Genomic DNA, 57,671 nt, shown 5'->3' with positions numbered 1-57,671 from the left:
CGGCCGCCCTCGTCGGTGTCGCTGGCGCGCCGGATGTGCGGGGAGGTGCTGCTGCCGTCGGAGACCTCGCAGATCAGGGAGGTGCTGTGGAGGAGCCGCACCTGGATCGGCTCGATGCCGTAGCGGACGGCGTTGGTGATCAGTTCGCTGAGGATGAGCTCGGTGCCGAAGGAGATGTCCTCAAGCCCCCACTCGGCCAGCTTGCGGGCGCACGCGTTGCGGACCGGGCTCACGGCCGCCGGGTCGCGCGGCACGTCCCAGACGGCGACGCGGTCGGGGGCGAGGCGACGGACGCGCGCCACGAGCAGGGCGACGTCGTCGCCCGAGCCCGCGGGCAGCATCGTGTCGATGACGGAGGCGCAGGTCTCCTCCGGAGTGCGGTCGGGCCCGGTGAGGGCTTCGCGCAGGGCGTCCAGGCTCGCGTCGAGGTCCCGGCTGCGGTCCTCGAGGAGGCCGTCGGTGTAGAGCACGAGCCGGGAGCCCTCGGGCAGGGTCGTACGGATCGTCTCGACGGGCATGCCGGCGCCGAGGCCGAGCGGTGGGGAGACGGGGGCCGCGAGGTACTCGACGCTGCCGTCGGGGCGGACGACCGCCGGGGGCAGGTGGCCGGCCGTGGCGGCGGTGACCTCGCCGGAGACGGAGTCGTAGACGACGCACAGGCAGGTGGCTCCGGTGATCATCTCCGCGTCGTTCGCGGTCGACTCGCCCTGGACGTCGATCAGGGCCACGAGTTCGTCGAGGTGTCCGATCAGGTCGTCCGGGGAGAGGTCGAGGCCCGAGAAGTTGTGTACGGCGATGCGCAGCCGGCCCATGGTGGCGGCGGCGTGCAGACCGTGGCCGACGACGTCGCCGACGACGAGTGCCACCCGGGCACCGGGCAGCGGGATCACGTCGAACCAGTCACCGCCCACCCCGGACTCCGCGGGCATGTAGCGCGAGGCCACGTCGAGGGCCTCGCCCTCGGGGAGGTTGCGTGGCATCAGGCTGCGCTGGAGGGTGACGGCCATCGCGTGCTCGCGGGTGTAGCGGCGGGCGTTGTCGATGGAGACCGCGGCCCTGCTCGCCAGCTCCTCGGCGAAGGACAGGTCCTCGTCGGAGAACGGTGTGGAGGCTCCCGACCGCCAGAAGTTCGCGACGCCGAGGACCACCCCTCGCGCACGCAGCGGTACGACCGCCAGGGAGTGGATGCCGTAGTGGAGGATCCGGGTGGCCCGCTCCTCGTCCTGGGCGCGCCAGCCGGGATCGGAGGCGAGGTCGGTCACCACGACGGAGCGGCCCTCGCTGACGCTGGTCTCCACCGGGGTTCCGGGGACGAAGCGGATCAGCTCTCCCGAGGGGTAGAGGGGGTGGTCCTCGGTGAGGCCGGCGATGGCCGTCCGGCGCAGTTCGGTGCTCGCCCCGGCCGGTTCCTCGCCGCTCAGGACGGGGTCCAGGAGCTCGACCGTGACCACGTCCGCGAACCTGGGGACCACCACCTCCGCCAGTTCCTCGGCGGTGCGCACCACGTCCAGGGTCGTCCCGACGCGGACACCGGCGTCGTAGAGCAGTGTCAGCCGCTCCCGCGCCACCTCGGCCCGGCCGGACAGGGAGCGCAGCTCGGTGGTGTCCCGCAGGGTGATCACACTGCCCCGCTGACCGCCGCCGACGGGAAGGGTGACGCGTTTGTTGAGGGCGAGCAGCCGGTCCGCGGCCAGGTGCACCTCGTCGGTGGCGATCCGGTCCGATGCCAGGAGGGTGCTGAGGGAGCTGTCGAGTCCGAGGTCGGTGACGCGGCGGCCCTCCGCGTCCTCCGGCAGGTCGAGGAGGCGACGGGCCTCGTCGTTGGCGAGGAGCAGCCGGTCGTCACGTCCGGTGATGAGCACGCCCTCGCGGACGGCGTGCAGGACAGCGTCGTGGTGTTCGTACATACGGGTCATCTCGACCGGGCCCAGGCCGTGGGTCTGGCGGCGCAGACGGCGGCTGACCAGGCCCGTGCCGAGGGCGACGAGACCGAGGGCGCCGGCCGCGCTGCCCAGGAAGACGGGCAGCTGCTGGTCCACCGAGTCCTGGACCTTCTCGACCGTCACGGCCGCGGACACGATGGCGACCACGTCTCCGGCGGAATCCCTGACGGGGGCGGCCGAGACGACGGAGAGGCCCAGGGCGCCCTGGAAGGTACGGGTGAAGGGCCGGCCGGCCGCCGCTTCGGCGTACGGGCCGATGACGTGCTTGCCGAGCTGGGTGGGGTCGCTGTGGGTGAGGGTGATCCCGTCGAGTTCGTACACGATCAGGGCGTCGATGCCGGCGGCCTTGCGGGCCCCTTCGGCGAGGGGCTGGAGGACGACCGTGGGGAAGTCCTCCTCGAGGGCCTCGACGAGGCCCGGGGCGTGCGCGAACGACTGGGCGGCGGCGACGGTCCGGTGGCGGGCGTCGGTCATGGTGTCGCGTCGGGCCTGGACGACGATGGCCACGACGGCGGCGGCGACGAGCAGGATGACGAGGATCAGCTGGAGGAGGAAGACCTCGCGGGCGACGCTGCGCGTGGTCAGCCAGGCCTTGATGCGCCACGGCCCCCTGGTTGGGGGCTCACGCGGATCGCCTCGCTTATGACCCGTTTCTCCGCTCATGCTCCACATTTATCCATTTTTGAATGGTTCCTGGCAAGCACGGGGCCCGTGCGGGTCGACGGCCGCACGGAGGGCCATCGAAGTCATCACGTTCGAACAGGTGAGGCCGGCCCGGAAGCCGGGTGGCTTCCGGGCCGACCGGGGCGGCTAGGAGGTGCTGAGCTGCTGGTTGGTGCCCGTGCCGCAGGTGTACTGGACGACCTCGGCGCCGTTCGCCGTGGAGGCGCCGCTCACGTCCAGGCACTTGCCGCTGTGGCGGGCCAGCAGGGTGATGAACCCGTCGGCCGACTTGTGCACCGCCCACTGCTGGTTGGTGCCGCCGTTGCAGGCGTACTGGAAGGCGATCGCGCCGTCGGCGGTCGACTCGTTGGTGACGTCGAGACAGCGGCCGCTGTGACGGGCGACGACGTTGACGTAGCCACCGCCCGCGGGACGGAGGGACCACTGCTGGTTGGTCGCGCCGCCGCAGGTGTACTGGACGACCTGCGCGCCGTCGGCGAGGGAGGCTCCGGTCACGTCCAGGCACTTCCCGCTGTGGCGCAGACGCAGCGGGGCCCAGGTGTCCGCGGCGACCGAGCGGAAGGTCCAGGACTGGTTGGACCCGGTCGTCGGACGGTAGACGCCGACGGGCGCGCCGTCGCTCGTCGACTCGTTGCCGACGTCGAGCAGCTTGCCGCTCGCGCTGTTCACGAGGGTGTGGTGCCCGTCGCCGGTGGTGGACAGCATCCACTTCTGTTCGGCGGAGGTGCCCGAGTTCACCAGGGTGAGGGCGTCGCCCTGCGCGGTGAGCGCCTTGCCGTTGGCGACGCTCGTGATGCGGTAGGTCGCGGTGTTGCTCCAGTCGGCCGAGGCGAGCTTGGTGAACTTCCACTGCTGCGTCGTGGTGCCGGGGCTGGAGGTGCGCTGGACCAGGGTGCTCTGGCCGCCGCTGGTGGCCACGGCCAGGGCCTTGCCGCTGTTGTCGTTGAGCAGTTGCCGGGCGGCGCCGGTGGGAGCCGTGGTGTCGGAGATGTTCACGCCGGTCGCGGCCGGGAGGACGAACGTGGTGACGGAGCCCGCGCCCACGGTGGCGGTGAGCGTCTTGCCCGCGGGGGTCAGGTCAGTCTCGCGCTGGAGGTTCTTGGTGCCGTCGGTGGTGTAGCGCTGGACGGTCCCTGTGCCCACGTTCTGGAAACCGGAGAGGTTCAGGGTGAGCCGCTGGGGCTCGTTCGTCGGGTTGGTGTGGACGACGACCGCGCCCTGACCGGCCGGCCGCAGCGCGGCGAAGGTGTCGGCGTTGTCGGTGTTGATGACCCGGGCGCCCGGACGGACGAACTTGGTGTAGTTCGCCATCGCCCAGTACTTCTTGTTCTTGCGGATCGGCTCGGTGGCCGCGTCGGCCGGGGTGAAGTCGGTCTGGATGAGGCCCCAGTTGGAGTTCTCGTGGTCCGGCGTCATGTTCTCGTAGTCCTCGACGGCCTGCCACAGGACCCAGGCCCGGGGCTCCAGCTCGCGGAAGTCCTCGTTGACGCGCTGGGTGAGGTCGAGGGCGGGGCTCATGTCGGTGAAGCTCTGCCCGACGCTGCCGCCGAGGTCCACCTCGGACATCCACAGCGGGGTGGCCGTCCCCTTGGCGATGTCACGGGCACCGATACGGCCGCCGGTGCTGTACGTGTGGGTGTTGAGCTGGCCGAGCGCGGCCTTGGTCGCCGTGTCGTAGGTGTCCCAGTTGGTGCGGAAGGTGTTCGGGTTGGTCTCGTCCATGGCGGCGATGCGCGTGGAGAGGCCGTCGGCGTTCAGCCGGGCCCGCATGGTGGTGAACATGCGCGCCTGGGAGGCCGGGTCCCAGTGCGAGCCTTCCTGCCGGCCGCCCGCGCCCCAGTAGTTGGTGTTGGGCTCGTTGATGGGGGAAAGGGTGCCGAAGGTGACACCGGTGGCGTTCTGCGCGCGCTTCATGGCGCCGGAGAGGTACGTGGCGAACCGCTCGTACTGGTCGGAGCGGAGGTTGTCGTGCCAGGCGTTCCAGTTGCCCGAGACGAGACCGCTGTTCGTCATGAAGTAGGGCGCGGAGTTGGAGAAGGCCTCGAACTTGTCGGCGCCACGCGCCTTGGCGGCGGTGAGCCACCAGCGCTGGTTGGCGTCGGCGTTCGGGTTCCAGTGGGTGGGGTTGTTCGGGTCCCACCAGTCGGGGGACTCGGCCCCGGGGCGGTTCCACCAGCCGGGGACGGCGGCACCGGCCCGCATGTAGGGGGTGGTCTCGGGGCTGTCGCCGCCGCCGATGTTGTAGCGGGCGATGGTGAAGCCGAGGCCGTCCGCGCCGTAGAGGGCGTCGGCGAGCGCGTTGCGCTGGGCGTCCGGCCAGCCTCCGGTCACGTTGGCGAACCAGGCGAGCGCGGTGCCCCAGCCCTCGAACGGCTGCTGCTGGTAGCTCGGGTCGGGGCGGACGGTCACCGCCTGCTCCGCGCCCTCGGCCGCCACGGAGGTCACGGGCGTGAGGCCGGTCGCGAGGAGCGCGGCCACGGCGGCGCCGGCCAGGACCGCGCCGCTCCTGCGCACGCGGTTCGAGGGTCGTTCACGGGTGGAGCGCATGGTCGATCTCCCTGAGTTGATCGTTGCTCGCCGAGGGGACCGCGCGGCCGGGCCGGCGCGGCCGGCTGGTGCGGGCGGTCGGTCATGGATGGGGCAGGCCCCGCCGGGGGGTCGGGGCCTGCCCGGTGCGGTCCGGACGGCTGTCAGGCAGCCGTGCGGAGCCACTTCTGGTTGGCGGCGCCGCTGTTGCAGCTCCACTGGATGAGCGGGGTGCCGTCATTCGTGGACGTGTTCATGACGTCCAGGCACTTGCTGCTCACTACGGCGGACAGCTGGACGGTGTTGCCGGAGCCGATCACCCTCCACTGCTGGGCGGCCGTGCCGTTGCAGGTGTACTGGACGACGGCCGTGCCGTCGGCGGTCGAGCCGCCCTGCGGGGCGAGGCACTTGCCGCTGTAGCGGGCGACGATCTGCACCCGGTTGTTGCCGGCCGACTTGAGCCAGAACTGCTGGTTGACGCTGTTGCCGCAGCCCCACTGGATGAGGGCGGCGCCGTCGGCGGTGGAGCGGTCGGCGACGTCGGCGCACTTGCCGCTGTGGGAGGCCTTCAGCGTCTCCCAGGTGCCGAGGCCCTGCACCGAGCCGGTGGCGGTGTCGATGGTGACCTGCGGGAAGTAGTCCATGGTCATGGTGGTGCCGGTGGGGAACTTCAGCGGGAGCCAGACGTACCGGGAGTCGTTGACCATGCCGCCGATGGAGTTGCCCCAGCGGTCGCCCATGTAGAGGAACGAGGTGCCGGAGGTGCCCTGGACGGGCAGGACGTACGCGGTCTGGGAGCCGTACGCGGTCCCGTCGCCGACGTCCTTCAGGTCGCTCCAGGTGCCGGTGATGCTGGTGGCGGTGGCGTACTTCTGCTGGTTGGGGGACCAGCCGGTGGCGCCGGAGGTGAGCAGGAAGTAGACGCCGTTGCGCTTGAACATCGCGGGGGCCTCGCGCCAGTGGCCCGCCCAGAGCTTCTGCACCTGGGCGTCGATGGCGGTGTAGTCGGCGGTGAGGCGGTAGATGTGCAGGTCCGCGTTCTCGTTGGCCGCCGAGATCATGTAGCCGGTGCCGTCGGTGTCGACGAACGTGGTGATGTCACGGGACATGTGCCCCTCGGGGCGGAAGCTGCCCTGCCAGGTGTAGTCGCCGTCGACGGTGGAGGAGACCGCGACCGCGGCACGGGCCTCGCTGTAGTCGGTGGCGCTGCCCTCCTTGTGCATCCACATCACGAACTTGCCGGTCGAGGCGTTGTAGATGACCTTGGGCCGCTCGATGTTGGCGCCCTGGAGCTCGGGGTCCGTCTCCTGCTTGAGGACGTGGTTGCGGAACTCCCACGTCTTCAGGTCGGTGGAGCGGTAGGCGGAGACGTACCGGAAGCTGTTGTCGCCGTTGCGGTTCTCGCCGAACCAGTAGTAGTACGCGCCGACCTTGAGGACCCCGCCGCCGTGGGCGTGGACGGGGTTGCCCGCCGGGTCGGTGAACTGGGTGGCGTTGGTGACGGTCACCGATGCGGCGTGAGCGGTGCCGACGGTGCCCAGCAGGGACAGGAGTACGGCACAGAGTGCGGTGAGCACGGTGGCCGTCCCCGAGGATGTGCGTCGCATGATCGCGTACCTCGTGTTTGGGGGGAATGGAGTGGCTGGTGTGGCTGGCGGGGCAGGCGGGAGCGCACCTCCGGCGCGAGGATGCCTGCGTGGATGAGGGCGCACGATGGGGCCGCGGGGGGTGCGGCACGGTGGCCGCCGGGTGGGTCCGGCGCCACCGACGGAAGGTGACCACCGCGTTACGCGAAGGTGTCGCCTTCTCATGTTCGCGTTAACACGAGCGCTTGGGACGAGAGTTTGGAAGCGGCGACAGGGACTGTCAAGGATTCGGACAAGATCCGCCGAAGTTTGACCGGCCGGTATGTTTACGCCAACATGTGGAAGGCCCTACCGCGCGGTAGGACCAGGACGCGTGAGGAAGGCTTCGTGCATGGCGACGGACAACAGGACTCGGTCGCCGCGCTCACGGCCCGCCCGCCAGTGGCCTTCCATGGCGGACGTCGCCACGATGGCGGGCGTCTCGTCGCAGACGGTCTCCCGGGTGGCGAACAACCGGGAGAACGTCGACGCCGCCACCCGTGAGAAGGTGCTCTCCGCCATGCAGGCGCTCGGCTACCGCCCCAACACGGCGGCCCGCGCGCTGGTCACCGGCCGGTTCGGCGCCCTCGGCGTGGTCAGCTTCGACGTGGGCGCGCACGGCAACGCCCGGACGCTCGGCGCGATCGCCGACGCCGCGCGCGAGGCCGACTTCTCCGTGAACTTCATGGGTGTGCGCGCCCAGACCGAGGCCGCCGTCCGTCACGCGTTCCAGCACCTGATGCTGCAGTCGGTCGACGGCATCGTGCTGGTCGAGTCGCAGATGCTCGACACCCCGTCGCTGCGACTGCCCCCGTCCATGCCGGTGGTCGTCGCCGACGGCGACACCGGGCACGAGTACCCCAACGTCGACTTCGACCAGGCCCACGGCTCCCACAGCGTGGTGTCCCATCTGCTGAGCCTCGGCCACCGCACGGTCTGGCACCTCGCGGGCCCGCCCGACTCGTTCGCCGCCCGCCGGCGCGCCGAGGCCTGGCAACGGACCCTGACCGACGCCGGCGCGCCCGTACCGCCTCTGGTGTACGGGGACTGGTCGGCGAGGTCGGGTTACCGGGCGGGGCTCGACATCGCCCGGCAGCCGGACGTCACGGCCGTCTTCGCCGCCAACGACCAGATGGCGATGGGCCTGATGCGGGCCCTGCACGAATCGGGCAGGAGCGTGCCCGAGGACGTCAGCGTGGCCGGGTTCGACGACATCGCCGAGGCGGCGTACCTCCATCCACCCCTGACGACCGTGCACCAGGACTTCGAGGTCGTCGGCAAGCACTGCGTCGCGCTGCTCCTCGACCAGATCGAAGGCCGTACCGACGGGCCGCGCCGCAGGGCGGTGGAGCCCGTCCTCGTGGTGCGTTCGAGCACGGCTCCGCCCCGGCCGGGCGGCCTGGCCTGAACCCCCGCCGGCTCACCGCCGTCGACACCCTCGCCCCGCCCCGTGGGCATGCTTCGCCCGCCGTCACCCTTCCGTCCGGGCGTACGGTCCGCTCAGCGTTCCCGACCTCCCGTGCCCGGGGACGCGGTGCTGTTCCGTACCACCAGGGTGGTCGGCACGAGTTGCACGCCCGTCACCGTCTCCCCCGCCAGCGCCCGCAGCACGGCCTTCACGCACAGCGCTCCGACCTGCGCGAAGTCCTGGTGGACCGTGGTCAGGGGCGGGATGAAGGAGGCCGCCTCGGGGATGTCGTCGAAGCCGACGACGCTGATCTCCTCGGGGACGCGTACGCCCCGGTCGTGGAGGGCCCGCAGCACACCGAGGGCCATCTGGTCGTTGGCCACGAACACCGCCGTGCAGTCGGCCTCGTCGGCGAGTCTCAGGCCCGCCTCGTAACCTGACTCGGGCGTCCAGTCGCCGCGGAGCACCGGAGGCACCGTGCGGCCCTCCTCGCGGAGCGCCGCCTCCCATGCCTCGGCGCGACGGCCGGCGGCGAAGGACTCCTCGGGGCCCGCGACGTGCCACACCGTGCCGTGGCCGAGGTCGAGCAGGTGCCGCACCGCCGCGCGGGCGCCCTGCCGCTGGTCCGTGTCCACCACCGGGAACTCCGTGGCGTCCGAGTCGACCACGATCACCTTGAGGTGCGGCGGCAGCGTGAGGGCGGCGGAGTCGAGCAGGTGCACCTCCATGATCAGCACGACCGCGTCGACCGCCAGCTCGTCGAGGCGGGTGAACGCCCCCTTGACGTTGTCCTGCGTGGGCGCGTCGAGCGGAATGAGCGTGACCGCGTAGCCCGCGCCGGACGCCGCGTTGGCGATGGCGTCCAGAGTCCGGACATTTCCGGTGCTGGTGAGCCCCATGGTGATGACGCCTATGGCTCGAAACTCACCCCTCTTGAGGGCGCGAGCCGCGCTGTTGGGACGGTATCCCAGCTCCTTCATCGCGTCGAGGACCCTTTTCCGGGTGGCCTCGACGACGGCCGCGTCACCGTTGGAGACCCGGGACACCGTCTGCGACGAGACGCCCGCCAGCTGGGCCACGTCCGCCATGGAAACACGGCGCGGCCCGGTCCGCGCCCCCCGCCGGCCGCCGTTCACGGCCGCCACCGACCGACCGGTCGCGTTCTGCTCGGTCACCCGAATCCCTCTCATTCGCTGCCACTTCGTGCTTGACGCCCCTCAGCGGGAATGTCACCATCACGCTACCGATGATTACGTAAACATTTCTCGTCGGCCAGCCCTCCCCGCAGGGTCGGTTCTCGGCCTCAGGCCCACCCTCTCGCTCCCCGTCCCCGGATCGCCCGGTCACCGACGCTAGGACCCCAAAGCCATGACGCTCTTGTCGACGCGTGCTACGGCAGCACCACCGCCCCGCCCACGAGCCCGCTTCCGCCTCCGCAAGGAGGCCCTCGTGGGCTGGGGATTCGCCGGCCCGTTCGTCGCGGTCTTCGGCCTCGTCTTTCTCGCACCGATCGGGTACGCCGGATACCTGAGCCTGTTCCAGGACCGGCTCATCGGCGGCACCTCCTTCGTGGGACTCGACAACTACGGCGAGGCCCTCACGGACCCCCGGTTCTGGGACGGCCTGATGCGGGTCGGCCTCTTCCTGCTGATCCAGGTACCGATCATGCTGGGCATCGCGCTCCTCGCCGCCCTCGCGATCGACAGCGGCCGCCTCTACGGGAAGACCTTCTTCCGGGTCTCGATCTTCCTCCCGTACGCCGTGCCCGCCGTCGTCGCCAGCCTCATCTGGGGCTTCATGTACGGCGACCAGTTCGGTCTCGTCGGCAACATCAACGAAGCGCTCGGCGTCACCCTGCCCAACCCGCTCTCCCCCTCCCTGGTCCTCGCCTCCATCGGCAACATCGTCACCTGGGAGTTCGTCGGTTACAACATGCTGATCTTCTATTCCGCCCTGAAGGTCGTCCCGCGCTCCCTCTACGAGGCGGCGGCGATCGACGGGGCCGGGGAGTGGCGGATCGTGGCCTCGGTCAAGCTTCCGGCCATCCGCAGCGCGCTGGTCATCGCCACGATCTTCTCGATCATCGGCAGCTTCCAGCTCTTCAACGAGCCGAGCATCCTGCAGAAGCTCGCCCCCAACGCCATCACCAACGACCTCACTCCCAACCTCTACACGTACTCGCTGTCCTTCTCGGGCCAGCAGCACAACTACGCGGCGACCGTGGCGATCGTGATGGGCGTGATCACCGCGATCATCGCCTACACGGTCCAGCTGCGCGGCATGCGGAAGGGCTGACCCATGACCACCTCCATGACCACCGCGGCCGCCGACCCCACTCCGTCCACGGAGCCGCGGACCGGCCGGGCCTCAGCCTCCTCGCACCGCGCCGATCCGGCCACGGCCAAACGCCGCAAGCGCCTCCCGCACACCCCGCTCAACCCGCGCCCCAGCATCCCGCTGACCCTCGTCACCGGCCTGGTGCTCGTCTACACCCTGCTCCCGCTCGCCTGGCTGGTCATCAACGCCACCAAGAGCCAGCGGGGACTCCTGGACTCCTTCGGGCTGTGGTTCGCGGACGACTTCAACCTGTGGGACAACATCACCCGCACGCTCACCTACGACGACGGCGCCTTCGTCCGCTGGCTCCTCAACACGCTGCTGTACGTGTTCGCGGGCGCGGGCGGCGCCACGGTCCTCGCCGTCCTCGGCGGCTACGCCCTCGCGAAGTACGACTTCCCCGGGCGCAAGGCGGTCTTCGCGGTCGTCATCGGCGCCGTGGCCGTCCCCGGCACCGCCCTCGCGGTCCCCACGTTCCTGATGTTCAGCAACATGGGCTTGACGAACACCCCGTGGGCGGTCATCATTCCCTCACTTATCTCGCCTTTCGGGCTTTACCTCATGTGGGTCTTCGCCGCCGAAGCCGTCCCCACCGAGCTCCTCGAGGCAGCCCGCATCGACGGTTCCGGCGAGCTGCGGACCTTCTTCACGATCGCGCTCCCGCTCCTCGTTCCGGGCACCGTCACCGTGCTGCTGTTCTCCATGGTCGCGACCTGGAACAACTACTTCCTGCCGCTGATCATGATCAAGGACCCCGACTGGTACCCGCTGACCCTGGGCCTCAACGCCTGGAACCAGCAGGCCCAGACGGCAGGCGGCGAGGCCGTCTTCGACCTCATCGTCACCGGCTCGCTGCTGACGATCCTCCCGATCGTGGCCGTCTTCCTGCTGCTCCAGCGGTACTGGCAGTCCGGCCTGGCGGCCGGCAGCGTCAAGGAATGACCGCCCGCCCCTGATCCGTCCCACCCGGAAGCCCCTTCCCACCCGCACCACCGACCAGGAGCACCTCCCATGCGTACCCACACCACCCGCAGACTGCTCGGCGCCCTCGCCGTGCTCGCCACGCTCTCGCTGACCGCCACGGCCTGCGGCTCCGACGCCTCGGACTCCGGCTCCGGCGGCGGCGCCCCGAAGGACGTCAACGCCGCACTGGAGAAGGGCGGGAAGGTGACGGTGTGGGCCTGGGAGCCCACGCTGAAGAAGGTGGCGGAGGACTTCGAGAAGAAGTACCCCAAGGTCGACATCGAGCTGGTCAACGCGGGCACCGGCGACAAGCAGTACACCGCCCTGCAGAACGCCATAGCGGCCGGGAACGGCGCCCCCGACGTGGCGCAGATCGAGTACTACGCCCTCGGCCAGTTCGCCATCGGCAAGTCCGTCGAGGACCTCTCCTCCTACGGCGCCCAGAAGTACGGCACGACCTTCACTCCCGGCCCGTGGAACGCGGTGAGCGAGGACAAGTCCGTCTACGCCCTGCCCATGGACTCGGGCCCGATGGCGTTCTTCTACAACAAGAAGGTCTTCGACAAGCACAAGATCGCGGTCCCGACCACCTGGGACGAGTACGTCGAGGCGGCCCGCACCCTGCACAAGGCCGACCCGAAGATCTTCATCACCAACGACACCGGTGACGCGGGCGCCACGACCAGCCTCATCTGGCAGGCCGGCGGACGCCCGTACAAGACCGACGGCACCGACGTCACCATCGACTTCGCCGACGAGGGTACCCAGAAGTACACCGCCACCTGGCAGAAGCTCCTCGACGAGAAGCTGGTCGCGCCGATCAGCTCCTGGAGCGACGCCTGGTACAAGGGTCTGGCCGACGGCTCCATCGCCACCCTCTCCATCGGCGCCTGGATGCCGGCCAACCTCTCCTCCGGTGTCGCCTCCGCCTCCGGCGACTGGCGGGTCGCCCCGCTGCCGCAGTGGACGAAGGGCGAGAAGACGACCGCCGAGAACGGCGGCAGCTCCCTCGCCGTCCCGAAGGCCGCCAAGAACAAGGAACTGGCCTACGCCTTCACCGAGTTCGCCACCACCGGCGCCGGCGCCAGCAGCCGTGTCGCCCAGGGCGCCTTCCCCGCCACCCGCGCCGACCTGGAGTCGAAGGCGTTCCTCGACACCAAGTTCCCGTACTTCGGCGGCCAGCAGGCCAACCGCATCTTCGCCGACTCCGCCCGCAACGTCGGCGCCGACTGGTCCTACCTGCCCTTCCAGGTGTACGCGAACTCCATCTTCAACGACACCGCCGGCAAGGCGTACGTCTCCCCGACGAAGCTCTCCGAGGGCCTGAAGACCTGGCAGGACGCCAGCGTCAAGTACGGCAAGGACCAGGGCTTCACGGTCAACAAGTAGTCCGTTCCACCACGGGGCGGAGCCGCATCGCGGCTCCGCCCCGACGAGCCCGCAGAAAGGGCTTGCCACGCCCTGCATGTTTGCGTAAACATATGGGGTCGCGTCTCCACCCGCACGACCTTCACGTACAGGAGCAAGCAGCACATGCCCGTTCTCCAGACAGACAAGGCCGGATTCCTGCTCGACGGTCAACCCTTCCGGTTCCTGTCCGGCGGGCTGCACTACTTCCGGGTACACCCCGAGCAGTGGCAGGACCGGCTCCGCAAGGCCCGGCTCATGGGACTCAACACCGTCGAGACCTACGTGCCCTGGAACCTGCACCAGCCGCGCCCCGACCGCTTCGTGATGGACGGCGGACTCGACCTCCCCCACTTCCTGGACCTCGCCGCCGCCGAGGGCCTGCACGTCCTGCTGCGCCCCGGCCCGTACATCTGCGCGGAGTGGGAGGGCGGCGGTCTCCCCTCGTGGCTGCTCACCGAGCCGGACATACAGCTCCGCTCCCGTGACCCCCGCTTCCTCGCGGCGGTGGACGACTTCTTCCGCCGTCTGCTCACCCCGCTCCAGCCGTACCTCGCCTCGCGGGGCGGCCCGATCCTCGCCGTGCAGGTGGAGAACGAGTACGGGGCCTACGGCGACGACACCGCCTACCTGGAGCACATCGCCGACTCCCTGCGCGCCTGCGGCATCGACGTCCCCCTGTTCACCTGCGACCAGCCGGTCGACCTGGAGCGGGGCGCGCTGCCCGGCGTCCTCGCCACCGCCAACTTCGGCAGCCGCTCCTCGCACCATCTGGCCACCCTGCGCGCGCTGCGGCCCGAGGGGCCGCTGATGACGACGGAGTTCTGGATCGGCTGGTTCGACCGCTGGGGCGCCCAGCACGTGGTGCGCGACCCCGACGACGCCGCCCGCGAGCTCGACGACGCCCTCGCCGCCGGCGCGTCGGTCAACTTCTACATGTTCCACGGCGGCACCAACTTCGGCTTCACCAACGGCGCCAACGACAAGCACACCTACCGGCCCACCGTCACCTCCTACGACTACGACTCGCCGCTCGACGAGGCCGGGGACCCGACGGAGAAGTACACCGCGTTCCGCGACATCATCGCCAAGTACGCGCCGGTGCCGAGCGAGCCCGTCCCCGCGCCCGGCGCCAAACTGGCCGTCCCCGCGGTCGCGTTGACGCAGAGCGCCGAGCTGCTGCCGAGCGCGGCCGCGCTGGCGCCGCGGATCGACTCGCGGCGGCCGCTGACCATGGAGGAGATGGAGCAGGACTTCGGCTTCGTCCTCTACGAGACCACCCTGCCGCTGCGCGGACCCGTCCTCCTCGAGGTCGAGCACGTCCGCGACCGGGCCCAGGTCTTCGTCGACGGGCAGCCGGTGGGCGTCCTGGAGCGCGAGAACCACGAGCACTCCCTGGCCTTCACGTCCCCCGGGGCCGGCAGCGTGCTCTCGATCCTGGTGGAGAACCAGGGCCGGGTGAACTACGGCCAGGGCATCCACGACCGCAAGGGGCTCCTCGGCGCGGTCCTCCTCGACGGCGTCGAGCCGGTGGCCTGGACGAACCACCCGCTCCCGCTCACCGCGCTGGACGACGTCCCCTTCGCGGCCACCACGACGACTCCCGTCGGCCCGGCGTTCCACCGGGGCACCTTCGAGCTCACCGAGGTGGCCGACACCTATCTGCACCTCGACGGCTGGACCAAGGGCAACGCCTGGGTCAACGGCTTCGCGCTCGGCCGCTACTGGTCCCGCGGCCCTCAGCGGTCGCTGTACGTGCCCGCTCCCGTCCTGCGTGCCGGTACGAACGAGATCGTCGTCCTGGAACTCCACGCCGGGCCCCGCGCCCGTACCGTCGACTTCCGCGAGACGCCCGACCTCGGCCCCACCGAGGAGTAGGAACACCCGGCGGGCCGGGTCCGGGTGCACCCCGGACCGGGCCCGCTTCCGTCGGCCTCCCCGCCGCCCCAGCCCTCCCGGCTTCCGGGAGGGCTTTCCTCGTCGCCCCCACGCCAGGGCCAGGCGGGGACATGTCCGCACGCGACGGGGGTGGTGGGAACGGGTGCGTTCGAGGGCGAGGAGCACTTTGGCGAGGTACGCACATCCGAGGGCCGGTACCGGCTACGCCCGGCGACGGTCGGCCTCGGCGCGGTCACGGGCGATACGTCACCCGGACGTTCACGTCCGAGGGGCCGCCTCGGCGCCCCGACCCGCTTCCCGTGGGACGACACCGCGCCCGCCTTCCTGCCGTCGGAACGCGGCGAGGCCCGCTCCCCGAAGGGAGCGGGCCTCGTCCGTGCGGTGGTGCGTCGGGTCAGTGCGGGAGTCCGACGGCTCGTTCGCCGCTGCGGCGCTGCTGGATGACGACGGCGACGACGAGGAGGGCGCCTTGGGCGACGTTCTGCCAGAAGGTGTTGATGCCCTGGACGGTGAGGCCGTTCTCCAGGGCGCCGAGGAGGGCGACGGCGAGGAGGGTGCCGCCGACGCCGCCCTTGCCGCCCTTGAGGGCGCAGCCGCCGAGGGCGGCGGCGGTGATGGCCTTGAGTTCGAGGCCTTCGCTGCCGGAGACGGGCTGGCCGGAGCCGGTGCGGGCGGTGAGGAGGATGCCGGCGACGGCGGCGACGATGCCGATGAGGGCGTAGACGGCGACGAGGTATTTGTTGATGTTGATGCCGGCGAGGCGGGCGGCGGTGTCGTTGCCGCCGATGGCGTAGAGGTTGCGGCCGATGTCGGTGTACTTGAGCATCACGTGCACGGCGACGGCGACGACGATGAGGATCCAGACCATGACGGGGAGTCCGGCGATCTTGCCGCGGCCGAGGAAGACGAAGAAGTCGTCGTTGAGGACGTAGCCCTGGGCGCGACCGTCGGAGAGGAGCTGGGCGAGGCCCTTGTAGGCGGCGAGTCCGGCGAGGGTGGCGATGGTGGGGTTGACGCGGCCGTAGACGATGATCAGGCCGTTGAGGACGCCCACCAGGACGCCGACGCCGATGGCGGCGAGCATGCCGAGGTAGGCGTTGGAGCCGGTGCTGGTGAAGACCATGGCGCTGACGACGGAGGCGACGCCGACCTGGGAGCCGACGGAGATGTCCAGGCCGCCGCAGATGATGACCACGGTCTGCACGATGGCCAGGAGGCCGGTGATGGTGGCCGCCTCGGCGATCACCTGGATGTTGGAGAGGCTCAGGTAGTTCTCGTTGAGGGCGCCGAACAGCCCGAGGACCACGACGAGCGCACCGATGAGGCTGAGGTTCTGCCCGCCCAGGGCGGCCAGCGGCGAGCGCTTGCGGGCCGTCGGCGGTGTCTTCTCGGTCTCGGCCGGGGAGGTGGTGGCGGTGGTCATCGGGAGCCTCCATGGGCGGAGTCGGTACGGGGCCGGGCGGCGGCCGGGGTGGGGGCGGCGTCCACGGTGGCGAGGTCGTCGGCCATGGCGAGGTTGAGGATCGATTCCTCGGTCGCCTCGGCGCGGCTGAGTTCGCCGGTGATGCGGCCGTTCTGCATCACCACGACGCGGTCGGCGAGTCCGAGCACCTCGGGGAGCTCGGAGGAGATCACGAGCAGGGCGACACCGTCGCGCGCGAGGTCGGCGATGATCCGGTAGATCTCCGCCTTGGCGCCGATGTCGATGCCACGGGTCGGCTCGTCGAGGATCAGGACCTTCGGCCGGCGCAGCAGCCAGCGGGCGAGGACCACCTTCTGCTGGTTGCCGCCCGACAGCTTGCGGACCTCGTGCTCGATGGAGGGGGTGCGCACCCTGAGCCGGTCGGAGAACTCCTGGGCGACCGTCTTCTCCTGGCCTCTGCGGACGAAGCGCATCCGGCGCAGCCGCTCCAGGCTGACCAGGGAGGTGTTGTCACGGATGGAGCGGTGCAGGAAAAGGGCCTGGGCCTTGCGCTCCTCGGGCGCCAGGCCGATACCGGCGCGGATGGCGTCCTTCGGGCTGCGCAGCCGCAGGGGCCGGCCGTTCAGGGTGATCCGTCCGGAGCGCAGGGGCCGGTCGCCGGCGAGGGCGAGTCCGAGCTCCGAGCGTCCGGCGCCCATCAGACCGGCGAGGGCGACGACCTCTCCGGCCCTCACCTGGAGGCTGATGTCGCTGACGTCGTCGGTGGTGACGCCGTCCAGCTGCAGGACGACCTCGTCCCGGGCGACGTCCTGGCGTACGAACAGCGAGGAGAGGTCACGGCCGACCATCATCCGGACGACCTCGCTCTCGGTGGTCGTCGCGGCGTCGAGGACTCCGGCGGAGGCACCGTCGCGGAGCACCGCGATGCGGTCCGCGAGACGGAAGATCTCCTTCATGCGGTGGGAGACGTAGATGATCGCGATGCCCTGGGCACGCAGCCGGTCGATCAGCGCGAACAGGGCCTCGGCCTCGTTCTCCGCGAGGGAGGAGGTCGGCTCGTCGAAGGCGATGACCTTGGCCTCGCCGGTGAGGGCGCGCAGGATCTCCACCAACTGCCGCTGTGCGGCCGTCAGTTCGGAGCCGATCTGGTCGGGGTCGATGACCTTCTCGAAGCCGAGCCGTGCCAGGTCGGCGGTGATCCTGCGGCGCAGCTCGGCGCGGTCGAGACGCCGGCCGGCCGTGCGCGGGAGGGAACCCGCGTAGACGTTCTCCGCGACGGAGACGTGCGGGATGATCTCCGGCTCCTGCGGGATGATGCGGATCCCCGCCTTGCGCGCGTCCTGCGGCGAGGCGAAGGAGACCGGCGCCCCGTCGAGGAGGACGCGCCCCTCGGTGGGCTGGTGGTCGCCGGTGAGGATCTTCAGGAGCGTGGACTTGCCCGCGCCGTTCTCGCCCATGAGGGCGGTGACCTGCCCCGGAAGGAAGGTCAGGGTGACACCGCCGAGGGCCTGGACGGCGCCGAAGCGCTTGGTGATGTTCTCGACGGCGACACCGGCACCTGGCGGAGAGACGGGAGTCGCCGGCGTGGGGGGTTGGGTGCCGGGTGTGGTCATGGTGGCCTCACGGGCTGGAGGGACGGGAACGGACCGACGGTGGGCCGGGCGGCCGGAAGGGCCGGTACGGCGGTGCGGCGGGCGGCCGGGAGGAGCCGGTGCGGCGGGCGGGACGGTCCGCCGCACCGGCGTAGAGGGGCCGTGACTCAGCCGCAGGTGACTCCGGCGGACTTCCAGGTGGAGGCGTCGACCATCGTGGTCGGGGCGAAGGCCTCCTTGGGGAACGCCTTGCCGTTCTTGAGCTTGTCGTACATGGTCTGGACGGCCAGGGCGCCGACGTCCTTGCCGTTGATGAACAGCGCGGCCTTCATGCCGGACGGCTTGCCGGAGCTCCAGTTCTTGCAGGCCAGGTAGGCACCGAGGCCCACGCCGATGACGTCGTCGGCCTTGAAGCCGGCGTTCTCCAGCGCGGTCACCCCGCCCTGGACGTTCTCGTCGTTGCAGCCCCAGACGACCCAGTGCTTGACGCTCGGGTTCGCGGTGATGGTGGCGGCGATCTTGTCCTGCGCACCGCTGGGGCTGTTGTCCGTGGGGACGTCGATGTTCTGCACCGTGGCGCCGGCGTTGGCGGCGAAGGCCTCCTTGGAGGCCTTCACGCGGTCGGTGCAGACGGTGACGTCCTGCTTCCAGGCGGAGATGGTGCGGGTCTCGGCGGGGTTCCAGCCGGCCTTCTTGAACTCGGCGGCGGCGCGCTTGCCGACCTCGCCGCCCATCTGGGCGCCGCTGAAGCCGATACGGGGCACGAGGTCCGCGGCGGGACACGCGGCCGGGTCCGGGCCGGTCGTACAGATCTGGTCGTCGGAGGTGAGCAGGGCGACCTTGGCGTCCTTGGCGATCTGGACGACCTGGGGGCCGACGGCCGGGTCCGGGACGACGACGATGAGGCCGTTGCTCTTCTGCGAGATCGCCGACTGGGCCTCGCTGATGGTCTTGTTGGCGTCGGTGCCGAGGTTCACGACCTTCAGGTCGATGCCGAGCTCGTCCGCCTTCGCCTTGGCGCCGGCCGCCTCACCGACGAAGTACTCCTGGTCACCCTGCTTCTGGAGGTACGTCAGGGATATCTTGCCGTCGACCTTGGAGACGTCACCGCCGCCGCCCGATCCGGCCGCCTGCTGACCACTGGAACAGGACGTCAGCGCGAGCACGGAAGCCAGACCCAGGACCACCGCAGCCACCGGCCGCCTGTTGTGTTCAGTGAACATGTCATTCCCCTTGCTAGGACGGGCCGCACACGGCCGACCGGTGAGGCACGGAAACTGATGGACTCGCGGAGGATCGTGGCGAGGGAGGGGAACGACGGTTCCGGTCCTGTCCGACGAGCAACATGCGAGAGCGGGTGACCGGGCGATTCGGGGGTGCTGAAGCCGCCGCGGTCAGTCGTTAATCAACTCGATGGCACACAGAAAATCGCCGTTTCCATCAAAAGTCAACAGAGTGCCTAGGAGGTTTCGGATCGATACGTCGTCGTTACCCCGAGGCCCAACGAGGGGGTGGACTCCGACTATCGCCAGTTCACGCCTCGGGATGTTGAAATATGTTGGACTCGGCGCGCCCTACGGCGTCAGCGCCGCCACGAGTCCGGTGGCCACGGCGCCCGCCAGGGTCAGCTGTGGAGGGAGACACCGCGACCCGCCTGCCCGACGGGGAGGGCGGGAGCCGCCGGTGGGCTCTCGGCCGGTGGGCTCTCGTGACGCGGGGGACGCCCCGGAGCGACGGGGGTGGCGTACGTCCCGGCGAGGTTCCAGCACGCCCGGCGCGCGACCGCGGTCATGGACGAGCGAACCGCAGGGGTCGAGGGCCGGCAGTGCCTCAGGGGCCCGTCGACGCGGGGACCGGCCGCGCGCATCCTGTCATCCGATGGGGGGGGGCGACGGCCGGTCCGGTCAAGGGCGCTCGGCTCAGTCGCAGCAGTCGCAGCAGCACTTGCACGGGTTGCAGCAGCCGTCGCCGCAGCCGTCACCCGATCCGCCGCCGGAACCGCCGCCGGACCCTCCGGAGCCACGACCGCCGCCGCCTGAACCACCGGAGTGACCGCCCGAGTTGCCGCCGCCGGAGCCGCCCGAGCCGCCGAACCAGCCGTCTCCGCCGGAACCCCCCTGGTTCGAACCGCCGCCGCCTTCGCCGAACTGCGGTTCCTCCATCTCGGCGTCGTCACAGGTACAGCAGTCGTAGCACCACCTGCAGTCCCGGCACAGCCGGCGCCACTGGTCGCACCGTCCGCACCGCCCCTCGGACGGCCGGCCCGAAGCCACCGGGGCGCCGCCCGGGGCGGAGCCCGCGAGCGCTCCCACGCCGCACGCCGTACCCGTGCCGGTCTCCGGGGGCGCGTCCGTCGCCGTACGGCGTCCCAGCCAGGGCAGCACGCGCGGGCCGCTCGCCTGGTGGCGGTGCTGGTGACGACCGTGCCGGGGGGCGAAGACCCGGTCGACGGCATGCTCCAACTCGGCGCCGAGCAGCGCCCGTACGAGCCGTCCGTCGACGAACTCGGCCTCGGCGAGGGCGAGTCGGATGCCGTGGACGGCGTCGTCGCAGAGTCTGCGCACCTCGGCGCGGTCCGCGCCGGTCACGGCGACCGGGTTCCACGCGCCGGACGCCTCGTCCGCGTCCAGGTCCTCCACCGCGTCCAGCAGGTGCGCCAGCCGGCCGAACAGCCGGCCCGCCTCCGCCAGCGGCTCGGCGTTGCCCGGACGTCCCGCGAGCACCGCGGTGTGCGCGAAGGCGGCGGCGGTCGCGGTCTCCGTCGGTTCCGTGACCGTCAGGAGCGAGCCCTGGGGACCGGTCGTCCGCTCGATGTCCTGCTGGCGTTCGACGGCGTCGATCAGTACGGCGGTGTCGAAGCCGAGCCGGTCCCCGCCCGCCGCGCCCGCCCGGTTCCAGCCCCGGGCGATCCGGCGGGCCGCCAGCGTCACCGGGCGGCGGCCCCACAGGCCGTCCCCGTCTTCGACGTGGTCGCGTATCTTCGCCGCGGCGAGCACCAGCGACACCGTCGCCGCCAGCCGCGCGCCCTCGCCCCGGGCCACGTCCGCCGACCGCATCCCGCGCAGCGGGCACGGTCCGGCTCCTCGCCGCCAGTCGCCGGTACGCTCCGACTGCGCCTCGGTCAGCACCGAGACGACGAGCCCGTCGTAGTTGGTGGCCACGCGCGCGAACTGCCCGTACTCGCTGCGCAACGCCAGGCACAGCCCGCACAGGTGCGCCATCCACTCGGTGCGCATGCTCCCGCCCAGCCGGTGGCGGCACGGCCTGATGATTCCGAACACCGAAGTTCTCCCCCCGTAGACACTGCTTCCCCGCGAGGCCTCAACCCCGTGTGACCTCGCGCGGCCGACATCCTAGAGGGAGGCGCGGGGACGGCTCACAGGCCGTCGTCGTCCCACTGGTCCAGGAGGGCCTCGTCGTCCTGGACGGCCGGGGGCTCGGCGGGGCCCGACAGGGCCTGCTCGGTCCAGATGATCTTTCCGCGGGCCAGGCGGCGCGTCCTTCAGCGGTCGGCGAACTGGGCGACGAGGAACAGCCCGCGTCCGCCTTCGTCGCTGATCTCCGCCCGTCGCAGATGCGGCGCGGTGCTGCTGCCGACGAGGACGGCGTGGTCGTGGATCAGGTGGGCCGGTCGGCCGTGTCGAACACGGCGACCGTCGTGTCCACGGCCCGGCCGAACCTGGTGCTCTCGAAGGTCTCCTGGAAGGGCTCACCGGAGAACGCCGGCGAGAAGGCGCCGGAGACGTGACCGCCGATCAGGGAGGGGTCGGGGTGGCTCCAGCGGATGCCCTGGGGGTCGAACGCGACGACGTAGGTGACGTCCGCCGTCCTGCGGACCGCCTCGGCGCTCGGCTGCAGCAGAGCGGTGGGGTCCGCGGAGCGCATGGCGGCCTTCGTCCCCGGAGCGTTCGCGAAGGTCTCGGCCACGGCGAGGGACCGGCCGTACGCGTCCTTCGTCGCCCGCTGCCGTGCCTCGAACACGAACGCGGCCGCTGTCACCGCCACGAGGAGGACGCCCACCAGCAACTGCAGCAGGAACACCTGTCCGGCGACGCTCCGCGGGCCGCGAGGGAACCCCGCCGGGACCCGGCCGATGCCTCGTGTGTCACGCATGGTCCAGTCTTAGCCTGACACCCGGCGCCGGGGACGGCGCACCGCAGCGCCGTTCGGGCGTTTCCCCTACGGGGTCCCCGGCGGGCCGGATCGGCGGACCGACGTCCCTGTCCCCCGGTCGGGAGGGGCGACCACGGCGCGTGACCACGAGGGAGGCGACCATGAGCGAGGCGATCATGAGCGGGGAGACGACCGACGGGGCGGTCACGAGCGCCGCGGCGCGGGAAGCGGGGTCGGCGTCGCCCGTTCCGGTGGAGTTCGCGATCGTCGGCCGCGGCTGGCGCGCCGACTTCTATCTCCGTGTGGCCCGGCTGGTGCCCGAACGGTTCCGGTGCCTCGGCGTCGTGACGCGTGACGCGGACGCCGGTGCCCGGCTTGAGCGGGAGTGGGGTGTCCCGACGTACCGCTCCCCGAAGGACCTGGCGGCGGCCTGTGACCCGGAGGTCGTGGTGACCTCGGTCCCCCGGGCCGTCAATCCGGCCGTGGTGCGCGAACTGGTCTCGCTCGGGCTCCCGGTGCTGTCGGAGACGCCGCCGGCGCGGGATGGGGAAGGACTGCGGGAGCTGTGGGCCTCCGTCGGGGACAGCGGGCTGGTCCAGGTCGCCGAGCAGAACCCGTACCTGCCGATCATGACCGCGCTCCGGGCCCCGGTCCTGCGGGACGCCCTCGGGGAACTGACGTCGGTGCACGTGTCGTGGACGCACGACTACCACGCCATGGCGCTCGCACGCTCCTTCCTGCGGCTGGAGGCCGAGCCCGCCCGGGTGACGGCCTTCCGCACCGAGGGGCCGCTCCTGGAGGGGCCGGGGCGTGGCGGCCGTCCCACCGACCCGCGGGTACGGCGGGCAGCGCACACCCTCGCGGTCCTCGAATCCCGGGGAGTCACCGCCGTCTACGACTTCACGGACACGCAGTGGTTCCACCCCTTGCGCCGGAGCCAGCTGATCCTGCGGGGAAGCCACGGGGAGGTCGTGGGCGGCCAGGTCACCTGGGCCGACGACGACGGCACCGTCCACAGCGCCCCCGTCCACCGCCGCCAGACCGGGTGGGACGGCGACCTGGAGGGCGCCGACCTGGACACCCTGACCTGGGCCGGCCACGTGCTGTACCGGAACCCCTACCGCGGGGCGCGGCTGTCCGACGAGGAGATCGCCATCGCCACCTGCCTGGAGCGTACGGCGATGTGGCGACGCGGCCAGGGCCCGGCGCCCTACCCGCTGGCGCACGCCTGCCAGGACCACCTGCTGTCCCTCGCCATCCACGCCGCGGCCCGGGACCGCTCGGCCGTCACCACCGGCCGGGAAGCCTGGGCCGCCGCGGTGGACAACGAGGTGGCCGGCCCGCTCGCCCCTTAAGGGGTGCGGGGCCCCTGGGGGGTTGCGGGTCAGGGGGCGGAGGGCAGGTCCCAGGTCGCGGGCAGTGTGCTCGGTTCCCACTGCGGATCGGGCCGGAAGTCGCGCCAGGTTCCGTCGAAGGGGAACGCGCCCGCCGCGGCGCGGGCCGCCATCCGCTTCCCCTCCGCGCGGACGGCGGAGGCCCCGGCGTCGTCCCAGAAACCGGGGTGCCCGGTGAGGTCGGCGAACTCGTCCTCGTCCTTCCACCGCCATGTCGTCCGGTCGGGCGCGATCAGCAGGTCGAGGGCATGGTCCACGTGGTCCGTGCCCCCGGCCCATCTCCCGGCGTCCTCCTCCAGGTTGACGTACCAGCCGACGAAGTGCCCGTCCCGGTCGAACGACCACCACACGGAGTGCCGTACGCCGGGCCGGGTGAGCATCAGCGTGCTGTACGGCTCCCAGGTGGCCGGGGTGAGGACGGTCGGCACGCCCATCGCGGTGTACCTCGGCCAGGACCGCGTGGGCGTGCCGTCGAGCGCGGCCCGCCGCATGGTGGTGGAGCCCGCCGCCACCCAGGTCAGCAGCCCCCGTTCGTCGTCGGAGACGACCCGGCCGCACTGCGCGTAGGCGACCCTGCCGTCCGGGTACAGGCCCCGGCGTACGACGGTCGCTCCGACGGCGAACACCACTGCTGCGCCTTTCCGTTCTCCGGGGAGCCGCTTCGGCAGATCAGTAGCGGATGCAGGCGGAGCGGAGGTCGGTGTAGAAGTCCCAGACGTCGGGGGAGCATTCGGGTGCGCCGAGCTGGGAGGCCTTGGCGCCCATGTGGGGCAGGTGGGAGTAGGCGCCGACGCCGGGGCGGTTGACGTGGAGCATGCCGGCCTGGAAGTCGTGCAGGGCCTGGAACATGTGGGAGGGGTGCTGGGTGAAGATGGTGCCGGACATGCCGTACTTGACGGAGTTGGAGATGCGCATGGCGTCGTCGTAGCCGTCGCAGTCGATGACGGACAGGACGGGGCCGAAGACCTCTTCCTGGGCGATGTGGCTGTCCCGGGCGACGTCGGTGAGGATGGTGGGGTTGACGAAGTAGCCGGGGGTGTCGAGTGCGGCGGTGCCGCCGCCGCAGGCGAGGGTGGCGCCGGCGGCGAGGGCGGTGTCGACGGCGTCGAGGCAGGCCTGCATGCGTTCGGCGTTGACGACGGGGCCGATGTCGGCTCCGTCCTGGTCGCCGGGGCCGATCCGCATCGCCCGCACGCGGGGGACGAGGCGTTCGAGGAGTCGGTCGCGGACGGCGCGGTCGACGATGACGCGGCTGGTGGCGCTGCAGCGCTGGCCGCTCTGGCCGAACGCGCCGTGGACGATGGCGTCGGCCGCGGCGTCGAGGTCGGCGTCGGCGAGGACGATGAGGGCGTTCTTGCCGCCGAGTTCGAGCTGGGTGCGCAGGAGGCGGTGGGCGCCGGCTTGGTTGATGGCCTGGCCGACGGGGAGGGAGCCGGTGAAGGAGATGCCGGCGACGCGGGGGTCGGCGACGAGTGCTTCGCCGGGGTCGCGGTCGCCCTGGAGGAGGTTGAGGACACCCGGGGGCAGGCCGGCGTCGGTGAAGGCCTGGACGAGGAGGGCGGAGGTCCAGGGGGTGAGGGGGGAGGGTTTGAGGACGGCGGTGCAGCCGGCGACGAGGGCGGGGGCGACCTTCCACATGGGGATGGCGACGGGGAAGTTCCAGGGGGTGATGAGGCCCACGACGCCCAGGGGGCGGCGGAAGGTCATCGCGAGGGTCCGGGGTTCCTCGGCGGGGGTGGTGACGCCGTTGATGCGGCGGGCTTCACCGATCGTGAAGTCGAGGATGGCCAGGGAGCGGGTGACCTCGCCGCGGGCTTCGGGCAGGCGTTTGCCCTGTTCGCGGGTGATGGCCTGGGCGAACAGTTCGGCGCGGTCTTCGATGAGGCGGGCCGCGCGGGTGAGGTGGGTGGCGCGTTCGATGGGGCCGAGTGCGTCCCAGGCGCTCTGTGCGGTCGCGGCGGCGTCGACGGCTGCGGTGGCGTCCTTGGCGCTCGATTCGGCGAACTCGCCGATGACGTCGTCGGTGTCGGCCGGGTTGAGGTCGGCGCGGACCGCGCCGGTCGAGGACGGCACCCACGCACCGTCGATGTGGTTGAGGAGGTGTTCAGGGCGCGGCTCTGCCATGAGGAACTCCTTGGATGAGGTTCTGCCGGTGCGGCCGTCGGACGGTGAGGGCGGCCGGGGGCCGTGCCGCCGCCGGAGGGGGTGGCGGCGGCTGTCGGCGGGTGTCAGACGGCGTGCTGGGACTCCTCGCGGGCGGCGAGTGTGGTGGCGACCCAGAAGGCGTCGTAGTTGTGGATCCGGGCGAGGTCACCGAAGGGGCTGTCGAGCGGTTCCGGCTCCGGCAGACGCCGGTTGACCAGGAACGGGATCTGCAGCTCGCCCAGCGCGCCGTGCGAGCGCAGCGGCGCGTCCAGACCGCTCAGATCGTGCCAGGCCGCGAACCGGCCCAGCGCCGTACCCGCCTCGGCCAGGACCACGATGTCGCCGATACGGTCGGCCGGCAGCGCGAAGCGTTCGGCGGCCTCCTCCCGGCCGTGCACCTCCTGCACGCCCGCCAGATCCGCGAGTTCCGCGATCACCGTCGCCCGGTCCGCCCGCTCGGGCAGATACACGCTCGCGAACGACCCCAGCGCACCGTGGTGCACCGTGTACGGGTCGGTGATCGGCAGGATCACCCGCAGACCCTCCGCCGCGGCGTCCGCACCGAGGCCCAGGATCCGGCGGACCTCCTCCTCCACGTAGATCACCCGCGCGACACCCTCCTCGTCGGTCTTCGCGCTCATCCCGTGATCGGCGGTGAGCACGACCGTCGCACCGAGCTCGGCCAGCTTCCCCGCGTAGTGGTCGATCTGCTCGTACAGATCGTTCGCCGCCTCCGTCCCCGGTGCGTTCTTGTGCTGGATGTAGTCCGTCAGCGACAGGAACATCAGGTCCGCGCCCCGCGTCTCCAGGATCCGCACCCCCGCCGCCAGCGCGAACACACTCAGATCGGCCGAGTACACACTCGGCAGCGGCCGGCCCACCAACTCCAGCACGTCGCCGATCCCGTTGTCCTCCACCGTCGCGGTGTCGGCCTTCTCCGCCGAGAAACAGATCCCGCGCCGCGACGGAGCCACGAACCGGTCCGAACCGTCCAGCGCCGGACCCTCCTCCACCAGACCCGCCCCCAGCAGCCGGCGCAGCTTGTCCTTCGCCGTCACCACGACCACGTCCAGACCCGCCTCGTTCGCCGCGGCGAACACCGTCGGCGCCCGCAGGAAACGCTTGTCGTTCATCAGCACCTCCTCACCCAGCCCGGTGTCGAAGATGTAGTTGCCGCTGATCCCGTGCACGCTCGGCGGCCGGCCCGTCGCGATCGACACGTTGTTCGGATTGGTCAGCGCCGGCATCGCACAGTGCGCCGGCCACGACGTCCCCTCACCCTCCAGGACCTTGCTCAGCCACGGCATCCTCCCCGCGGCCATCGCCTCGAGGTGGTAGTCGGGCTCACTGCCGTCGACGCAGATCACCACCACCGGCCCCGAAGGCCTGGTGTAGGTCCTGCCGTTGACTGTGAACGTCTCTGCCGTCACGCCTGCTCCTCGATGCCTCGCTCGGGTGGTACCTGCAGACGAGCCTGCGGTCCCGGCGGCGGAGGAGGAACCCCCGATTCGGCTATGAGGAGTATTCGGGAGGCCGTGACCTGCTCCCCCCGGCCTGCCGCCGGGCGCGCCATAGCGAGGGCGTATGCGGGTGATTCGCGAACAGCGCCCCGCCGAGTGCGGGCCGCAGATGGGGGACTTCTGCACCGAGTGGCGTACCGCCTGCATCCCGTACTGACGGTCGGCGGGGGCGCGCGTCAGGCGTCGCGAGCCAGGCGGGACTTTCCGGACACGACCTAGGCGCGGGTCGCGCCGGGCCAGCTCCGCTGTTCCCGGACGAGCTCCATGAAGGCGTTCTCGGCCGGGGAGAGGATGCGGTCGCGGCGGCGTACCAGCGAGACGACCCGGGGTTCCGTCGGCTGCTCCGTCGGCAGGACGACGAGGGTGCCCGCCAGGAGTTCGTCGGCGACGGCGTGTTCGGAGACGAGGGAGATGCCGAGACCGGCCCGAACGCACCTCTTGAGGACCTCCGGGCCCCACGCGTCGGTGTGGGGCGGGGCTTCGACGCCCCATCCGGCCAGGGTCAGTTCCTGTACCGAGCGGGTCTGGGAGCCGGGCTCCCGGAGGACGATCCGTTCGCCGGCGAGCATCTCGCCCGTGACGGGGCCGCGGCCGTCGAGGGGGTGGCCGGGCGGGGCGACGAGCACCATGCGGTCCTCGAGGACGGGCTCGCCCACGAGGCGCGCTTCCCCGGGGGTGCCGGCCACGACCGCGACGCCCACCTCCCCGTTCATGAGGTACTGGGTCACGGTGGAGTTGTTCCCGACGAGGACGTGGCTCTCGATGCCGGGGTGCCGCTCGCGGTACTCCGCCAGCAGGTCCGGCAGCAGGTAGGTGCCGACGGTGGTCGAGCCGCCGACCACGAGCCGCCCCGTCTGCAGGCCGCTGAGCTGCTGGACGGCGGAGACCGCCTCGTCGGCGAGGAGGAAGACGCGGCTCGCGTACTCGGCGAGCAGCTCGCCCTCGGCCGTGGGCCTGATCCTGGCGCTCGACCGGTCGATGAGCGTGATCCGCAGGGATTCCTCCAGCTTCCGCACCTGGTTGGAGACGGACGGCTGGCTCATGAACAGCTTCTGGGCGGCGGCGGAGAACCCCTGCTGCTCGATGACGTGCAGGAAGATCCACAAGCGGTGCAGGTCCAGGGTCACGAGACGCGTTCCAGACGTACGAGGGCGGGTCAGGGCAGTCATAGCCGATAGCCGCGCCCGGCACCAGCGGCCCTGCCGCGCCCCGCCCCCTCCCCCTGCTTTCGTCGGCCCGCGGGCACGGGGCCCGTGTCGTGCTCGCGGTGTCCGGCGAGACGCCGCCGAACGCGCGTAGGGCGGCCCGGACGGCGGCCTTCCCCCCGGCACGGCCTCCTCGCGAACGCGTCGACGACAGGCCGGTCATCCGACCGGCCTGTCGTGGGGGGTGAACGGGCGGAACGCCCGGTCAGGGGCCCGCGAGGACGGTGAGCAGTCGGGCCACCTCGGCCGCGACGGCGTCCCGGGCCGGGCCGAGGTAGCGGCGTGGGTCGGCGACGCCGGGGGACGCCTCCAGGTGTTCGCGCACGGTGCGGGTGAAGATCTTGTTGAGGTGGGTGGAGATGTTGACCTTCGTCATGCCCGCCGCGACGGCCTTGGCGAGGTCGGCGTCGTCGACGCCCGAGGATCCGTGCAGCACGAGGGGTACGTCGAGCGTGTCCCGCAGCCGGGCGATGAGGTCGAAGTCGAGGACGGCGTCGCGGCTGAGCATGGCGTGCGAGCTGCCGACGGCGACGGCCAGCGCGTCGACGGCCGTCGCGGCGGCGAACGCGCGGGCCTCCTCGGGGTCGGTGCGGACGCCGGGGGCGTGGGCGCCGTCCTTGCCGCCGACCTCGCCCAGCTCCGCCTCGACCCAGACGTCGGCGCGGTGGCAGCGCTCGGTGACGACCCGGGTCGCGGCGACGTTGTCGTCGTAGGGCAGCTTGGACGCGTCGAACATGACGGACGTGAAGCCGAGTTCGACGGCCTCCGTGACCAGGTCCGCGGACTCGGCGTGGTCCAGGTGGACCGCGACCGGCACGGAGGCGGCACGGGCGAGGGCGAGGGAGGCGAGCCCGATGGGGGCGAGCCCGCCGTGGTAGCGGGCGGTGTTCTCGCTGATCTGGAGGATGACGGGCAGCGCCGCCCGCTCGGCTCCGGCGACGATGGCCTCGGCGTGTTCGATCTGTACGACGTTGAACGCGCCGACCCCGCGACGGGCGGCGTGTGCGGGGCCGACGATGTCGTCGGTGGACGTCAAGGGCATGAAGGTCTTCCCCTATGCGGTGGTGGCACACCGGCTGTGGCGCCGGTGCCGGCCTCGTGGGCGGAGGAGCGCGGCTTACGCGGATCCGGTGCGGCTCACGCGGATTCGGTGGCGAGGATCACGGAACGGCTGAGGTTGCGGGGGCGGTCGGGGTCGTAGCCGCGGGCTTCGGCGAGGATCACGGCGAGGCGCTGGGCGACGATCAGGTCGGCGAGCGGGTCGAGGCCGCCGGCCCCGTCGGCCGTGAGGGACGTCTCGTCGGCGGAGAGGGAGACGAGACGCCCGCCGACCCGCGCGATGTCGTCGGCGAGGCCGTCCGGCGCGGGGCCGAAGAGCCAGGCGACGCGGCCGGGGCCGGTGATGCTGATCGGGCCGTGGCGGTACTCCATGGCCGGGTACGCCTCCGTCCACGCTCCGGCGGCCTCGCGCATCTTCAGGCCCGCTTCGAGGGCGAGCCCGTACGTCCAGCCCGTGCCGAGGAACGTGAACTGTTCGGCGCCGGTCACCTCGGGGCTCAGCGGGAGGGCGAGGGCGCGCCGCGCGTCCTCGACGGCCTGCGCGAGCGGCCGTACGCCGGCCGGCAGTGCCTGCTCGGCCTCCAGGTGCGCGCGGAGCAGGACCAGCGCGGTGGTCGCGAACCGGGTCTGCACGACCGACTGTTCGTCGGCGAAGTCGAGTACGGCGACGGCGTCGGCGGCCGTCATGACGGGCGTCGACGGGTCCGCGGTGAGGGCGGAGGTCGCGACGGTGCCCCGGACCTTCGCGAGGAGGTCCAGGACCTCGGTGGTGGTGCCGGAGCGGGTGATGGCCAGGATCCGGTCGTAGCGGCGGTCGGCCGGGAACTCGGAGGCGGCGAACGCGTCGGTCTCGCCGTGGCCGCCGCTCTCGCGGAGCTGCGCGTAGGCGTGGGCCATGAACCAGGAGGTGCCGCAGCCGATCACGGCGACGCGCTCGCCGCGCCGGGGGAGGACGGCGGTGAACGAGGCGACGGATCGGGCCGCCCGCGTCCAGGTCTCGGGCTGGGAGGCGATCTCGACGGAAGTCCTGGAGGTTTCGTGGGTGATCACGCGAAGTCCTTGCGCTCGGAAGGGCGATGACGGGGCGCTGCAGAGGAGGGGAGGTGCCGGGCAGAGGCGAATCCCTCAGCATGCTGCGTCACATCCACCGTGGGTGTCAATTATTGCGCGAAAGTCGTGAGTAACAAGCATCAGCGAGCAGACTTGGGGGGTGACGCGCAGTCGGCGGAGTCCTCCACCACGGTGACGCGAGGGAGAAGCCGTCGATGGACCGCGGTGTCGACGTCACCCGCGACCGGGCAGGGAACCGCGGCGGCGGACAGGGCCACCGCCTGGCGCAGGATCTCGGGCCAGGGGCAGCCGGCGGCGAGGCCGGCCGCGATCGCGGCCACACACGCGTCGCCCGCGCCTGTCGGATTGCCGGCGAGCCGCTCCGGGGGCGCCGCCCGCCAGGTGCCCTCCGGCGTGATCGCGTACAGGCCGTCGGCGCCGGCCGACGCGACGACCGCGCCGGCGCCGAGCGCCCGCAGGGCCGCGGCGGCGGCCGGGAGGTCGTCGTGTCCGGTCGCCGCCGTGATCTCGTCGGCGTTGGGCTTGATCACGTCGGGGCGGGCCGCCAGAGCCTCGACGAGGGCGGGGCCGCTCGCGTCGAGCACCGTGGCCACGCCCGCCGCCGCGGCCGTGCGGATCAGCCCCGCGTACGCGTCGGCCGGCACCCCCGGCGGGAGGCTGCCGCTCAGGACGACCACGCGCGCGTCCGTGAGCAGCGAGGCGTAATGCCGGCGGAAGAGCTCCCATTCGGCGGGATCCACGTGCGGCCCCCGCCCGTTGAAGACGGTGGCGTCGCCGTCGTCGCGCGAGACGACGGCGAGGGTGCGCCGGGAGTCGCCCGCGATGTCGAGGAACGCCTCCCGGACGCCCGCGGCGCGCAACTCCGCGCGGATCAGACGGCCGGTGGGTCCGCCGACGAGGCCCGTCGCCAGAGGGAGTTGCCCGAGGGACGTCAGGACGCGGGCGACGTTCACTCCCTTGCCGCCCGCCCGTTCGTACGCGGTGTCGACCCGGTGCGAGGTGCGGGGCCGCAGGCTCTCGACGCCCCAGGTGACGTCGAGGGCGGTGTTGAGGGTGACGGTGAGGATCATGGCGCGGGTACTCCTGTCCGCCGGTTCGCGGGGGCGTGCCCGGTGGCGCGCCAGCCGGCGAGGCCCGCGCCGAGGCACCCGGCCCAGTCCCCCAGCTCGGCCCGGACGAGTGCGGGTGGACGCTGGAACGTGAGCCGTCGTTCGAGGCCGGCCCGCACGGGGTCGAGCAGGAGGTCGCCGGCTTCGGCGAGACCGCCCCCGAGAACGATCGACTCCGGTGCCAGCATGCTGGTGGCGGTCGCCAGCGCGTCGGCGAGCCCGTCGGCCGCCCGCTGCCACACGGCTCGCGCCAGGGGGTCGTCATCGGCGGCCAGGGCCGCGACGTCGGCGGCGCCGGCCACCGGCCGCCCCGCGCGTTCGGCGTACGCGGCGGCGACGGCGGTGGCGGATGCCACGGTCTCCAGACAGCCCGTGCCGCCGCACGCGCACGGACGCCCTCCGGGTTCCACGACGACATGGCCGAGTTCACCGGCGTAGCCGCCGGAGCTGACCGGTTCGCCGTCGCAGACGAGGGCGGCCGCGATGCCGGTGCCGATGGCCACGAAGAGCACGTTCCGTGCGCCGCGGGCGGCCCCGAAGGCCCGTTCCGCCAGGCCGCCGGCACGTACGTCGTGGCCCAGGGTGACGCGCAGCCCGGTGCGTTCCGTCAGGAGCGCGGCGAGCGGGAGATCGCGCCAGCCGATGTTCGCCGACCACACGGCCCGTTGCAGGCCCTCGTCGACGATGCCGGGCACCACGACACCGGCGTGGTGGACCGGCAGGTCCCGCTCGGCGGCCAGGGCGGTCAGGGTGAGCAGGGTGTCGGTGATGGCGTCGACGACGGCGAGCGGCCCGTCGGCGCGCGGTGTCGGCCGCCGCACCGTTTCCAGCGACCGCATGGCGTGGTCGAGGAGGGCACCCTTCATTCCGGTGCCGCCGACGTCGAGTCCGACCACGCACCCCGGGGCGTGGGCGGGTGGTGGGGTGCTTCCGGCCAGGGCCGGGCCGCTGTCCATGAGTATCGAACCTCTCGATGATCGAATCTGCTCGATAGATATGACTAACAAGCAACTTCCAGCAGTTTGCGTGAGTGGAGTATCACGCGACAGGGCCCCTCCCGTCCAGGGCTCCCAGGCCACGGTCCGATCGACGCGCGTTGCGCCCCACCTGCGCGGTGCGCGGTCCCCGGCGTTACGATCAGCTCCGCGCAGGTCTTTCGAGGGACCGGCCGACCGGTCACACAGGCGGTCCCCACCCCTCTGCGCGCGACATTCGGAGTTCCAGGGCACGGAGGGGAAGCGGCGCATGTCCAAGCAGGAGCGATGGAGCAAGCTGCTGGAGCTGCTCGCGGTCGACGGCAGGCTGGAGGTCGAGAGCGCGGCCGCCACGATGAACGTCTCGCCGGCGACGATACGGCGCGACCTCGACGAACTGGCCGAGCAGCAACTGCTCGTCCGCACGCGCGGCGGGGCCATCGCGCACGGCGTCTCGTACGAACTGCCGCTGCGCTACAAGTCCTCGCGGCAGGTGTCGGAGAAGCAGCGCATCGCGAGCGCCGTGGCGGAGCTGCTGACCCCGGGGGATGTCGTGGGGCTCAACGGCGGCACCACCACCACCGAGGTGGCGCGGGCCATGACCCTCCGGGCGGGCGGCGCGGCGGAGCGGGAGAGCACGTCCGGCCCGATGTTCACCGTCGTCACCAACGCCCTGAACATCGCGAGCGAGCTGGCGGTCCGGCCGCAGTTCAAGATCGTGGTGACCGGCGGCGTGGCACGGCCCCAGACCTACGAGCTCGTGGGGCCGCTGACCCAGGGGGTCCTGAACCAGGTGGTGCTCGATGTCGCCGTCCTCGGTGTCGACGGCGTGGACCCGGAGCTCGGCGTGATGACCCACCACGAGGACGAGGCCGGCATCAGCAGGCTCCTGGCGGAGCGCGCCCGGCAGGTCGTCCTCGTGACGGACTCGTCCAAGATGGGCAAGCGCGCCTTCGCCAGGATCTGCGGCCTGGACCGGATCGACGTGCTCGTCACGGACTCCGGCATCGCCCCCGACATGGCCGCGCGGCTCACCGACGCGGGCATCGAGGTCATCAGCGTCTGACCTGCGGAGGCCGCGGCGGCGGCCGCAGGCGTCTGCCCGGCATGCGAAAGGGCGCCCCCGGACGGGGGCGCCCTTTCGCATGCCCGGCAGCATGCCGCACCCGTGGCCACCCCTGGCACATATGCATCTTTTACGTAACGGGCCTAGTCTCACCCGCCCTTCGTCATGTTTACTTTGGCCACAGCAGATGCTCGTTAATGAGCGAACGCCAGGTAAACAAGCCAGGTTTGAGCACGCTCCGGAATCTGCTGCAGTTCCCAGCCACACGGCCGTGTCGCCTTCGACCGGTCAGGAGACAAGGCGGTTCTGACATGAACAAGCGGTTGATCGCGGCGGCTTGTACGAGCGCTCTCGGTGCCCTCACCCTCACGGCCTGCGGTGGAGGCGCTGCGGAGAGCGGCGACGTGACACTGAAGCTGGTGGCGGCCGACTACGGCGACAAGGCGTCGAACAGCTCGACGGCCTACTGGAAGGACGTCGCGCAGCGGTTCACCGCCGCCAACCCGAAGATCAAGGTCGACGTCCAGGTCATCAACTGGAACGACATCGACTCCCAGGTCAAGACGATGATCCAGAGCGGCAACGTGCCGGACATCCTCCAGACCGGCGGCTACGCCGACAAGGTCGCGGACGACCTGCTCTACAAGGCGGACGAGGTGCTGTCGGAGAAGACACGCGCCAATCTGATCGACAGCTTCGCCAAGGCCGGCGAGGTCGAGGGCACGCAGTACGGCATCCCGTTCGTCTCCTCCGCCCGCGCCTTCTTCTACAACAAGACGATCTTCGCCAAGGCCGGGATCGCGGAGGCGCCGAAGAGCTGGGACGACCTCAAGGCCGCCGCCGCGAAGATCAAGGCCAAGGTGCCCGGCGTGACCCCCTACGCGCTGCCGCTCGGCCCCGAGGAGGCCCAGGGCGAGTCGCTGATATGGGAGCTCGGCAGCGGCGGCGGCTTCACCGACGCCAAGGGCACGTACACCCTGAACAGCCCGGCCAACGTCGAGGCGTTCACCTGGCTGAAGACGAACCTCGTCGGGCCCGGCCTGACCTACGCCAACCCGGCCACGACGGACCGCAAGACCGCGTTCGCGGACTTCGCCGCCGGCAAGACCGCGATGCTCAACGGCCACCCGTCCCTGATCCAGATGTCCAAGGACGGCAAGGTCGACTACGGCGTCGCCCCCATCCCCGGCAAGACCGGAGCCCTGACCTCCACGCTGGGCGTCGCCGACTGGATGATGGCCTTCAAGGACGGCGGCCACAAGGAGGAGGTCAAGAAGTTCCTCGACTTCGCGTACTCCAAGGAGAACACGCTGAAGTTCGACGAGATGTACAACCTGATGCCGGTCACCGAGGACACCCTCAAGGAGATGACCGGGAACGGCAAGCACAAGGACCTTGAGCCCTTCTTCGCCCTGCTGCCCCACGCGGTCTTCTACCCGCTGGGCGACACCTCCTGGGACGCCGTCTCCGCCGAGATCAAGAAGAGCGGCGGTACCGCGGTGAACGACCCCGCCAAGGTCCTGGGCGAGCTGCAGAAGAAGGCAGAGGACACGGTCTCCGACCAGTAGCCCCCGCGCACCGCACTGTCACGGAAGGCACCTTCGTGTCCAGCACTTCCTCCCCCGCCCGCCCCGGCCGCAAGGGCGGCCGGGGCGGCCTGGCCCGGCTGGGGCCCCTGCCCTGGATCGGCCCGGCCGTCCTGCTCATCGCCCTGGTCGTGCTCTGGCCCGTCTACGAGATGGTCCGCACCTCGTTCCTGAAGATCAGCAGCAGCGGGTTCGTCCGCGGCTCGGCCGGCTTCGACAAGTACAAGCAGCTCTTCGAAGAGCCGTCCCTGCCCTCGGTCGTCCTCTCCACCGTGGTGTGGACGGTGGTCGTGGTCACCGCCACCATGGTGATCTCCCTGGCCCTGGCGCAGCTCTTCAACCAGAGCTTCCCCGGCCGCCGCGTCACCCGCTGGGCACTCATCGCGCCCTGGGCCGCCTCGGTCGTGATGACCGCCATCGGCTTCAAGTGGATGCTCAACCAGACCGCCGGCGTCCTCAACACCGTCATGACCGACCTCGGCCTCATCGACGGCCCCGAGGACTGGCTGGGCGACCCGTCCACGGCCTGGCCCTGGATGATGTTCGTCGCCGTCTTCGTCTCCCTGCCGTTCACCACGTACACCCTGCTCGCGGGACTGCAGACGATCCCCGGCGAGATCTACGAGGCCGCCAGGGTCGACGGCACGAACAGCCGGCAGACGTACCTGCGCATCACCCTGCCGCTGCTGCGCCCCGCGCTGCTCGTCGGCATGGTCATCAACCTGATCAACGTCTTCAACTCCTTCCCCATCATCTGGTCCATGACCCGCGGCGGCCCGGACAGCGACACCGCCACCACCACCGTGTTCATGTACCAGCTCAAGAACTCCGACATCGGCCAGTCCGCGGCGATGTCCGTCGTGAACTTCGCTCTCGTCGTGGTGATGGTCGTCGTCTTCCTCAAGGCCAGCCGCTGGAACCAGGAGGAGAGCTGATGGCCCAGCACACCCTCGACCCCGCGGGGACCACCCGGCGGGTCCGCCGGGCGCCCGGCTCCACCCCGGCCGCTCCGTCGCCCGGCGTCGCCCGGGCCCCCCGCACCCTGCGCCCGCGGACCCTTCTGATCGCCGCCGTCGCCTGGCTGCTCGCGGCCCTGTTCCTGATGCCGTACGCGGAGATGGTGATCACCGCCCTGCGGCCGGCGGAGGAACTGCGGGACGCGACCTACCTGCCGAGCTCGTTCGAGTGGGCGAACTTCGTCGACGTGTGGCGCGAGTCGCACCTCGGGGCCAACCTACGGGTGACGCTGCTCGTCGCGGCCGGTTCCACCCTGCTCGTCCTGCTGGTCGCCATCCCCGCCGCGTACTACACGGCGCGGATGAAGTTCCGGGGCCGCAAGCTGTTCCTGCTGCTCGTGCTCATCACCCAGATGTTCCAGCCGACCTCGCTGCTCGTCGGTCTCTACCGCGAGTTCTACCAGCTGGACATGCTCAACTCCGTCTGGACCCTGATCCTCTGCAACGCGGCCTTCAACCTGGCCTTCGCGATCTGGATCCTCACCGCCTACTTCGCCTCCATCCCGGAGGCACTCGAGGAGTCGGCGATGATCGACGGCCTGGGCAGGGGTGGAGCGCTGCTCCGGATCACCCTGCCGCTCGCGATGCCGGGGGTCGTCACCGCGATGATCTTCACCTTCATCGCGGCGTGGAACGAGTTCGTCATGGGCCTGACCCTCTCCACCGTCCCGGAGAGCCAGCCGCTGACGGTCGGCATCAACAGCTTCATCGGCAACTACACCGTCCAGTGGAACTACCTGTTCGCCGGCTCGGTCATCGCCATCGTCCCCGTCGTGATCCTCTTCGCGCTCATCGAGCGGAAGGTCGTCTCCGGCCTCACCGCCGGATCCGTCAAGTAGCACCGTGAACACGGCAGTACGAGGGGAGCGGGAGCCACCGCGGGCGGCGGTGGCGCGCCCGCGTCCGCCGACCGTACGACGCCGGCGCGCGGGCCCCGGGACCGTCATCGCCCTGCACGTGGGAGGCGCCTTCATCCAGGGGTGCGTCCTCGGCCCCGACGGTTCCCCACGCGCGAGCGAACGCTGGTTCACCCGTCCCGAGCGGGGACCCGACGCCGTCGTCGACAGCGTCCTCGCCTGCGCGGCCTCGCTCGCCCAAGGCTGTCGCCCCGCGGCCGCGGGCGTGGCCCTGCCAGGCGTCGTCGACGACGCGTCGGGACGCGCGGTCCGCGCCACCGCCCTCGGATGGCACGGCATCCCGGTCCAGGACTGGGTGGCCGAGCACCTGGACCTGCCCGTCGCCGTCGGCCACGACGGGCGTACGGGAGGACTCGCCGAGGCCCGCGCGGGCGCGGGCGTCGACTGCCGGAACTTCCTCTACCTCTCCGTGGGCGACGGCATCGCCGCGGCCCCCGTCGTCGACGGCCGGGCCGTCCCGGACGGCCACGGCCGGACGGAAGGGCTCGGCCACGTCGTGGTCCGGCCGGAGGACGGCGACCCCTGCCACTGCGGTCGCCACGGATGCCTGGAGACCGTCGCGTCCACCACCGCCGTCACCCGGCGGTACGCCCGGATGACCGGCTGGCGAGGGGTGACAGCCCGCGAGGTCTACCACCGTGCCGACGCGGGGGACCCGCACGCCCGCGTCGTCTGTACGGACGCCGTGGACGCGCTGGCCCGCGTCCTGGCGTCCGAGGTCCGCCGCCATGCCCCGGAACGCGTGGTCATCGCCGGTGAGCCGGCCGGGGCCGGGTCGTCGCGCCTCGCGTCGCTCCGGGACACCCTCGCGGGCCGCCTCGTCTCCCCCGCCGTGCCGGAACTCCGGCTCGCGCGGTTCGGTGACATGGCGGGCTGTGTGGGTGCCGCCTTCCTCGCCCGGGACATGGCGCTGAAAGGAGGAAAACCTACGGCCGGGTAGGTCTTGACGCCCCCTTCACCCCCTGACACCTTTTGATTGAAGTTGCGCACAACGAACGAAGTTGAAGCAACTGCAAGCAAGCACTGTGTGCCCGCCGTGCTCCTCGCGCCTCACCGACGACGCACGACACGGCGGGACATCGACAGCCGGTACGCGTCCCTCATCGCGTCGGGCGGACCACGAACGGTCCGATCTCCCGGAGTCCGAGAACCGCGCCTCACCGTCGCCGTCCCCGGCGCGCACCGCGCCCTCCTGGCCGCCCCTTTCTGGCCGGCCCTGTGCCCTTCCGTCCGAAGGAGTCAACCATGCGCTGGTTGAACCGACGAGGCAGACGCCTCGCCGCACTCGCCACCGTCATCCTCACCCTTCCGCTGCTGCCGGCGACGGTCACCCAGGCCGCGACCGCTCCCCCCGAGCCCACCGCCGCCCCCCTCGCCCTCGTGCCGCAGCCGGTCTCCCAGGAAGTGGTGAAGGGCAAGGACTTCACGTTCGACGCCCGGACCCGTATCGCCGTCCTGTCGAAGGACCCGGCGGCGGTGGGTGTCGGCACCTACCTCGCCCACCGGCTCGCCCCGGCCACCGGCCACTCCTTCCCCGTCGTCACACCGCCGCGGACGGTGAACCACGCCGTCGTCCTGGACCCCAACGGCCCGGAGGAACTCGGGGCCGAGGGCTACACCCTGACGTCCGGCAAGAACGGCATCCTCGTGCAGGCCCACGGCGCCGAGGGCCTGTTCCGCGGTGTACAGACGCTGCGCCAACTGCTCCCGGCCGAGGTGGAGTCGCGCACCGTCCAGCCGGGTCCCTGGAGCGTCCACGCCGTGCGGATATCCGACGCGCCCCGCTACGCGTACCGCGGCGCGATGCTGGACGTCGCCCGCCGCTTCTACCCCGTCGACCAGGTCAAGCGCTTCATCGACCAGGCGGCCGCGTACAAGATCAACACCTTGCACCTGCACCTGACGGACGACCAGGGCTGGCGCATCGCCATCGACGAGATCCCGAGCCTGACCCAGGTGGGCGCCAGCACGCAGAGCGGATTCACCGGCGGGCAGGGCTGGTTCTACTCGGCGGCGGACTACAAGGAGATCATCGCCCACGCGAAGTCACGGTTCATGACCGTGGTCCCGGAGATCGACGGACCCGGCCACACCCGGGCCGCCCTGGCCTCGGTGCCCGACCTGAACTGCGACGACAAGGCGAAGCCGCCCTACTCCGGCTTCGACGTCGGCATCAGCCTCTACTGTCTGCAGGACGAGCGGCACACGGCCAACATGAGCCGGTTCCTGAGCACCGTCATCTCCGCGGTGGCCGAGCTCACCCCCGGCCCGTACATCCACCTCGGCGGTGACGAGACCCCGCAGGCCACCACCGGGCAGTACGCCGCGTACGTCAAGGCGGCCACGTCGGAGACCGCGGCGCACAAGAAGACCGTGATGGGCTGGCACCAGCTCGGCCAGGCCACGATCCCCACCGGCAGCCTCATGCAGTTCTGGGGCGAGGAGGACGACCGCGAGAGCATCGGCACCGACGACGAGACGGAGAGCATCCACTTCGTCCGCAACGGTGTCGCCCAGGGCGCCAAGTTCGTCATGTCGCCGTCCGACCACGCGTACCTGGACATGAAGTACGACGTGTCCACCCCCTACGGGCTGAGCTGGTCCGGGTACGTGCCGGTGCAGCGGTCCTACGAGTGGGACCCCGAGACCGCCACCGCCAGGATGGACGGCACCGGCTCGATCGTCCCGGCCGGCCAGATCGCCGGCGTCGAGGCCGCCCTGTGGGCCGACCGCGCCTACGAGGGCAGCAACGCGCTGCCGACCCCGGCCACCCGCTGGCCCGAGCCCTCCGCCTACACCGACTACATGAGCTTCCCCCGCCTCCCCGCTCTCGCCGAGGTCGGCTGGACCCCCCGGTCCGAGCGTGACTGGAGGAGCTTCCGGCAGCGTCTGGCCCAGCACGGCGAGCGCTGGACCGCGGCCGGGATCGACTACCACGCCGCACCGGGTGTCCCCTGGCCCGGCAAGGTCAAGGTCGTGGAGGGCGCGCACAGCGTCGAGACCGGGGGCAAGGCGCTCGACAACCCGGGCGGCTCCACCAGCTCCGGCACCGCGCTGATCCTGTGGGCGCCGAACCGCGGCGGCAACCAGACGTGGACGTTCACCCGCCGGTCCGACGGCGTGTACACGATGGCCAACAAGACGTCCGGGATGTGCGCGGACGCAGGCTCCGGGCCGGCCGGCACCCCCGTCGTCCAGCGGCCGTGCACGGACGCGGTCGGGCAGCAGTGGAAGGTCACCGAGCTCGACGAGGGCGACTACAGCATCGCCTCCGTGGCGACCGGACTCGTGCTCACCGCGGCGTCCGGCACCGACGGCGCCAAGGTGACCCAGCAGGCGGACACCGGCGCGGCGCTGCAACGCTGGTCGATCGACTGACCGCCCCCACCCGGAACTGAGCTCCCCACCTGGGACCGAGCTCCCTCACCCGGGTCCGAACGCCCCCCACGGACACCCCGCTCCGGACGAGCCGCCCGCTCGTCCGGAGCGGGGCTGTGTGCTTTCCCGGCCGGGTCGCACGACGGACAGCGAGCAGCGGAAGGCGGGCGGGCGTGGGCTGGCGGGCGTCAGGCGTCAGGCGTCAGGCGTCAGGCGTCACAGCATGGCGGTGCGGGAGCCGCGGGTGTTCCGTACGGTCACCGTGGCGATGTCGGAGCGGTAGCGGTCGTCCGACCACTCGATCGGCGCGCCCTGCGAGTCGGTCGTCAGCCGGCGCTCCCGCAGCAGCGGGAACCCCTCGGGCACGTCGAGCAGTCGGGCGTCGGTGGTGTCGGCGGGCACGGCGTCGAAGGTGTGCCGCGCCGAGTGGAGGTCCACCCCCTGTCCCGTCAGCAGCGCGTAGATGGAGCCCGCGTCCAGGTCGGCGTCGATCAGTCGCCGCCCGATGGGCTCGACGTACGTCATGCGTTCCAGCATCGCGGGGCGTCCGTCGAGCAGCCGCAGCCGCAGCAGCTGGACGGAGAGGTCGTCGGCATCGATCTCCAGGGCCGCCGCGATCTCCGGTTCGGGTCGCCGCAGGGCGATCTCCTGGAGCCGCTGCCCCGGCACGTAGCCCGTCATCTCCGCACGACGGGTGAAGGAGAGGAACGACTCGAACGGCTGGGCGGGCACGGCGTCGAGCACCGTGGCCCGCCGCCCCTGCCCGCCGCCGATGAGGCCCTCGTCGCGCAGCGCGGCGAGCGCCTGTCGCACGGGCCCCCGGGACGCGGTGAACTCCTCGCAGAGCTGGGCCTCCGACGGCAGCGACTGACCCACCTCGATCTCGCCGCGGCGGATGCGCCGACGCAGTTCGGCGGCGATGGACTGGTGCAGAGGGGTTGCCATGTCGGCGACCATACCCGGCTCGCTCCTCCACACTCCCGGCCCCTCACGACGGGAAGGAACATCCCGGAAACTTGTAGATATAAGCTCTTGCGCCAGATGACAACTGCTGCCAGCTTTCCCTCGTACGCACTCCGCCACCGTCCAGGCAAGGGAGACCACCAGTGGCCGAAAGGGGCATCAACAGAGGGCTGTTGCTCGGGGGCGGCGTCGCCGTCGCGCCGACCGCCGCCGTCCCGGCGTCCGCGCCGGCGGCCGACGGCACGCCCCTGCGCACCGCGGTACACGGTCAGCCCACTGCACAACAGCACGATCCCCGGCCTCAACGTCCCCAGCCCTCACCTCGTCCACAGCGCCGTCGAACCGCACACCTTCCTCAAGCTGGTCGCCGACACCACCGTCGGGAATCCCACGCTCGCGGCGACCTGGATCAACCGCGACGGCCGGAGGCTCTTCGAAGTGAGCTGCAGGGCACGGGAGATGGGGACACCGCGCCCTGAGGGGAGCCGCCGGGCGAAGCACCTGAACGCGTCCATACAGGTGTGACGCCTCAGGCCGGAGTCCGGCACGTCCCCTCACCCACCGTCCGCCGCGAGAAGCCCCGAGGCCTCCCCCAGGGCGGCCTCGATCCGCTGCCACGCGTCGACATCCCGCCGTACCGCGGGAAGTTCCCTGCCCCGCCCCGCGCCCCATCGGACCGCCACCTCGACCGGATCCTCGCCCCGCGCGGCGCCCGCCGCGAGGGCGGCGGCCCCCACGGCGACCAGTTCCTCGCCGTCCGGGATCACGAGCGGGCGCCCGGAGAGCCTGCGTACGGTCTCGACCCACACGGCCCCCTTGGCGCCGCCTCCGATCAGCCGCAGGGGCCGCTCGGCCACGTCCGGGGCGTGCGGGTCGAGACCTGTGGCCGCGAACAGGTCGTCCAGGAGCCGCAACAGCGTGAACACCGCGCCCTCGTACGCCGCACCGAGGATCTGGTGGGCGGTGGTGGCGTGCCGGAGGCCCGTGAGCAGACCGGAGGCGTGCGGCAGGTCCGGGGAACGCTCCCCGTCGAGATACGGGAGCACGACCACGTGCCCGCCGGGCCGGGCGTCGTCCCGCCCGAGTCCGAGGAGGCCCGCGACCTTGTCGACCGCCTGGGTGCAGTTGAGGGTGCACCCGAGCGGCAGACGGACCCCGTCCGTGGCCGCGAATCCGGCGAGCCCGGCCACGGCCGGGCGGGCGCGGGTGGCGGTGAAGACGGTGCCGGACGTCCCCAGGCTCACCACGGGGTGGTCGAGCAGCCCCGCGCCGCCGAGACCGAGTCCGACGGCCGCCGCCATGTTGTCGCCGGTTCCCGCGGCGACGGGGATGCCGGGGCGCAGGCCCAGGAAGGCGGCGGCCTCCTTCGTCAGCGAGCCGACCCGTTCGGCGCCGCTCGCGGCGACCACGGGCAGCCGCGCGGCGTCGAGTCCGACCAGGTCCAGGAGGGCCGGGTCGTAGGCACCGGTGGTGGTGTCGTACCAGCAGGTACCCGAGGCGTCGCCGGGGTCGGTGGCCGCCACCCCGGAGAGACGCTCGGTGAGGAAGTCGTGGGGCAGGCGCACCCCGGCGACCCGTTCGGCCGTGGCCGGTTCGTGCTCGCGCAGCCACTGCCACTTGGTGGCGGTCATGGAGGCGACCGGCACCGAGCCGGTGCGCTCCAGCCAGGCGGCGGGGCCGCCCAGGGCCCGCGTCAGCGCCGTGGCCTGGGGGGCGGACCGGGTGTCGTTCCAGAGCAGCGCCGGGCGCAGCGGGCGGCCCTCGGTGTCGAGGACCACGAGGCCGTGCTGCTGTCCGGCGACCGCGATGCCGGCCACGGCCGCCGGCGAGGTGCCGGAGGAGTCGAGGGCCATGGCCAGGGAGGAGCGCAGCGCCTCCCACCAGACCTCCGGGTCCGTCTCGCGGGCTCCCGCCTCGCCCAGGACGGTGTGGGCGGCGCGTCCGACGGCCAGGACCCTGCCGGTGTCGGCGTCGACCACGAGGGTCTTCGTGGACTGCGTGGAGCTGTCCACGCCGATGACGACGGGGGATGTCAGCACTGCGCACCTCGTACGGGAAGAGGAATTTTGGACGATGGATGAACAAATTAGAGGGCGGGCCGTCCGTGCACGTCAAGCGCCCGAACGAGACCGGCCAAGAAGGGCTGCTCGGTGAGGGAGGGTTGCTCCGCGCTGCCGTGTGGGCTATTAGTTTGGAGGTCAAACAAATTGGCCCCGCAGCAGCGCATCGAGGAGCGACCCCATGTCCGAGCGTTTCTCCCCCACCCCCGACGACCGCTTCACCTTCGGCCTGTGGACCGTCGGCTGGCAGGGCCGCGACCCGTTCGGGGACGCCACCCGCCCCGCTCTCGACCCGGTCGAGGCGGTCGAGCGGCTCGCGGCGCTCGGCGCGTACGGCGTCACGTTCCACGACGACGACCTGATCCCCTTCGGCGCGGCCGAGGCCGAGCGCGACGCGGCCGTGAAGCGGTTCAGGGCCGCACTCGACCGCACGGGCCTCAAGGTCCCCATGGCGACGACGAACCTCTTCACCCACCCCGTGTTCAAGGACGGCGGGTTCACCGCCAACGACCGCGACGTCCGCCGCTTCGCACTCCGCAAGACCCTGCGCAACATCGACCTCGCCGTCGAGCTCGGCGCCACGGTGTACGTCGCCTGGGGCGGCCGGGAGGGCGCCGAGTCCGGTGCGGCGAAGGACGTGCGGGTCGCGCTCGACCGCATGAAGGAGGCCTTCGACCTGCTCGGCCAGTACGTCACCGAGCAGGGCTACGACCTGCGGTTCGCGATCGAGCCCAAGCCGAACGAGCCGCGCGGCGACATCCTGCTGCCCACCATCGGGCACGCCCTGGCCTTCATCGAGCGCCTGGAGCGCCCGGAGCTCGTCGGGGTGAACCCGGAGACGGGCCACGAGCAGATGGCGGGCCTCAACTTCCCGCACGGCATCGCCCAGGCCCTGTGGGCGGGCAAGCTCTTCCACATCGACCTCAACGGCCAGTCCGGCATCAAGTACGACCAGGACTTCCGCTTCGGCGCGGGCGACCTGCGCCAGGCCTTCTGGCTGGTGGACCTGCTGGAGACGGCCGGGTACGAGGGTCCGCGTCACTTCGACTTCAAGCCGGTCCGCACCGACGGCTTCGACGGGGTGTGGGAGTCCGCGAAGAACTGCATGCGGAACTACCTGATCCTCAAGGACCGCGCGGCGGCCTTCCGTGCCGACCCGGACGTCGTCGCCGCCCTCGCCGCCTCCCGGCTCCCCGAGCTCGCCGTCCCCACGGCGGCGGACGGCCTCGCCGGGCTGCTGGCCGACCCCACGGCGTACGAGAGCTTCGACCCCGACGCCGCGGCGGCGCGCTCCATGGCCTTCGAGCACCTCGACCAGCTGGCCCTGGAGCATCTGCTCGGCGTGCGCTGACCGGCCGGGGCCGTCGGAGCCGCGGGCCGGCCGGCAGGGCATGATCGGCCGTAGTGACGAGTCCGTTTCCGCAGCCTGGGAGTCCCACGTGTCCTCGAGTGCCGACAAGCCGACCCGCGTCCAGGGGAGCCCCATGGACCAGGTGTCGGTGCGGCGTGCCAATCTCGCCCTGGTCCTGGCCGAGGTCCGCTCCTCCGGTCCGGCCTCCCGGGCGGCCGTGGCCAGGGGCACCGGGCTGACCCGTGCCACGGTCTCCAGCCTCGTGGGCGAGCTGCTCGAGCGCGGGCTCGTACGGGAGGCGGACTTCCACCAGGACGGCTCGGTCGGCCGCCCGGGGCGGCACCTGGAGCTCGACGGGCGGACGGTGGCCGCCCTGGGTCTGGAGGTCAACTCCCGTTACCTCGCCGCCTGCTCGGTGGATCTGGCCGGACGGACGCTCCAGGAGCGGCGGCTCGTGCACGACGCGACGACCCGCGGCGCCGAGGAGACGCTCCGGGCCCTCGCCTCCCTCGCCGTGGAGCTGATCGAGGACGCCGGCCGGGCGGGCGTCCGGGTGGCGGGCGTGGGGGTGGCCGTTCCCGGGCCGGTGGCCGTGGCGACCGGCCGTGTCCACTCCGCGCCCAACCTCCACTGGGACGACGTCCCGGTCGCCGAGCGGCTGCGGACCCTGGCGGCGCTCCCCGACGACCTGGGCGTCGTCGTCGACAACGAGGCCAACCTGGCCGCCCTCGCCGAGTGGGACCACTCCCACGCCGGGGTCGCGGACCTCATGTACGTCACGGGCGAGGCGGGCATGGGGGCGGGCATCGTCTCCGCCGGGCGACTGCTGCGCGGTGCCTCCGGCTTCAGCGGCGAACTCGGGCACGTCCAGATCGACCCGGACGGGGCGCGGTGCGCCTGCGGGCGCACCGGCTGTCTGGAGACGAAGGTGGCGCTGCCCGCGGCGCTCCGTACCGCCGCGCCCGATCTCCTCCCGGAGGGGGAGGAGGGCGGGCCCGGGCGAGACCCCCAGGAGCAGGCCGCGGAGTTGATGCGGAGGGCCGCTTCGGGCGACCCCCGGACGCTGGCGGGCCTGGACGAGATCGGCCGCTGGCTCGGGACGGGTCTGTCGATCCCGGTGAACCTCCTCAACCCGGAGGTGATCGTCCTCGGCGGGTACTTCGCCGCGGTCGCCCCCTACCTCCTGCCGTCCGCGATGAGGGAGCTGCGGGCGCGGGTGGTGGCCGGTGACGCGGCGCTCTGCCGCGTCACCGGGTCCGTGTTCGGCTTCGCCGCGGCGGTCCGGGGCGCGGCCGGAGTCATCGTGGAGGAGGTCTTCGCCGATCCGGGACGGGTGGAACGCTGACGGAGACCGCTGCCGCCGCTGCTGTGCCACAGCTCTCGCCGTCGCCCTAAGCGCGGGAGCGCGTACGCCGGCGCCCCCGGCCCGCCGCCCTCGGCGCGGGAGCGCGTCCGCCGGCGCCCCCGGCCCGCCGCCCTCGGCGCGGGAGCGCGTACGCCTGGGACGCGTTCAGTCCTCCGCGTACGGCAGGTCGGCCTCCCCGGTGCCGGCGGGACAGGCGTGGAGGGGGCCGTCGGGGCCGCCGACCCGTAGCCGCCAGGGGTGCCGGCTGTCGGTGGTCACATGGAGGCGGTCGCCCCGGCGGCGGAGACGGAAGCGGGCCGCCTCGCCGGGGCCCTCGGTGTCCGGGATCGCGAGGGTCCGTTCGGCGCCGTCGGCGAAGGCGTGCACGCGCAGTTCGACCCCGTCCTGCCAGACGGAGACGGGGCGCTGGTCGTCGGCGCCGAGCGGGATGACGGAGTCCGGGCGGGCGAGGAGCGGCAGGGTGTGGACCTCGTGACGCTCGCGGACCCAGCGGGGGCCGGTGATCCCGGCTCCGGTGAGGACGTTCGTCCACGGTCCTTCGGGCACGTAGTACTCGACCGTGCCGTCGTCGGTGAAGACGGGGGCGACGAGCAGGTCGTCGCCGAGCATGTACTGCCGGTCGAGCGTGGTGACGGCCGGGTCGTCGGGGAACTCCAGGACCATGGCCCGCATGACGGGGACTCCGGTGGTGTGCGCCTGCTGGGCGGCGCGCTGGAGGTAGGGGGCGAGACGGTGCTTGAGCAGGGTGAACGCGCGGGTGACCTCGACGGCCTCCTCCCCGTAGTCCCAGGGGACGCGGTAGGAGGTGCTGCCGTGCAGCCGGCTGTGGGACGAGAGGAGTCCGAACTGCACCCAGCGCGTGAAGACGGTGGGGGTCGGAGTGCCCTCGAAGCCGCCGATGTCGTGGCTCCAGAAACCGAAGCCGGACAGGCCGAGGGAGAGTCCGCCGCGCAGTGACTCCGCCATGGCGTTGAAGTGGGACTCGCAGTCGCCGCCCCAGTGCACGGGGTACTGCTGGCCGCCGGCGGTGGCGGAGCGGGCGAAGAGGAGCGCCTCGCCCTCCCCGCGTACCTCGCGCAGCAGCTCGAAGACGGTCCGGTTGTACAGCTGGGTGTAGTGGTTGTGCATCCGCTCCGGGTCGGAGCCGTCGTGCCAGACGACGTCGGTGGGGATCCGTTCGCCGAAGTCGGTCTTGAAGCAGTCCACGCCCTGGTCGAGCAGGGTGCGCAGCCGGCCGGTGTACCAGGCGCGGGCGGCCGGGTCGGTGAAGTCCACCAGGGCCATGCCGGGCTGCCACAGGTCCCACTGCCAGACGCTGCCGTCCGGGCGGCGTACGAGGTGTCCCTCGCGCATGCCCTCCTCGAACATGGCCGACTTCTGCGCGATGTACGGGTTGATCCAGGCGCTGATCCGCAGTCCCCGTTCCTTGAGCCGGGCCAGCATCCCGGCCGGGTCGGGGAAGGTGTCGGCGTCCCACTCGAAGTCGCACCACTGGTACGCGCGCATCCAGAAGCAGTCGAGGTGGAAGACGCTCAGCGGGATGCCGCGCTCGGCCATGCCGTCGACGAAGCGGTTGACGGTGGCCTCGTCGTAGTCGGTGGTGAAGGAGGTGGTGAGCCAGAGGCCGAGTGCCCAGGCCGGGGGCAGGGCGGGGCGGCCGGTGAGCGCGGTGTACCGCTCCAGGATCCGCTTCGGGGTCGGGCCGTGGACGACGAAGTACTCGAGCGACTGGTCCTCGACGCTGAACTGCACCTGGCCGACCGCCTCGGAGCCGACCTCGTAGCCGACCCTGCCGGGGTGGTTGACGAAGACGCCGTAGCCGCGGTCGGTCAGGTGGAAGGGGACGTTCTTGTACGCCTGCTCGCTGCTGGTGCCGCCGTCGGCCTGCCAGATGTCCACCGACTGCCCGTTCCTGACGAGCGGGGTGAAGCGCTCCCCGAGTCCGTAGACCGACTCGCCGACCCCCAGGGAGAGCTGTCCGAGCACGAAGTGCCGGCCCTCGGCGTCGGTGACGAAGCCGGTGCCGCGCTCCCCCGCGGAGGTCAGCACCCGCCCGTCGGCGGTGAAGTCGAGGCGCCAGGGCGCGGCGGTGTCCACCCGGAGCGTCAGGTCTCCGGAGGCGAGTTCGACGACCGTGCCGTCCCGGCGGACCGTGCCGACGCCCTGCTCCGCACCGGGCAGCGCGAACTCGGGTCCCGGCCGCACCGCACCCGCGTGGTGGGTGGTGCGCACCCCGATCACGCCCTCGGCCGGTGACCAGCACTCGACGGTGAGCAGGGGGCTGTTGAGGGTGTCGCCGCGGCCGCGCACCCGCTTCACCGGCGCGTACAGCGTCAGCCGGTGGTCCTCGGCCCGGACGTCGGCGACCTCGGCGGCGTAGCGGGCGGTGTGGCCCGGCCGCATCAGCCAGTACCCGTCGGTGAACTTCATCGGGTGGCCTCGAAGCGGAAGGCGGCGACGCGGAAGGCGCCGTGCAGGGTCAGGCGCAGGTCGTGGACGCCGTCCGGCGGAGCGGCGAGCGGGGCCGCGCAGGTCGCCCAGGTGTGGCGGTCGCCCGTGACCGGCACCGTGGTCTCGGCCAGCAGCCGCTCGCCGGCGTGGAGTTCGAGGCGGGCGTCCTGGGGCCCGTCGTGCTCGCGGGCGGTCTCAACCTCCACGCGGACCGCTCCGGTGAGGTCGACGGCGCGGTAGAGGAGCGTCGCGGGCCGGGCCGGATCAGTCGGGGCGACGGCGTCGCCGCTGGTGCGGGTGGCGTCGACGACGGTGGTGGCCTCGTGGTCGTCGAAGTCGACGGCCGGGACCCGGCGTCCGAGGACCGTACGGGGCCCGGGGGCGGGCCCGGTCACGGTGAGTGGTGCGGTGAGGACGGGGTGCTCGGCGGAGCGGGCGACGGTGATCTCGTAGGCGCCGGGGTCGACGGTGAACGCGCCGGTGGCGACGTCCCAGTGGGCGAGCCGCTCGGCGGGCAGCCGGAACGTGACCTCCCGGCTCTCGCCCGGCTCCAGGCGGATCTTGCGGAAGTCGGCGAGGCGCCGCCGGGGGGCCTCGTAGCGGGCGTCCAGGGCCCGGACGTAGAGCTGGACGACCTCGCTGCCGGGCCGGGTGCCGGTGTCGGTCACGGTCACCGTGACGTCGACCGTGCCGTCCTGGGCGATCGACGACCGCGACAGGCGCAGGTCGCGGTGGGAGAAGTCGGTGTAGGACAGTCCGTGGCCGAAGGGGTAGAGGGGCGCGGCCCGGTGGTACTGGTAGGTCCAGCCGCTCTTGATGATGTCGTAGTCGAGCGGGTGCGGCAGCGGGTCGTCGCCCCGGTACCAGGTCTGCGGCAGGCGGCCCGCGGGCTCGGCCCGGCCGAGCAGCACCGCGGCGAGGGCGTGGCCGGTCTCCTGTCCGCCGTGGGACGTCCACACCACCGCGGGCAGGTGCTCGTCGGCCCAGTCGACGGCGTACGGGTAGCTGCTCATCACCACCAGGGCCGTCTCGGGGCGGACGGCCGCGACCGCGCGCAGCAGTTCCTCCTGCGTCGCGGGCAGGTCGATGCCGGTGCGGTCCTCGGTCTCCCGGCCGTTGATCAGCGGGTGGTTGCCGAGGACGACGATCGCCGCGTCGGCGGTCTCGGCGGCCGCACGCGCCTCGGCCGCGCCGTCGCGCAGCAGCTCCCGCCGCCAGCGTTCGGCGGTGTCGGGGGTCTCCGCGGTGACGGTGACCCGGCCGTCCGCCGGGTCCACGGTGGCGTAGCGGCCGGTGAGGACGGAGCGCAGCCGCAGGTCGCCGTCGCCCGCCGGTTCCAGGCGGAAGGTCTCGTGGATCTCCCAGCTCTTGAGGCGGTCCTGGTCGGCGGCGAGCGAGGCGTCGTCCTTGAGGCTCAGGTAGCGGCCGGTGTCGGCGGCGCGCAGCGTCAGGACGCCGCGGCCCCAGTCGTCGACGTCGAACGGGGTCTCGCACAGGAGGTCGCCGGTGGTGCGGGAGCTGAGTGCGATCCGGTCCGAGCCGTCCGCGCGGATCACCTCGCCGCCGTGGGCGTCGAGTTCGGCGGCGAGTCCGGTGGCGATGCCCACCTGGTACGGGAGGGTGCCGCTGTACCAGTCCTCGCACAGCGTGTCGGCGAGCGGGCCGACGACGGCGATCCGCGGTGCCCGGGCCGGGTCGAGGGGCAGTAGGCCGTCGTTCTTGAGCAGGACCACCGCGTCGGTGGCGGCGCGCCTCGCGAGGGCGCGGTGCTCGGGGCAGTCGATGACCTCGGATCCGATGTCCGCGTAGGGGTCCAGGTCCGGGTCGAACTCGCCCAGCCTGAAGCGCAGTTCGAGCTGGCGTCGTACCGCGCGGTCGACGTCGGCCTGGTCGATCAGGCCGCGCTCCCGTGCCTCACGCAGCCGGCCGACGGGGGTGGCGCTGTCCTCGCCGTGGTCGGTGAAGCTGTCGATGCCGGCCTTGAGCGCCGCCGCGTGGGCCTCGACGTGGTCGTCGTAGTAGTGCTCGGGGTCGACGAGGTTGGACGGGGCCTCGGCGTCGCTCACCACGAACAGCTCGTGGCCGGTGGGGCGCGCCCAGCGGCGGAGTTCCTCCTCGATGAGCGGACTCACGTGGCAGGGGCGGCCGTTGACCAGGTTGTACGCGGCCATGGCGCCGGTGGCGACGCCGGCGGCGACGACGGGGCGGAAGGCGGCGAGGTCGTACTCGTGCAGCACGCGCGGCCGCAGTCCCGAGGAGGTGGTGCAGCGCTCGTCCTCGTTGTTGTAGGCGAGGAAGTGCTTGAGCACCGGGGCCGCGCGCAGATAGGCCGGGTGGTCGCCGGCCAGGCCGCGGCAGTAGGCCTCGCCGAGGCGGGCGGTGTGCGCCGGGTCCTCGGAGTAGCCCTCCTCGTTGCGCCCCCAGCGCGGGTCGCGCAGCAGGTTGAGGACGGGCGCCCAGGCCTGGAGGCTGTGGGGGGCGCGGTCCGGAGCGATGACCGGGGGGCGGTGGCGGTGGAAGGCGCGCAGTTCGACCGAGACCGCTTCGGCGACCCGGTGGACCAGCTCCTCGTCCCAGGTGGCGCCGAGGCCGACGGCCTGCGGGAAGACCGTCGCCTCCCCCAGCCAGGAGACGCCGTGGAGTGCCTCGCTGCCGGTGCGGAAGGGGCCGACGCCGAGGCGCGGGACGGCAGGTGCGTACTGGTGGAGCATCGCGATCCGCTCGTCGGGCGTGAGCCGTCGGAGCAGGTCGTCGACGCGTCGGCGCAGCGGGAGCGCGGGGTCACGGAAGGGCGGCGGACCGGCTGCGGACGCGGACTGGGAACTCACGTGGACAACCCCTCGGCAGGCTGGGCGATGCAACGCTTCATCGAAGCGCTTCGACGCTGACAGGATCCGGTGACGCTGTCAACCGTTCCTGCTCCAGGGGTTTTTGGGGCTGCGCAGGCCCTTGTCGAAACGGGAAGGTGGTCATTAGCCTCGCCCCGGCGTCCAAGCGCTTCGACGCCGCGATCTCGACGACACCAGCAGAAGGATGGGGCTCCTATGACGACGCGCCGGCTGACCGAGCGGCTCGACGGTCTCGCCTTCGGCGGGGACTACAACCCGGAGCAGTGGGACGAGGGGGTGTGGAAGGAGGACGACGCGCTGATGCGCCGGGCCCGGGTCAACCTGGCCACCGTGGGCGTCTTCTCCTGGGCCCTGCTGGAGCCCGAGGAAGGCCGCTACGACTTCGGGTGGCTCGACGCCCAGCTCGACCGGCTGCACGCGGGCGGCGTCGCCGTCGACCTCGCCACCCCGACCGCCTCCCCGCCGCCCTGGTTCACCCTGGCGCACCCCGACGCCCTGCCGGTCTCCCCCGACGGCACCCGGCTGACCCACGGCAGCCGGGACACGTACTGCCTCGCCGCGCCCGCCTACCGCCGGGCCGCCCTCCGCGTCGCGGGCGCTCTCGCCGAGCGCTACGGCGGCCACCCCGCGCTCGCCCTGTGGCACGTGCACAACGAGTACGCGACCCTCTGCTGGTGCGAGCACACCGCGGCCGCCTTCCGGGACTGGCTGCGGGCCCGGCACGGCTCCCTCGACGCCGTCAACGAGGCCTGGGGGACGGCGTTCTGGAGCCAGCGGTACACCGCGTGGGAGCAGGTCCTGCCGCCCCGGGCCACGCAGTGGCACAAGAACCCCGGCCAGGCCCTGGACTTCCGCCGCTTCTGGTCGGACGAGGCCCTCGCCGCGTACCGCGAGCAGCGGGACGCGATCCGCGCCCACAGCGACCGGCCGGTGACGACCAACCTCATGCTGCCCGACTACCAGAACCTGGACCTGTGGGCCTTCGGCCGCGAGGTCGACCTGGTGTCCGTCGACCACTACCCCTCGGCACCCGGGGTGGACGCCGCCGCCGACACCGCCTTCGGCGCCGACCGGGCCCGCTCCTTCGGCGACGGCGCGCCCTGGCTGCTGATGGAGCAGGGCACGAACACCGTGTACGCGGGCGACCGCGTGCTCGGCAAGGAGCCGGGCGACATCCGGCGCCACACCCTCGGCCACATCGCCCGCGGCTCCGAGGGCGCCCTGTTCTTCCAGTGGCGCCAGTCGCGGGCGGGATCCGAGCAGTGGCACTCCGGGATGGTCCCGCACGCGGGCCCCGACAGCCGGATCTTCCGAGAGGTCACGGCCGTCGGCGAGGAGGTGAGCCGCCTCGGGGAGCTCGCAGGCTCCACCGTCCGCGCCGAGGTCGCCGTCCTGCACGACTCCGACGCGTGGTGGGCCCTCGACGTCGACGGACTGCCGTCGGCCGAGCTCGACTACCACGGCACGCTGCGCCGCGCCCACCGGGCGCTGTGGGACGCCGGGGTCACGGTCGACTTCGCCCACCCCGGGCACGACCTGAGCCGCTATCGGCTGGTCCTCGCGCCGGCCCTGTTCCTGCTCACCGACGAGGGAGCCGCGAACCTGCGCCGTCATGTCGCCGGTGGGGGAACGCTGCTCGTCCAGCACTACGGCGGCGCCGTCGACGAGCGCCTCCACGCCCGTCTCGGCGGCTACCCGGCCGCGCCGCTCCGGGAGGCGCTGGGCATCCGGATCGAGGAGTACCGTCCGCTGGGGCGGGGCGAGGAGGTCGTGCTCTCCGACGGCTCGCGCGGCACCGTGTGGACCGAGTCCCTGCGGACGGAGGGCGCCGAGGCCCTCACCACGTACACCGAGGGGATGCTCGCCGGCGGTCCGGCACTCACCCGCCACGCGTTCGGGGCCGGCACCGCCTGGTACCTGTCCACCCGTCTCGACGACACCGGTTACGCGGCCCTGGTCTCCCGGCTGCTCGACGAAGCCGGTGTGGCCGGCCCGGTGCCGGGCCTCCCGTCCGGTGTCGAGGCCGTCACCCGCCACGCCGAGGACGGCCGCCACTGGCACGTGCTGGTCAACCACCGCGCCGACACGGTGCCGTTGCCGCGTCCCGGCCACGACCTGCTGACGGACGGCCCCGTCCACCGGCTCCCGCCCGGCGGGTGTGCGGTCCTGCGCGCCCACTGAACAGCCCCCGGCAGGCGCGGGGGTGAGGGAGGGAGACCCGTTCCCTCCGGGTCCGGTTACGGCCAAGGGGACGGACACCCTCCGGCCGTGCGGGCGCCGGTCCGCGAAAAGCGTGCGGGGCCTGACCCGGACGGCGGTCCGGGGGCATCGCCGGCGCCCGTGTCGCACAAGCATCGCTCCGGCGTCACACCCCCGTCACACGCCCATCGTCGTCCCATCGCACACGCGGACCACAGGTTGGCCGGAAAGCACGAGCCCCGCCCCCTCGCTTCCGTACCGCCGTCGATCACGTCGCGATACTGCGCTGACCGGCGGCGGGCGCCTTCGTCCCCCGTCCGGATCCGACCGCTCGACCTCGATTCCACGCTCCTGGGGGAGACTTGCGCGCACATGTGAAGAGAGCAGGCGCCTTCACCGTCGCAGCGGCCACATCGGTGGCCCTGATCGCAGGCATGACCGGCCCCGCGACGGCGGTCACCGCCCGCACGACGGCCGCACCGGACCTCACCCGCGGCACCGGCGACCAGCGGATCCCGCTCGTCACCGGCGACCGTGTGGTGGTGGACGCCACGGGCCGGATGGTGGGCTTCGAGCCCGCACAGGGCCGTGAGCGCATACCCGTACAGGTGGAGCGCACCGGGGACCACACGCTCGTGGTGCCCGGCGACGCCCGGCGCCTGATCGCCTCGGGCCGCCTCGACCAGCGGCTCTTCGACCTCGACGTGCTCACCGACCCACGGCTGCGCGAGAGCCACCGCTCGGGGCTCAAGCTGATCGTGCAGTACGAGGGGGGTGCCGGCGCGGCACGGGCGGAGGTGCGCGCGGCCGGCGACACCCAGCTGCGCCGCACGTTCCCGACCCTCGGCGCCGACGCCGTCCGGACGTCCCCCGAGGACCTGAGCAGGGTGTGGGACGCGCTGACCGATCCTGGGCGGACCGGCGCGCGCGCCACCGCCGCCGGTATCGGCAAGGTCTGGCTGGACGGGGTGCGCGGGGCGAACCTGGACCGCAGCGTCCGGCAGATCGGCGCCGACAAGGCGTGGGAGTCCGGGTACGACGGCAAGGGCGTCACGATCGCCGTGCTCGACACCGGCGTCGACAGGACCCACGGCGACCTCGGCACCCAGGTCGTCGGTGAGAAGAACTTCTCCGCCTCCCCCGACGCCGTGGACCGGGTCGGACACGGGACCCACGTGGCGTCGATCGCCGCCGGCACCGGCGCCACGTCCGGCGGCCGGTACAAGGGCGTCGCCCCCGGCGCCAAGGTGATCAGCGGCAAGGTCCTCGACGACGAGGGCTTCGGGGACGACTCCGCCGTCATCGCGGGCATGGAGTGGGCCGCCGCCGAGGGCGCGGACGTCGTCAACCTCAGCCTCGGCAGCGCGGACAGCCCCGGCGTCGACCCGCTGGAAGCGGCGGTGAACACGCTGACCGCCGAGAAGGGGATCCTCTTCGCCGTCGCGGCCGGCAACGACGGCGAATACGGCGCCTCGTCGCTGGGCTCGCCGGGCAGCGCGGACGCCGCGCTGACCGTCGGCGCGGTCGACCAGGACGACCGGCTCGCGCCCTTCTCCGGCATCGGCCCGCGCGTCGGCGACGGCGCCGTCAAGCCGGACGTGACCGCGCCCGGCGTGGCGATCACCGCGGCAGCCGCTCCCGGCAGCGCTCTCGACACGCGCCCCGGCACCCCGCACCCGGCGCCGGGCTACCTGACGATCGACGGCACCTCCATGGCCACCCCGCACGTGGCGGGCGCGGCGGCGATCCTGAAGCAGCGGCATCCGGAGTGGACGTCCACCGAGCTCAAGGGCGCGCTGATCGCGTCCACCGAGGGCGGCGACCACACCGCCTTCCAGCAGGGTTCGGGACGTGTCCGGGCCGACCGGGCACTGGCCCAGAGCGTGATCGCCGATCCGGTGTCGCTGAACTTCGGCGAGGCGCGGTGGCCGCACCCCGACGACCAGCTCGTCACCAGGAAGCTCGGATACCGCAACCTCGGGACCAGCGACGTCACGCTCGACCTGTCGGTGACCACGCGGGACCCGGCGGGCAAGCCGGCCCCGGCCGGGTTCTTCGCGCTCGGTGCCTCGCGGGTGACCGTGCCCGCCGGCGGCCGGGTCGAGGTCGACCTGACCGCCGACACCAGGATCGGCGACGCCGACGGCACCTACTCGGGCTACGTCACCGCCACCGGCGCGGGAGGGTCCGTCCGCACGGCCGCGGTCGCCGTCCGCGAGGCGGAGTCCTACGACGTCACGCTCCGGACCGTCGGCCGTGACGGCACGGACGCCCGGACCTTCTCCAGCAGCCTGTTCGGCACCGGCGGCGGCGCCGAGGGGTTCCAGGCGCGCGTGGACGACGAGCCGGGCACGCGCACGATCCGGGTGCCGAAGGGCTCGTACACCTACAACACGGCTGTCTACGAGGACCCGTCGGACTTCACCAAGGGCACCGACTGGATCGCCCAGCCGAAGCTGGAGATCTCCGGCGACACCACGCTCACGGCCGACGCGCGGACGACGGAGCCGGTGACCCTGACCGTGCCCGGTATGGACACGGCGAACGCGGGCGGCACGTACTACGAGGTCCCGGTCGGGACCGGCCATGTCGGCAACGGCTGGGTGCTGGGGAGCTTCACCGGGTTCCGTACCGCCCACCTGGGTCCGGCCGTCACCGACGGCACGCTGCTGCAGACCTGGGACGCGCACTTCGTCAAGGACGGCACCACCCAGTACTCGGTGGCCTTCGGCGGCACGGTGGACAGGGTCGCGACGGGCTACACCCGGCACGTGAAGGCGAACGAGCTGGCCACGCTCAAGGTCGGTCTCGGCGCGTCCACCCCGGGGAAGACCGCGCTCTCCTCCCCGTACGCCCACCTGCCGGGCGCTCCGGAGGGCAACGGCTTCTCCGCGTACCAGGCGACGACGGGCATCCGCACCTTCCATGTCTCGACCGCCGACGGCGTCTCCTGGCTGACGAGGTCCAACCACTTCGGCGAGCCGGACGAGTGGGGCCATCCGGCCTACGAGGGCGGCTACGCGATGGTCGAACCGAAGCGCTACGAGGCCGGCCGGACCTACCGGGAGACGTTCGGCACGGGCGTGTTCGGCCCGCTGCTCGGCAAGGACATGGGCGTCTTCCGCACCGCGCCCGACCCGGTCACGGGTGTGCAGCGGCTCGTCGGCTCCCTTCCGCTGTTCGCCGACGGCGCGGGCCACGCGGGCGGCACTCCGCACACGTCGGCCACGACGACGCTGTACCGCGACGGCGTCAAGGTCGCCGAGAACGACGACCCGCTGACCGGCGCGGAGCCCTTCACGGTCGACGCCGCCGACGCCGAGTACCGGCTGACGACCTCGGTGGAGCGCTCGGCGACGATCGCCGCCGCCTCCACCCGCGTCGACGCCGGCTTCACGTTCCGCTCGAAGCAGGTCACGGCCACCACGGCGCTGCCCGTGTCCACCGTCCGCTTCGCGCCCCCCGTCGACCTCGCCTCGCGTGCCCCCGCGGGCCGGTCCGTCCTGGTCCCGGTGACCGTGCAGGGCGCGGCGGCCGGGAGGAACCTCAGGTCGCTCGCCGTGTCCGTGAGCTACGACGCCGGGAGGACCTGGCGGCCCGTCAAGGTCGCGAACGGCAGGATCTCCGTGAAGAGCCCGGCGAAGGACCGGGGCGTCTCGCTCTCCGCCGAGGTCACGGACAAGCAGGGCAACACGTCGACGCTGACGATCCACAACGGGTGGTACGGCAGGTGACGGTGTCCCGCTGACCGATCCCGTCCGAGCGGCGTCACCTCCCGGGGTGGTGACGCCGTTCGTGCTTCTGCCGGAAACTCGCACAATGTGTGCGTGACGCGGTCACGGTCTCCTCCGGGGCTCCGCCGTACGGCCGGACCGTCGCACCTCTTCGTCCCCCTTCATCCCGCTTCGTCGTGCCCGCGTCCCGCAGCGCCCGAATCTGTTACCCGGTCCTGCGGAGAAGCTGTCGGCGTTCGGTGAAACAAGCTGCACGACCGCCTCCCGAGCGTCACATCCGAACCCGAAAGGGCGTCAACCGCATTGGCTCGGCCACCCGTTCGCGTGCTTTGATCTGG

37 protein-coding genes and 1 pseudogene (1 of these 38 cut by a window edge) are annotated in these 57,671 nt (G+C 72.1%); 16 read left to right on the top strand and 22 right to left on the bottom strand.

The window, feature by feature from the left end; genetic code table 11:
* The 3 genes from AMK29_RS24605 to AMK29_RS24595 form a co-directional block, all read right to left on the bottom strand.
* Positions 1-2,606: the 5' portion of a SpoIIE family protein phosphatase/ATP-binding protein gene (locus AMK29_RS24605; protein WP_079197109.1), read on the bottom strand. The gene continues 166 nt to the left of window position 1, outside the view; 2,606 of the gene's 2,772 nt are visible here — the first part of the coding sequence; it begins with the start codon at positions 2,604-2,606; its stop codon lies off the left edge, out of view.
* A 147-nt stretch (positions 2,607-2,753) separates the two neighbouring features.
* Complete coding sequence (locus AMK29_RS24600) at positions 2,754-5,174, bottom strand: RICIN domain-containing protein (protein ID WP_073816757.1); 2,421 nt, start codon at positions 5,172-5,174, stop codon at positions 2,754-2,756.
* 143 nt (positions 5,175-5,317) lie between these two features.
* Complete coding sequence (locus tag AMK29_RS24595; protein WP_073816753.1) at positions 5,318-6,760, bottom strand: RICIN domain-containing protein; 1,443 nt, start codon at positions 6,758-6,760, stop codon at positions 5,318-5,320.
* Positions 6,761-7,190: 430 nt separating this feature from the next.
* Here AMK29_RS24595 and AMK29_RS24590 point away from each other — a divergent pair, with 430 nt between their 5' ends.
* Positions 7,191-8,186 (top strand): LacI family DNA-binding transcriptional regulator, encoded by a 996-nt coding sequence (locus tag AMK29_RS24590; protein ID WP_073816750.1) that lies wholly within the window; start codon positions 7,191-7,193, stop codon positions 8,184-8,186.
* 92 nt (positions 8,187-8,278) lie between these two features.
* On the opposite strand, the gene AMK29_RS24585 is transcribed toward AMK29_RS24590, so the two are convergent.
* On the bottom strand, positions 8,279-9,274 hold the full coding sequence (locus AMK29_RS24585) for a LacI family DNA-binding transcriptional regulator (RefSeq protein WP_073817232.1): 996 nt from the start codon (positions 9,272-9,274) through the stop codon (positions 8,279-8,281).
* Between the two features lie 280 nt (positions 9,275-9,554).
* On the opposite strand from AMK29_RS24585, the gene AMK29_RS24580 reads away from it, so the two are divergent.
* The 4 genes from AMK29_RS24580 to AMK29_RS24565 all read left to right on the top strand — a co-directional run bounded on the left by AMK29_RS24580 (position 9,555) and on the right by AMK29_RS24565 (position 14,771).
* Entirely contained in the window at positions 9,555-10,481 is a 927-nt protein-coding gene (locus tag AMK29_RS24580) for a carbohydrate ABC transporter permease (RefSeq protein WP_073816747.1), read from the top strand.
* Positions 10,482-10,484: 3 nt separating this feature from the next.
* Positions 10,485-11,465, top strand: a complete 981-nt coding sequence (locus tag AMK29_RS24575; protein ID WP_073816743.1) for a carbohydrate ABC transporter permease — start codon at positions 10,485-10,487, stop codon at positions 11,463-11,465.
* Between the two features lie 69 nt (positions 11,466-11,534).
* Positions 11,535-12,875 (top strand): ABC transporter substrate-binding protein, encoded by a 1,341-nt coding sequence (locus tag AMK29_RS24570; RefSeq protein ID WP_073816740.1) that lies wholly within the window; start codon positions 11,535-11,537, stop codon positions 12,873-12,875.
* 144 nt (positions 12,876-13,019) lie between these two features.
* Positions 13,020-14,771 (top strand): glycoside hydrolase family 35 protein, encoded by a 1,752-nt coding sequence (locus AMK29_RS24565; RefSeq protein ID WP_073816737.1) that lies wholly within the window; start codon positions 13,020-13,022, stop codon positions 14,769-14,771.
* A gap of 415 nt (positions 14,772-15,186) precedes the next feature.
* On the opposite strand, the gene AMK29_RS24560 is transcribed toward AMK29_RS24565, so the two are convergent.
* The 6 genes and pseudogenes from AMK29_RS24560 to AMK29_RS24540 all read right to left on the bottom strand — a co-directional run bounded on the left by AMK29_RS24560 (position 15,187) and on the right by AMK29_RS24540 (position 21,920).
* Complete coding sequence (locus tag AMK29_RS24560) at positions 15,187-16,215, bottom strand: ABC transporter permease (RefSeq protein WP_073816734.1); 1,029 nt, start codon at positions 16,213-16,215, stop codon at positions 15,187-15,189.
* Positions 16,212-17,828 (bottom strand): sugar ABC transporter ATP-binding protein, encoded by a 1,617-nt coding sequence (locus tag AMK29_RS24555; RefSeq protein ID WP_073816730.1) that lies wholly within the window; start codon positions 17,826-17,828, stop codon positions 16,212-16,214. The genes AMK29_RS24560 and AMK29_RS24555 overlap by 4 nt, the downstream gene beginning before the upstream one ends.
* 146 nt (positions 17,829-17,974) lie before the next feature.
* A complete protein-coding gene (locus AMK29_RS24550) occupies positions 17,975-19,030 on the bottom strand; it encodes a substrate-binding domain-containing protein (protein ID WP_107422681.1) in 1,056 nt (351 codons plus the stop codon).
* A 696-nt stretch (positions 19,031-19,726) separates the two neighbouring features.
* Complete coding sequence (locus AMK29_RS24545) at positions 19,727-21,088, bottom strand: DUF5685 family protein (protein ID WP_073816727.1); 1,362 nt, start codon at positions 21,086-21,088, stop codon at positions 19,727-19,729.
* A gap of 95 nt (positions 21,089-21,183) precedes the next feature.
* Positions 21,184-21,429, bottom strand: a pseudogene (locus AMK29_RS38010) (hypothetical protein); the annotation flags it as partial.
* Positions 21,426-21,920 (bottom strand): hypothetical protein, encoded by a 495-nt coding sequence (locus AMK29_RS24540; RefSeq protein WP_079197108.1) that lies wholly within the window; start codon positions 21,918-21,920, stop codon positions 21,426-21,428. The gene AMK29_RS24540 and the pseudogene AMK29_RS38010, both read right to left, overlap by 4 nt.
* A gap of 161 nt (positions 21,921-22,081) precedes the next feature.
* Here AMK29_RS24540 and AMK29_RS24535 point away from each other — a divergent pair, with 161 nt between their 5' ends.
* A complete protein-coding gene (locus AMK29_RS24535) occupies positions 22,082-23,275 on the top strand; it encodes a Gfo/Idh/MocA family protein (protein WP_198942330.1) in 1,194 nt (397 codons plus the stop codon).
* A 29-nt stretch (positions 23,276-23,304) separates the two neighbouring features.
* Here the strand turns inward: AMK29_RS24535 and AMK29_RS24530 are convergent, their stop codons facing one another.
* From AMK29_RS24530 to AMK29_RS24495, 8 genes are all read right to left on the bottom strand, one after another.
* A complete protein-coding gene (locus AMK29_RS24530; protein WP_073816724.1) occupies positions 23,305-23,943 on the bottom strand; it encodes a DUF402 domain-containing protein in 639 nt (212 codons plus the stop codon).
* Positions 23,944-23,983: 40 nt separating this feature from the next.
* Entirely contained in the window at positions 23,984-25,438 is a 1,455-nt protein-coding gene (locus tag AMK29_RS24525) for an aldehyde dehydrogenase family protein (RefSeq protein ID WP_073816721.1), read from the bottom strand.
* 104 nt (positions 25,439-25,542) lie between these two features.
* Positions 25,543-26,889 carry a phosphonoacetate hydrolase gene (phnA, locus tag AMK29_RS24520; RefSeq protein ID WP_073816717.1) on the bottom strand — a complete coding sequence of 449 codons (1,347 nt, stop codon included), beginning with the start codon at positions 26,887-26,889 and terminating at the stop codon, positions 25,543-25,545.
* Positions 26,890-27,194: 305 nt separating this feature from the next.
* On the bottom strand, positions 27,195-28,106 hold the full coding sequence (locus tag AMK29_RS24515) for a LysR family transcriptional regulator (RefSeq protein ID WP_073816714.1): 912 nt from the start codon (positions 28,104-28,106) through the stop codon (positions 27,195-27,197).
* A 283-nt stretch (positions 28,107-28,389) separates the two neighbouring features.
* Positions 28,390-29,226: a class II fructose-bisphosphate aldolase gene (locus tag AMK29_RS24510; protein ID WP_073816711.1), complete on the bottom strand. Its 837-nt coding sequence runs from the start codon at positions 29,224-29,226 to the stop codon at positions 28,390-28,392.
* 95 nt (positions 29,227-29,321) lie between these two features.
* A complete protein-coding gene (locus AMK29_RS24505) occupies positions 29,322-30,293 on the bottom strand; it encodes an SIS domain-containing protein (RefSeq protein WP_107422680.1) in 972 nt (323 codons plus the stop codon).
* A 140-nt stretch (positions 30,294-30,433) separates the two neighbouring features.
* Positions 30,434-31,384, bottom strand: coding sequence for a 1-phosphofructokinase family hexose kinase (locus AMK29_RS24500; protein WP_073816709.1), 951 nt, complete (start codon positions 31,382-31,384; stop codon positions 30,434-30,436).
* Positions 31,381-32,379 carry an ROK family protein gene (locus AMK29_RS24495; protein WP_073816706.1) on the bottom strand — a complete coding sequence of 333 codons (999 nt, stop codon included), beginning with the start codon at positions 32,377-32,379 and terminating at the stop codon, positions 31,381-31,383. Before AMK29_RS24495 ends, AMK29_RS24500 begins: the two co-directional genes overlap by 4 nt.
* Before the next feature lie 289 nt (positions 32,380-32,668).
* Between AMK29_RS24495 and AMK29_RS24490 the strand changes: the two genes are divergently transcribed.
* The 6 genes from AMK29_RS24490 (at position 32,669) to AMK29_RS24465 (ending at position 40,360) form a co-directional block, all read left to right on the top strand.
* A complete protein-coding gene (locus AMK29_RS24490; RefSeq protein WP_073816702.1) occupies positions 32,669-33,463 on the top strand; it encodes a DeoR/GlpR family DNA-binding transcription regulator in 795 nt (264 codons plus the stop codon).
* Positions 33,464-33,774: 311 nt separating this feature from the next.
* The gene (locus tag AMK29_RS24485; protein ID WP_073816699.1) at positions 33,775-35,031 is read left to right on the top strand and encodes an extracellular solute-binding protein; all 1,257 of its coding nucleotides are present in this window, start codon (positions 33,775-33,777) and stop codon (positions 35,029-35,031) included.
* Positions 35,032-35,066: 35 nt separating this feature from the next.
* On the top strand, positions 35,067-35,984 hold the full coding sequence (locus AMK29_RS24480; RefSeq protein WP_073816696.1) for a carbohydrate ABC transporter permease: 918 nt from the start codon (positions 35,067-35,069) through the stop codon (positions 35,982-35,984).
* On the top strand, positions 35,984-36,904 hold the full coding sequence (locus tag AMK29_RS24475; RefSeq protein WP_079197107.1) for a carbohydrate ABC transporter permease: 921 nt from the start codon (positions 35,984-35,986) through the stop codon (positions 36,902-36,904). The genes AMK29_RS24480 and AMK29_RS24475 overlap by 1 nt, the downstream gene beginning before the upstream one ends.
* Before the next feature lie 4 nt (positions 36,905-36,908).
* Positions 36,909-37,922, top strand: a complete 1,014-nt coding sequence (locus AMK29_RS24470) for an ROK family protein (protein WP_079197106.1) — start codon at positions 36,909-36,911, stop codon at positions 37,920-37,922.
* Positions 37,923-38,227: 305 nt separating this feature from the next.
* Positions 38,228-40,360, top strand: a complete 2,133-nt coding sequence (locus AMK29_RS24465) for a family 20 glycosylhydrolase (protein WP_073816688.1) — start codon at positions 38,228-38,230, stop codon at positions 40,358-40,360.
* A 216-nt stretch (positions 40,361-40,576) separates the two neighbouring features.
* Here the strand turns inward: AMK29_RS24465 and AMK29_RS24460 are convergent, their stop codons facing one another.
* Together AMK29_RS24460 and xylB are read right to left on the bottom strand one after the other, a co-directional pair.
* Entirely contained in the window at positions 40,577-41,305 is a 729-nt protein-coding gene (locus AMK29_RS24460) for a GntR family transcriptional regulator (protein ID WP_073817221.1), read from the bottom strand.
* Positions 41,306-41,877: 572 nt separating this feature from the next.
* The gene (gene xylB / locus AMK29_RS24450; RefSeq protein ID WP_073817218.1) at positions 41,878-43,359 is read right to left on the bottom strand and encodes a xylulokinase; all 1,482 of its coding nucleotides are present in this window, start codon (positions 43,357-43,359) and stop codon (positions 41,878-41,880) included.
* A gap of 205 nt (positions 43,360-43,564) precedes the next feature.
* On the opposite strand from xylB, the gene xylA reads away from it, so the two are divergent.
* Both xylA and AMK29_RS24440 read left to right on the top strand, forming a co-directional pair.
* Entirely contained in the window at positions 43,565-44,734 is a 1,170-nt protein-coding gene (xylA, locus tag AMK29_RS24445) for a xylose isomerase (protein ID WP_073816682.1), read from the top strand.
* Between the two features lie 88 nt (positions 44,735-44,822).
* A complete protein-coding gene (locus tag AMK29_RS24440) occupies positions 44,823-46,079 on the top strand; it encodes an ROK family transcriptional regulator (protein ID WP_241845678.1) in 1,257 nt (418 codons plus the stop codon).
* Positions 46,080-46,244: 165 nt separating this feature from the next.
* Here the strand turns inward: AMK29_RS24440 and yicI are convergent, their stop codons facing one another.
* The gene (yicI, locus tag AMK29_RS24435) at positions 46,245-48,530 is read right to left on the bottom strand and encodes an alpha-xylosidase (RefSeq protein ID WP_073816673.1); all 2,286 of its coding nucleotides are present in this window, start codon (positions 48,528-48,530) and stop codon (positions 46,245-46,247) included.
* Positions 48,527-51,379, bottom strand: a complete 2,853-nt coding sequence (locus AMK29_RS24430) for a glycoside hydrolase family 3 protein (RefSeq protein WP_073816669.1) — start codon at positions 51,377-51,379, stop codon at positions 48,527-48,529. The genes yicI and AMK29_RS24430 overlap by 4 nt, the downstream gene beginning before the upstream one ends.
* 216 nt (positions 51,380-51,595) lie before the next feature.
* Here AMK29_RS24430 and AMK29_RS24425 point away from each other — a divergent pair, with 216 nt between their 5' ends.
* Together AMK29_RS24425 and AMK29_RS24420 are read left to right on the top strand one after the other, a co-directional pair.
* Positions 51,596-53,581 (top strand): beta-galactosidase, encoded by a 1,986-nt coding sequence (locus AMK29_RS24425; RefSeq protein WP_073816665.1) that lies wholly within the window; start codon positions 51,596-51,598, stop codon positions 53,579-53,581.
* Between the two features lie 452 nt (positions 53,582-54,033).
* On the top strand, positions 54,034-57,333 hold the full coding sequence (locus tag AMK29_RS24420) for a S8 family peptidase (RefSeq protein WP_079197129.1): 3,300 nt from the start codon (positions 54,034-54,036) through the stop codon (positions 57,331-57,333).
* The last annotated feature ends 338 nt before the right edge of the window (positions 57,334-57,671 follow it).

The organism is Streptomyces sp. CB02261 (assembly GCF_001905665.1).
Classification (GTDB): domain Bacteria; phylum Actinomycetota; class Actinomycetes; order Streptomycetales; family Streptomycetaceae; genus Streptomyces.
Note: the sequence above shows the minus strand (reverse complement) of the source record. Positions and strands in the feature narration are given on the sequence as shown.

Coding starts and splice junctions, on each gene's coding strand:
- AMK29_RS24475 (WP_079197107.1), top strand. CDS start 35,984: ATGGCCCAGCACACCCTCGACCCCGCGGGGACCACCCGGCGGGTCCGC.
- AMK29_RS24595 (WP_073816753.1), bottom strand. CDS start 6,760: ATGCGACGCACATCCTCGGGGACGGCCACCGTGCTCACCGCACTCTGT.
- AMK29_RS24590 (WP_073816750.1), top strand. CDS start 7,191: ATGGCGGACGTCGCCACGATGGCGGGCGTCTCGTCGCAGACGGTCTCC.
- AMK29_RS24465 (WP_073816688.1), top strand. CDS start 38,228: ATGCGCTGGTTGAACCGACGAGGCAGACGCCTCGCCGCACTCGCCACC.
- AMK29_RS24420 (WP_079197129.1), top strand. CDS start 54,034: ATGACCGGCCCCGCGACGGCGGTCACCGCCCGCACGACGGCCGCACCG.
- AMK29_RS24540 (WP_079197108.1), bottom strand. CDS start 21,920: ATGCGTGACACACGAGGCATCGGCCGGGTCCCGGCGGGGTTCCCTCGC.
- AMK29_RS24585 (WP_073817232.1), bottom strand. CDS start 9,274: ATGGCGGACGTGGCCCAGCTGGCGGGCGTCTCGTCGCAGACGGTGTCC.
- AMK29_RS24500 (WP_073816709.1), bottom strand. CDS start 31,384: ATGATCCTCACCGTCACCCTCAACACCGCCCTCGACGTCACCTGGGGC.
- AMK29_RS24510 (WP_073816711.1), bottom strand. CDS start 29,226: ATGCCCTTGACGTCCACCGACGACATCGTCGGCCCCGCACACGCCGCC.
- AMK29_RS24570 (WP_073816740.1), top strand. CDS start 11,535: ATGCGTACCCACACCACCCGCAGACTGCTCGGCGCCCTCGCCGTGCTC.
- xylA (WP_073816682.1), top strand. CDS start 43,565: ATGTCCGAGCGTTTCTCCCCCACCCCCGACGACCGCTTCACCTTCGGC.
- AMK29_RS24555 (WP_073816730.1), bottom strand. CDS start 17,828: ATGACCACACCCGGCACCCAACCCCCCACGCCGGCGACTCCCGTCTCT.
- AMK29_RS24425 (WP_073816665.1), top strand. CDS start 51,596: ATGACGACGCGCCGGCTGACCGAGCGGCTCGACGGTCTCGCCTTCGGC.
- AMK29_RS24525 (WP_073816721.1), bottom strand. CDS start 25,438: ATGGCAGAGCCGCGCCCTGAACACCTCCTCAACCACATCGACGGTGCG.
- yicI (WP_073816673.1), bottom strand. CDS start 48,530: ATGAAGTTCACCGACGGGTACTGGCTGATGCGGCCGGGCCACACCGCC.
- AMK29_RS24535 (WP_198942330.1), top strand. CDS start 22,082: ATGAGCGAGGCGATCATGAGCGGGGAGACGACCGACGGGGCGGTCACG.
- AMK29_RS24485 (WP_073816699.1), top strand. CDS start 33,775: ATGAACAAGCGGTTGATCGCGGCGGCTTGTACGAGCGCTCTCGGTGCC.
- AMK29_RS24580 (WP_073816747.1), top strand. CDS start 9,555: ATGACGCTCTTGTCGACGCGTGCTACGGCAGCACCACCGCCCCGCCCA.
- AMK29_RS24560 (WP_073816734.1), bottom strand. CDS start 16,215: ATGACCACCGCCACCACCTCCCCGGCCGAGACCGAGAAGACACCGCCG.
- AMK29_RS24575 (WP_073816743.1), top strand. CDS start 10,485: ATGACCACCTCCATGACCACCGCGGCCGCCGACCCCACTCCGTCCACG.
- AMK29_RS24565 (WP_073816737.1), top strand. CDS start 13,020: ATGCCCGTTCTCCAGACAGACAAGGCCGGATTCCTGCTCGACGGTCAA.
- AMK29_RS24600 (WP_073816757.1), bottom strand. CDS start 5,174: ATGCGCTCCACCCGTGAACGACCCTCGAACCGCGTGCGCAGGAGCGGC.
- AMK29_RS24490 (WP_073816702.1), top strand. CDS start 32,669: ATGTCCAAGCAGGAGCGATGGAGCAAGCTGCTGGAGCTGCTCGCGGTC.
- AMK29_RS24550 (WP_107422681.1), bottom strand. CDS start 19,030: ATGTTCACTGAACACAACAGGCGGCCGGTGGCTGCGGTGGTCCTGGGT.
- AMK29_RS24460 (WP_073817221.1), bottom strand. CDS start 41,305: ATGGCAACCCCTCTGCACCAGTCCATCGCCGCCGAACTGCGTCGGCGC.
- AMK29_RS24495 (WP_073816706.1), bottom strand. CDS start 32,379: ATGGACAGCGGCCCGGCCCTGGCCGGAAGCACCCCACCACCCGCCCAC.